This is a genomic window from Arenimonas composti TR7-09 = DSM 18010, assembly GCF_000426365.1.
GTDB lineage: Bacteria > Pseudomonadota > Gammaproteobacteria > Xanthomonadales > Xanthomonadaceae > Arenimonas > Arenimonas composti.
Genome location: NZ_AUFF01000001.1, coordinates 1 through 53,870 on the forward strand (window position 1 = coordinate 1; position 53,870 = coordinate 53,870).

The following is a 53,870-nucleotide window of genomic DNA, read 5'->3' on the forward strand; positions in this document are numbered from 1 at the left end:
AAGTTCGAGCGCACCAAGCCGCACGTGAACGTCGGCACCATCGGTCACGTCGACCACGGCAAGACCACGCTGACCGCGGCGCTGACGAAGATCGGCGCGGAGCGTTTCGGCGGCGAGTTCAAGGCCTACGACCAGATCGACGCGGCGCCGGAAGAGAAGGCGCGCGGCATCACGATCTCGACGGCGCACGTCGAGTACGAGAGCCCGACCCGCCACTACGCGCACGTGGACTGCCCGGGCCACGCCGACTACGTGAAGAACATGATCACGGGTGCGGCGCAGATGGACGGCGCGATCCTGGTGTGCTCGGCCGCCGACGGCCCGATGCCGCAGACGCGCGAGCACATCCTGCTGGCCCGCCAGGTCGGCGTGCCGTACATCGTGGTCTACCTGAACAAGGCGGACCTGGTGGACGACGCCGAGCTGCTGGAGCTGGTGGAGATGGAAGTCCGCGAGCTGCTGAGCAAGTACGACTTCCCGGGCGACGACACCCCGATCGTGACCGGCTCGGCGCGCGCCGCGCTGGAAGGCGACCAGTCGGACATCGGCGTGCCGTCGATCCTGAAGCTGGTGGACGCGCTGGACACCTGGATTCCGGAGCCGCAGCGTGACGTCGACAAGCCGTTCCTGATGCCGGTCGAGGACGTGTTCTCGATCTCGGGTCGCGGCACGGTGGTCACGGGCCGCATCGAGCGCGGCATCATCAAGGTCGGCGACGAAATCGAGATCGTCGGCATCCGCCCGACGGTCAAGACGACGGTCACCGGCGTGGAGATGTTCCGCAAGCTGCTCGACCAGGGCCAGGCGGGCGACAACGCCGGTCTGCTGCTGCGCGGCACCAAGCGTGACGAAGTCGAGCGTGGCCAGGTGCTGGCCAAGCCGGGCTCGATCACCCCGCACACCGAGTTCGAGGCCGAGGTGTACGTGCTGTCGAAGGACGAGGGCGGCCGCCACACCCCGTTCTTCAAGGGCTACCGCCCGCAGTTCTACTTCCGCACGACGGACGTGACCGGTGCGGTGCAGCTGCCGGAAGGCGTCGAAATGGTCATGCCGGGCGACAACATCAAGATGGTGGTGACGCTGATCGCCCCGATCGCGATGGACGAGGGCCTGCGCTTCGCGATCCGCGAGGGTGGCCGCACCGTCGGCGCCGGCGTGGTTGCCAAGGTCATCAAGTAAGCCTATAATGCGCGGCCCGGTCGCCCCATGTGGGCGACCGAACATACCGAAATGAGGGACAGGATGTTCCTCGTGTTCGCGACCAGGAGGGTCGAAGCCAGTTCGATGAGCGGCTCCGCATTGACGGGGCGATCACTTACAGGCTAGAATTTTCGGCTCGGTGGATCGGAAACGATCCGCCGAGTTTGTTTTCCACGGGAACCAGGGCCCCAGGCCCCTGATTCCGACGCTCTTTACCGCAACAAGGACATCGCCATGGCGGACCAGAAGATCCGGATTCGGCTCAAGGCCTACGATCATCGCCTCATCGATCGCTCGGCCTCCGAAATCGTGGAGACGGCCAAGCGGACCGGCGCGCAGGTGCGCGGCCCGATCCCGCTGCCGACCAAGATCGAACGCTACACCGTGCTGGTGTCGCCGCACGTCGACAAGGACGCGCGCGACCAGTACGAGACCCGCACGCACAAGCGCGTGCTCGACATCGTCGACCCCAACGACAAGACCGTGGACGCGCTGATGAAGCTCGAGCTCGCGGCCGGCGTCGATGTCCAGATCAAGCTGACCTGAGGCGACGACCATGACGATCAAGACCATCGGCATCGTGGGCCGCAAGGCCGGCATGAGCCGCCTGTTCACCGATGACGGGCGTTCGATCCCGGTCACGGTGATCGAGGCCACCCCGAACCGCATCACCCAGATCAAGACCGTCGAGAACGACGGTTACGCCGCCGTGCAGATCACCGCCGGCAACAAGCGCGCCTCGCTGGTGAACAAGCCGCAGGCGGGCCACTTCGCGAAGGCGAAGGTCGAGGCCGGTCGCGGTCTCTGGGAGTTCCGCATCGCCGACGAGGATGCCGGCAAGTTCGAAGTCGGCGCCGAGATCAAGGCGGACATCTTCAGCGTCGGCCAGCTCGTCGACGTGGCGGGTGTCACCAAGGGCAAGGGCTTCCAGGGCACCATCAAGCGTCACCACTTCAAGATGGGCGACGCCACCCACGGTAACTCGCTGTCGCACCGCTCGCCGGGCTCCATCGGCCAGCGCCAGACGCCGGGTCGCGTGTTCCCGGGCAAGAAGATGGCCGGCCACATGGGTGCCGTGCAGCAGAGCATGCAGAACCTGGAAGTGGTCAAGGTCGACGCCGAGCGCGGCCTGATCGCGGTGAAGGGTTCGATTCCGGGCGCCCCGGGCGGCGACGTCGTCGTCCGTCCGGCGAGCAAGGGTTAAGGAGCAGGAAACATGGAACTCGCCGTCATTGGAAGCGGCCAGACGCTGTCGGTCTCCGACGCCGTCTTCGGTCGTGAATTCAGCGAGGATCTGGTGCATCAGGTGGTCGTTGCCTACCGCAACGCCGGCCGTGCAGGCACCAAGGCCCAGCTGACGCGCTCGGAAGTCTCCGGCACGACCAAGAAGTTCAAGAAGCAGAAGGGCGGTGGTGCCCGTCACGGTGACTACCGTGCGCCGATCTTCGTCGGTGGTGGTGTCTCGTTCGCGGCGAAGCCGCGCAGCTTCGCGCAGAAGGTCAACCGCAAGATGTATCGCGCCGCCGTCGCCGCGATCATTTCCGAGCTGAACCGCCAGGGTCGCCTCAAGGTCGTCGACGCGTTCGACGTCGCCGAGCCGAAGACCAAGGCGCTGGTCGCCAAACTCGCCGAGATGCAGGCCGAGCGCCCGCTGATCGTCAGCGAGGAGCCGAGCGATGCGCTGTACCTCGCCGCGCGCAACATCCCGTACGTCCAGGTGCGCGACGCCCAGACCATCGATCCGGTGGCCCTGGTCGGCGCCGGCACCGTGATCATGACCGCCGAATCGGTCAAGAAGATCGAGGAGTGGCTGGCATGAGCAACATCAACGTCCTCGGCGTGATCCGCGCCCCGCGCGTCTCCGAGAAGACCGCGCGGCTGCAGGAACTGAGCAACCAGTACGTCTTCGAAGTGGCGAAGACGGCGACCAAGGCCGACGTCAAGTCCGCCGTCGAGTCGCTGTTCAACGTCAAGGTCGAAGCCGTCAACGTGGTCAATGTGAAGGGCAAGACCAAGTCCTTCCGCAACCGTGCCGGCCGCCGTGGCGACTGGCGCAAGGCATACGTTCGCCTGGCCGAAGGCCAGTCGATCGACGTGATGGCCAAGGCCTGAGGCTGATCCCATGGCACTGATGACTTTCAAGCCGACGTCGCCTGGCCGCCGCGCCATGGTGCGCGTCTCCACCGCCGGCCTGCACAAGGGCGGCCCGCTGGAATCGCTCGTCGAGAAGAAGAGCAAGACCGGTGGCCGCAACAACCACGGCCGCATCACCACCCGCCACATCGGCGGTGGTCACAAGCAGCACTACCGCATCATCGACTTCAAGCGCGACAAGGAGGGCATCCCGGCCCGCGTCGAGCGCCTCGAGTACGATCCGAACCGCACCGCGCACATCGCGCTGCTGTGCTACGCCGACGGTGAGCGCCGTTACATCATCGCTCCGAAGGGCCTGGCGCAGGGCGACCAGGTGATCGCGGGCAAGGATGCGCCGATCAAGACCGGCAACAGCCTGCCGCTGCGCAACATGCCGGTCGGTTCGACGGTGCACTGCATCGAGATGAAGCCCGGTCGCGGCGCCCAGCTGGCGCGTGCCGCCGGCGCCGGCGCCCAGCTGATCTCCCGCGACGGCGGCTACGCCACCCTGCGTCTCCGCTCCGGCGAGATGCGCAAGGTGCCGGCCGACTGCCGCGCGACGATCGGCGAGGTCGGCAACGTCGAGCACAACCTCGAGAAGCTGGGCAAGGCGGGTGCGAAGCGCTGGCGCGGCGTCAAGCCGACCGTGCGCGGCGCCGCCATGAACCCGGTCGACCACCCGCACGGTGGTGGTGAGGCGAAGGCTGGACAGGGCAATCCGCATCCGGTGTCCCCGTGGGGCACGCCGGCCAAGGGTTACAAGACTCGCAAGAACAAGCGCACCCAGAAGTTCATCGTGCGCGACCGTAGGGGTTGATAGGCCATGGCACGCTCTCTCAAGAAAGGTCCCTTCATCGACCACCACCTCGTCAAGAAGGTGGAGGCCGCGCAGGGCAGCAGCAAGAAGCCGATCAAGACCTGGTCGCGTCGTTCGATGATCCTGCCGGAGATGGTCGGTCTGACCATCGCCATCCATAACGGCAAGGTCCACATCCCGGTTCTCATCAACGAGAACATGGTCGGCCACAAGCTCGGCGAGTTCGCCCTCACCAGGACCTTCAAGGGTCATGGCGGCGACAAGAAGTCGGGCAAGTAAGGAGCAATGACTATGGAAGCCAAAGCCATTCTCCGCACGGCCCGGATCTCGCCGCAGAAGGCGCGCCTGGTCGCCGACCAGGTTCGCGGCATGCAGGCGTCCCGCGCCCACGAGCTGCTCAAGTTCTCCGACAAGAAGGCTGCCCACCTGATCGGCAAGGTCCTGTGGTCCGCCATCTCGAATGCCGAAAACAACCTCGGCGCCGACATCGACGAGCTCAAGGTCGCGACCATCATGGTCGACGAGGGCCCGGTGCTGAAGCGCTTCATGGCCCGCGCCAAGGGCCGCGGCACCCGCATCCTCAAGCGTACGAGCCACATCACCGTGGTCGTGGGCTCGGGCAAGTAAGGCAGGGACGAAGACTATGGGTCACAAAGTTCATCCGACCGGAATCCGCCTGGGCATCGCCAAGGACTGGAATTCCAAGTGGTTCGCCAACAAGCGCGACTACGCCCAGTACCTCACGTCCGACCTGAAGGTCCGCGAGATGCTGCGCAAGAAGCTGGCGCAGGCGGGCATCTCCAAGATCCTGATCGAGCGGCCGTCGAAGTCCGCCCGCGTCACGATCCACTCCGCCCGCCCGGGCGTGGTGATCGGCAAGCGCGGTGAGGACATCGAGAAGCTGCGCAAGGAAGTCTCCGACATCATGGGCGTTCCGGCGCACATCAATGTCGCCGAGGTCCGCAAGCCGGAGCTCGACGCGCAGCTGGTCGCCGAGTCGATCGCGCAGCAGCTCGAGCGCCGCATCATGTTCCGCCGCGCGATGAAGCGCGCCGTCGGCAACTCGATGCGCCTCGGCGCGCTGGGCATCAAGGTCAACGTCGCCGGCCGCCTGAACGGCGCCGAGATCGCCCGTTCGGAGTGGTACCGCGAAGGTCGCGTGCCGCTGCACACCCTGCGTGCGGACATCGACTACGGCTTCGCCGAGGCGTCGACGACCTACGGGATCATCGGCGTGAAGGTGTGGATCTACAAAGGCGAAGTCTTCGACTTCAGCCAGGTCGGCCAGGAGAAGCAGGAAGAGCGCAACGAGCGCCCGTCCCGCCAGGCCGCCAAGGACGCGAGGTAATCGGCCATGCTGCAACCCAAGCGAACCAAGTACCGCAAGGTCTTCAAGGGCCGCAACGACGGCCTGAGCTGGAACGGCTCGGCCGTCAGCTTCGGCGAGTACGGCCTGAAGGCCACCTCGCACGGCCAGCTGACCGCGCGCCAGATCGAGGCGGCCCGCCGCTCGATCAGCCGCTACGTCAAGCGCGGCGGCAAGATGTGGATCCGCGTGTTCCCGGACAAGCCGATCACCAAGAAGCCGATCGAAGTCCGAATGGGCGCCGGTAAGGGCAACGTCGAGTACTGGGTGGCGCAGATCGCCCCCGGCCGCGTGATCTACGAGATCGAGGGCGTCGACGAGGCGACCGCGCGCGAGGCCTTCCGCCTGGCTGCCGCCAAGCTCTCGGTGACCACCACTTTCGTGACCCGGACGGTGCGCTGATATGGAACTCAAGGAACTGCGTGAGAAGTCGGCCGCCGAGCTGAAGGCGCATCTGCTGGACCTGCACAAGGAGCAGTTCGCCCTGCGCATGCAGAAGGCGACCGGCCAGCTGGGTCAGCCCCACAACATCAAGCGGGTTCGTCGCGAGATCGCGCGCACGATGACCCTGCTGTCCGCGAAGAAGTAAGGGCGAGCCATGAGCGACAACAACGAACAGCTGCGCACGGTCGAAGGCCGCGTCGTCAGCAACAAGATGGACAAGACCGTCACCGTGCTCGTCGAGCGCCAGGTCAAGCACGCGCTGTACGGCAAGTACATCAAGCGTTCGACCAAGCTGCACGCGCACGACGAGGACAACAGCTGCAACGAAGGTGACGTCGTCCGCGTCGCCGAGTGCCGGCCGCTGTCCAAGACGAAGAACTGGCGCGTCGTCGAAGTCGTCACGCGCGCGGCGAAGTAAGGAGGCCACGAAATGATCCAGGTACAGAGCTACCTCGAGGCCGCCGACAATTCCGGCGCCAAGGAAATGATGTGCATCAAGGTGCTCGGCGGCTCCAAGCGCCGGTACGCGCACATCGGCGACATCATCAAGGTGACCGTCAAGGACGCGATCCCGCGCGGCAAGGTCAAGAAGGGCGAGGTCTACGACGCCGTCGTCGTCCGCACCCGCTCGGGCGTCCGCCGTCCGGACGGCTCGCTGATCCGTTTCGACGGCAACGCGGCCGTTCTGCTGAACAACAAGCAGGAGCCGATCGGCACCCGCATCTTCGGGCCCGTGACCCGTGAGCTTCGTTCCGAGAAGTTCATGAAGATCGTGTCGCTCGCTCCCGAAGTGATCTGAGGGAAGGACAGGACATGAACCGTATCCGCAAGGGCGACCAGGTGATCGTGATCGCCGGTTCCGACAAGGGCAAGAAGGGCCAGGTGACTCGCGTCGCCGGCGACCGCGTCTTCGTCGAGAACATCAAGATGGTCAAGCGCCACACCAAGCCGAATCCGCAGGCGGGCATCGCCGGCGGCATCGTCGAGAAGGAGGCGCCGATCCACATCTCCAACGTCATGCTGCTGAACCCGGCTTCGGGCAAGGGCGAGCGCGTTGGTTTCAAGGTGCTCGAGGATGGACGCAAAGTGCGTGTGTTCCGCTCGAGCGGTGAGGCGATCGACGCCTGAGGAATGATGCAATGAGCACCCGTCTCGAAAAGATCTACAAGGAAACCGTCGTACCGAAGATGATCGAACGCTTCGGTTACAAGAACGTCATGGAAGTGCCGCGCATTTCCAAGATCACGCTGAACATGGGCGTGGGCGAGGCGGTGGGCAACAAGAAGATCCTGGAAAATGCCGTCGCGGACATGACCAGGATCGCCGGCCAGAAGCCGATCACGACGAACGCCCGCGTCTCCGTCGCGAGCTTCAAGATCCGTGACGGCTGGCCGATCGGCTGCAAGGTCACCCTGCGCCGTGCGAAGATGTACGAGTTCCTGGACCGTCTGATCAACATCTCGCTGCCCCGCGTCCGCGACTTCCGCGGCGTCTCGGGCCGCTCGTTCGACGGCCGCGGCAACTTCAACATGGGCGTCAAGGAACAGATCATCTTCCCTGAGATCGACTTCGACGCCGTCGACGCCATCCGCGGCATGGACATCGCCATCACCACGACGGCGAAGACGAACGACGAGGCGAGGGCGCTGCTCGAGGCCTTCAACTTCCCGTTCCGCAACTGATTCCGAGGATCGACCAAGATGGCCAAGACTTCGATGGTGAATCGCGACGTCAAGCGCAAGAAGCTCGTCGCGAAGTTCGCCGCCAAGCGCGCTGAACTGAAGAAGATCATCAGCAGCGCCACCGCGTCCTACGAGGACAAGATGGACGCTGCGACCAAGCTGCAGAAGCTGCCGCGCGACTCGAGCCCGAGCCGCGTCCGCAACCGCTGCGCCATGACCGGCCGCTCGCGCGGCGTGTACGCCAAGTTCGGCCTGGGCCGCAACAAGCTGCGCGAAGCGACCATGCGCGGCGACGTCCCCGGCCTGCGCAAGGCCAGCTGGTAATCGCCCGTCCCCCGTTCGCGGGGGATGCGCGGATATCGGTGCTCTCGAACCCAAGAAGGTAATGATCAAATGAGCATGACTGATCCCATCGCCGACATGCTGGTGCGCATCAAGAATGCGCTCGCCGTCGGCAAGCCGCAGGTTTCCATGCCTGCCTCGAAGATGAAGCTGGCGATCGCCAGGGTCCTGAAGGACGAAGGCTACATCGGCGACTTCCGCGTCTCCGGCGAAGGCGCCAAGGCGACGCTGGAGGTTTCCCTGAAGTACTACGAAGGCAAGCCGGTGATCGAGCGCCTCGAGCGCGTCTCCCGTTCGGGCCTGCGCCAGTACAAGGGCAAGAACGACCTGCCGAAGGTGCTCGCCGGTCTCGGCGTGGCCATCATCTCCACCTCCCAGGGTCTGATGACCGATCGCCAGGCCCGCGCTGCGGGAATCGGCGGCGAAGTCGTCTGCCTCGTGGCCTAAGGAGCACGCCCCATGTCCCGCGTTGCAAAGAAGCCGATCGCGCTGCCGAAGGGCGTCGAGTTCAAGACCACCGACGACCAGATCACCGTCAAGGGCCCGAAGGGCAGCCTCAACTTCGCCCGTCCCGCCGGCGTCGACTTCAAGGTCGAGGATGGTGCGGTGCAGCTGAGCGCCGCCGATGCCGCCAATGTTCCGATGGCCGGCACCGCCCGCGCGATCCTGGCCAACATGGTCCACGGCGTTTCCGAGGGTTTCACCCGCAAGCTCGAGCTGGTCGGCGTCGGTTACCGCGCCGCCATGCAGGGCAAGGACCTGAACCTCAGCCTGGGCTTTTCGCACCCGACGGTCTACGTCGCGCCGGAAGGCATCACGCTGTCGACCCCGACGCAGACCGAGATCCTGGTCTCCGGCGCCGACAAGCAGCTGGTGGGTGAGGTCGCGGCCAAGATCCGCGCGTATCGCAAGCCGGAGCCGTACAAGGGCAAGGGCATCCGCTACGCCGGCGAGAAGATCATCATGAAGGAAGCCAAGAAGGCCTGATCGGGCACTTCAGCTTCCTCGAGGTAGAGACCATGAAAAAGAACATCGCCCGCCTGCGCCGCGCCAAGTCGACCCGTGCGCACATCCGCAATCTCGGCGTCGCCCGCCTGTCGGTGCTGCGCACCGGCCAGCACATCTACGCCCAGCTGTTCACCTCCGACGGTTCGAAGGTGATCGCTTCGGCGTCGACCGTCGAAGCCGACGTCAAGGATGGCCTGAAGGGCACCAAGAACGTCGAGGCTGCCGCCAAGGTCGGCCGCACCATCGCCGCCAAGGCGCTGGCCGCGGGCGTCGAGAAGGTCGCCTTCGACCGTTCGGGCTACCGCTTCCACGGCCGCATCAAGGCCCTGGCCGACGCCGCCCGCGAGGGTGGCCTGCAGTTCTAAGCTGCATCCCGCTTGAAACGGGCCGGTGACGGCCCGACCGAAAGACCACAACTACAAGCGGCACGAGCCGCAAGCAAACCCCTTCAAACAGGAATCGAAAGATGAGCAGCAACGAACGCGATCGCAATCGCGGCGAGAGCGACGACGGCTTCATCGAGAAGCTGGTCGCCGTCAACCGCGTCTCCAAGACCGTCAAGGGCGGTCGCCAGTTCACCTTCACCGCGCTGACGGTCGTCGGCGACGGCGCCGGCAAGGTCGGCTTCGGCTACGGCAAGGCGCGCGAAGTGCCGGTCGCCATCCAGAAGTCGATGGAATACGCGCGCAAGTCGATGGTGCAGGTCGACCTGAACGACGGCACCCTGTGGCACCCGATCAAGGCCAACCACGGCGCGGCGCGCGTGTTCATGCAGCCGGCCTCGCAGGGTACCGGCGTGATCGCTGGCGGTGCGATGCGCGCCGTGCTCGAGGCGGTCGGCGTCAAGAACGTGCTCGCGAAGGCCGTCGGCTCGCGCAACCCGATCAACCTGGTCCGCGCGACGGTCAAGGGCCTGACCGCGACCACCTCGCCGGCCCGCATCGCGGCCAAGCGCGGCAAGAAGCTGGAGGACATCGTCAATGGCTGAGAAGACCATCAAGGTCCGCCTGGTCAAGGGCCTGCGCGGTACCCAGGCGCGTCACCGTCTGTCGGTGAAGGCGCTCGGCCTGAACAAGGTCAACGACGTCCGTGAGCTGAAGGATTCCCCGTCCGTCCGCGGCCTGATCAACCAGCTGCACTACCTGGTGCGCGTCGAGTCCTGAGCGCCCGGAGGAAACCAGACATGAAGCTCAACACTCTCAAGCCCGCCGACGGCGCCCGCAAGGATCGCGTCCGCGTCGGTCGCGGCATCGGTTCCGGCCTCGGCAAGACCGCTGGCCGCGGCCACAAGGGTTCGTTCGCGCGCACCGGCAAGGGCAAGATCAAGCCGGGCTTCGAAGGCGGCCAGATGCCGATGCAGCGTCGCCTGCCGAAGATCGGCTTCCGCTCGAAGATCAAGCAGGACACCGCCGAGGTGCTGCTGTACAAGCTCGACACCCTCGAGGCCGGCGAGATCGACTTCGCCGCGCTGCGCGCCGCCAAGCTGGTCCCGTCGACCGCGAAGCAGGCCAAGGTCGTCAAGAAGGGCGAGCTGACCAAGAAGTTCACGCTGAAGGGCGTGCTGGTCACCGCTGGTGCCCGTGCCGCGATCGAAGCGGCCGGCGGCAGCATCACGGAGTAATACCTTGGCGCAGTCCACTCCTGCTGCGGGTGCCCTGGGCGGGCTCGGCAAGTTCACCGAGCTCCGCCAGCGGCTGATGTTCGTGCTGCTCGCGCTGATCGTCTACCGCCTGGGCAGCTTCATCCCGGTCCCGGGCATCGACCCGGACGCGATGCTGCGGCTCATGGAGGATCAGCGCGGCACGATCGTGGACATGTTCAACATGTTCTCGGGCGGCGCGCTGAACCGCTTCAGCCTGTTCGCGCTGAACGTCATCCCGTACATCTCGGCGTCCATCATCGTGCAGCTGATGGGCCAGGTGTACGAACCGTGGAAGGCGATGAAGAAGGAAGGCGAGGCCGGCCGCCGCAAGCTGACCCAGTACTCGCGCTACGGCGCCGTGGTGCTGGCGATCGTGCAGGCGGGCAGCATCGCTTCGGCGCTGCAGAACCAGGGTGGTGTCGTGTACGAGCCGGGCCCCGGCTTCGTGATGACCGCCATCGTCGCGCTGACCGCGGGCACCATCTTCCTGATGTGGCTCGGCGAGCAGATCACCGAGCGCGGCATCGGCAACGGCATCTCGCTGATCATCTTTGCGGGTATCGTCGCCAGCCTGCCGGGCGCGGTCATCAACACGCTGCAGCAGGTCGCCAGTGACCAGCTCAGCGAGCTGGTGATCCTGGTCATCGCGGCGCTGATCCTCGGCGTGACCTACTTCGTGGTGTTCATGGAACGCGGCCAGCGCCGCATCACCGTGAACTACGCGCGTCGCCAGGGCGGCCGCCAGGCCTACATGAACCAGAGCTCGCACCTGCCGCTGAAGCTCAACATGGCCGGCGTCATCCCGCCGATCTTCGCGTCGAGCCTGATCATGTTCCCGGCGACGATGTCGCAGTGGTTCGCGGGTCAGGAAGCGCCGACGGGCGACGGCTGGCGTGACCGCCTGATGGCCGGCCTGCAGGACCTGAGCCAGATGCTCGCGCCGAGCGAGCCGCTGCACATGATCCTGTACGGGGCCATGATCATCGGCTTCGCGTTCTTCTACACCGCGCTGGTCTTCAATTCGCAGGAGACCGCCGACAACCTGAAGAAGTCGGGCGCGCTGGTTCCGGGCATCCGCCCGGGCAAGGCGACCGGCGATTACATCGACGGCGTGCTGACCCGTCTTACGCTGATCGGCTCGCTGTACCTGGTGCTGGTCTGCCTGCTGCCGGAAATGATCCGGGCGTTCTGGAACGTCCCGTTCTACTTCGGCGGCACCTCGCTCCTTATCGTGGTCGTGGTGGTGATGGATTTCACCGCCCAGATCCAGGCTCATCTGACGTCGCATCAGTACGAGAGCCTGATGAAGAAGGCGAATCTGAAAGGCGGAAGCCGCGGTCTGACCCGCGGCTGAGGCCAACGATGGGCGGTCCGCGCGGCGGCTTGGCGCGCGGATGAACCGACCCCGTCCTGCGCTTGAGGAGCGCGGGCGCCCGGTCCCAGGAAGGGGCAGGGCAGGGTCGGTTCGGCGCCGGAGCATGGGCACACTCCCCATGCCGTAGCCGGTCGGGTCTTTCATGGACCCGGCGGGCTACCAATAAACCCCGAGCCCTAGTACAATTTCCGATTCACTGCGCTCAATTTAGTTTTGGAGATCGCCTGATGGCGCGCATCGCGGGTGTCAACCTGCCTGTCCAGAAGCATGTCTGGGTGGGCCTGCAGAGTATCTTTGGTATCGGCCGCACGCGGTCGAAGCTGGTTTGCGAGGCGGCGGGCATCGCCCCGTCGACCAAGATTCGCGACCTGTCCGAGCCGGAAATCGAGCGCATCCGCGCCGAGGTGGCCAAGTACACGGTCGAAGGCGACCTGCGTCGTGAGGTCGGCATGTCGATCAAGCGGCTGATGGACCTGGGCTGCTACCGCGGCCTGCGCCACCGCCGCGGCCTGCCGATGCGCGGCCAGCGCACCCGCACCAATGCCCGGACCCGCAAGGGCCCGCGCAAGGCCATCAAGAAGTAAGGACGCCCAATGAACAAGCCGGCCAACAAGCCCAAGAAGAAGATCAAGCGCGTCGTCACCGACGGCATCGCCCACGTCCAGGCTTCTTTCAACAACACCATCGTCACGATCACCGACCGCCAGGGCAACGCCCTGTCGTGGGCGACCTCGGGCGGCGCGGGTTTCCGCGGCTCCCGCAAGTCGACCCCGTTCGCGGCGCAGGTCGCCGCCGAGAAGGCCGGCAAGGCCGCGCTCGACTACGGCGTGAAGACGCTGGAAGTCCGGATCAAGGGTCCGGGTCCGGGTCGCGAGTCGGCCGTGCGTTCGCTGAACGCCGTCGGCTACAAGATCACCAACATCATCGACGTCACCCCGATCCCGCACAACGGGTGCCGGCCGCCGAAGAAGCGCCGCGTCTAACGGGAACAGGAGACTACTTAAATGGCTCGTTACATCGGTCCCACCTGCAAGCTCGCGCGCCGTGAAGGCGCCGACCTCAGCCTCAAGTCCCCGGCCCGCGCGATCGACTCGAAGTGCAAGCTCGAGCAGAAGCCCGGCCAGCACGGTCCCGTCGCCAAGCGCGGCAAGCTGTCCGACTACGCCAACCAGCTGCGCGAGAAGCAGAAGGTCAAGCGCATCTACGGCCTGCTGGAGCGTCAGTTCCGCAACTACTACAAGAAGGCCTCGACCCGCAGCGGCAACACGGGCGAGATGCTCCTGCAGATGCTGGAGCAGCGTCTCGACAACGTCGTCTACCGCATGGGCTTCGCGGTCACCCGTCCGCAGGCGCGCCAGCTGGTCTCGCACCGCGGCGTGCTGGTGAACGGCAAGGCTGTCAACCTGCCGTCGTACCAGGTCAAGGCCGGCGACAACATCCAGCTCACCGAGCGCGCCCAGAAGCACCTCAACGTGCAGGAAGCGCTGAACCTGTCGCAGCAGATGGACCTGGTTCCGAGCTGGTGCGAAGTCGACGCCAAGAAGTTCGCCGGCGTGTTCAAGGCAGTTCCGGATCGCGCCGACCTCCCGTCGGACATCAACGAAGCGCTGATCGTCGAGCTGTACTCGAAGTAATCCTCCAGGAGACGCCTTGACCATGACGGTTACCGCCACCCAGGTGCTGCGCCCCCGCGGCCCGCACATCGAACGACTCGGCTCCAACCGCGCCAAAGTGGTCATCGAACCGCTGGAGCGCGGCTACGGCCACACGCTGGGCAACGCCCTGCGCCGCGTGCTGCTGTCGTCGATCCCCGGCTTCGCCATCACGGAAGTCGAGATCGACGGCGTCCTGCACGAATACACGACCGTCGAGGGTCTGCAGGAGGACGTGCTCGAAGTCCTGCTCAACCTCAAGGACGTCGCCATCCGCATGCACAACGTGGACCACACCACGCTGACGCTGCAGAAGAAGGGCCCGGGCGTCGTCACCGCCGCCGACATCCGCACCGACCACAACGTCGAGATCGTCAATCCCGACCACGTGATCGCGCACCTGACCAAGGACACGGCGCTGAACATGCGCCTGAAGATCGAGCGCGGCTTCGGTTACCAGCCGGCCGCCGATCGCCGCCGCCCGGACGAAGAGTCCCGTGCGATCGGTCGCCTGGTCCTGGATGCCACGTTCTCGCCCGTTCGCCGCGTCGCCTACGCCGTGGAAGCGGCGCGTGTCGAGCAGCGCACCGACCTGGACAAGCTGGTGCTGGAGATCGAAACCAACGGCACGATCGACGCCGAGGACGCCGTCCGCACCGCGGCCGACATCCTGACCGACCAGCTGTCGGTGTTCGGTGACTTCACCCAGCGCGAGCGCGGCACCAAGCAGGTGCAGACGACGGGCGTGGATCCGGTGCTGCTGCGCCCGATCGACGACCTCGAGCTGACGGTGCGCTCGGCCAACTGCCTCAAGGCCGAGAACATCTACTACATCGGCGACCTGATCCAGCGCACCGAGGTCGAGCTGCTGAAGACCCCGAACCTGGGCAAGAAGTCGCTCACCGAGATCAAGGAAGTGCTCGCCCAGCGCGGCCTCTCCCTCGGCATGAAGCTGGAGAACTGGCCGCCGGCCGGTCTGCAGCAGGGCATGCTGGGTTGATCCCGGCCCGGAACATTTAAGGAACCACGACCATGCGCCACCAGAAATCCGGCCGTAAGCTCGGCCGCACCAGCGCCCACCGCGAAGCCATGTTCTCGAACATGGCCGCGTCGCTGATCAAGCACGAGCTGATCCGCACCACCCTGCCGAAGGCGAAGGAACTGCGCCGCGTCGCCGAGCCGCTGATCACCATCGGCAAGACCGACGGCGTCGCCAACCGCCGCCTCGCGATGTCCCGCCTGCGCGACAAGGAAGCCGTCGGCAAGCTGTTCGTCGAACTCGGCCCGCGTTACAAGGCCCGCCCGGGCGGTTACCTGCGCATCCTCAAGTGCGGCTTCCGCGACGGCGACAACGCGCCGATGGCGTACGTCGAACTCGTCGACCGCCCGCAGGTCGCCGAAGCGGCCGAGTGAGTCCGGCCGCGCGCCGGCACACCGAGACAAGCGCGACCCCGGCTCCGGCCGGGGTTTCGTTTTTCCGGCACCTGAAACTTCGCGCGCGCACCGCGGTCCGCTAACCTGAGCACAACGTCTTTTCGCAGCTGCCGATGAAAGCCAATCCCTTCGCCTGGTCCTTCCGTCTCCAGTTCCTGCTCGGCGCCGTGCTGAGCTGGGGAATGATCGGCATCGCGCTCTACATCGAGCACGGCATGCTGATGCTGCCGTGCCCGCTGTGCATGCTGCAGCGGCTGGCGTTCGCGGTGCTGGGTGGCGTGTTCCTGCTGGGGGCGCTGCATGGCCCGAAGGGGGCCGTCGGTCGTCGCGTCTACGGCCTGCTCGCGCTGGTTCCCGCCGGCTTCGGCGGATACACCGCCGGGCGCCACGTCTGGATCCAGTCGCTGCCGCCATCGGAAGTGCCGCAATGCACGAACATGAGCCTGGACTTCATGGTCGACGCGTTCGGTCCGCTGAAGGCGTTGCAGACGGCGCTGCAGGGCTCCGGCGAGTGCGCCAAGGTCGACGCGGTCTTCGGCCTGTCGATTCCGTGGTGGGCGCTGATCTGGTTCGTCCTCCTGGGCGTGTGGGCGCTGTTCGCCGCGTTCCGTGTGAGGCGCGTCCGATGAGCGCCGGCGACCGCGGCCTGCAGACCGTGGCCCTGCCCGTGGGCTGGGCGCCGGACAGCTGGCGCACGCGTCCGGCGACCCAGCAGCCGGTCTATCCGGACGCCGGGGCGCTGGCCGACGTCCAGCAGGAGTTGCGGCGGCTGCCGCCGCTGGTGACGTCGTGGGAGATCCTCGTGCTGAAGAAGCAGCTCGCGGAGGCGCAGGAAGGCCGCCGCTTCGTGCTGCAGGGCGGCGACTGCGCCGAGAGTTTCGACGACTGCGAGTCGGCGCAGATCTCCAACCGCCTGAAGGTGCTGCTGCAGATGAGCCTGGTGCTCGTGCACGGCCTGCGCCTTCCCGTCGTCCGCGTCGGCCGTTTCGCCGGGCAGTACGCCAAGCCGCGATCCGCCGACAGCGAGGAACGCGACGGCGTCAGCCTGCCGAGCTATCGCGGCGATTTCATCAACCAGCCGGCCTTCACCGCCGAGGCGCGCACCCCGGATCCGCGGCGGATGGTGAAAGGCCATGCGCGTTCGGCGATGACGATGAACTTCGTCCGCGCGCTGATCGATGGTGGCTTCGCCGACCTGCATCACCCGGAGTACTGGGACCTCGGCTGGGTCGGGCATTCGCCGCTGTCGGCGGACTACGCGCGCATGGTCGCCGCGGTCGGCGACGCGGTGCGCTTCATGGAGACGATCTCCGGCGAGTCCCTGCACAACCTCGAGCGCGCCGACTTCTACACCTCGCACGAAGCGCTGCTGCTGCCGTATGAGGAAGCGCTGACCCGGCAGGTGCCGCGGCAGTGGGGCTGGTTCAACCTGTCGACGCACTTCCCGTGGATCGGCATGCGCACGGCCGATCTCGACGGCGCCCACGTCGAATACTTCCGTGGGCTGCGCAACCCGGTCGCGGTGAAGGTCGGGCCGTCGCTCACGCCGGACCAGCTGCTGCGCCTCGCCGAACGGCTGAACCCGGACGACGAGCCGGGGCGCCTGGCCTTCATCCACCGGATGGGCGCCGCCAGGATCGCGGACAAGCTGCCGCCGCTGCTCGAGGCCATGCGCCGCGAGGGGCGCCGCGTCCTGTGGATCTGCGACCCGATGCACGGCAATACCGAGACCACCAGCAACGGCTACAAGACCCGCCGCTTCGCCAACATCCGCGACGAGGTCGAGACCGCCTTCGAGCTGCACGCGGCGGCCGGCACGCGCCTCGGCGGCGTGCACCTGGAACTGACCGGCGAGAACGTCACCGAATGCACCGGCGGCGCCCGCGACCTCACCGACACCGACCTCGGCCGCGCCTACCGCTCGACGGTGGACCCGCGGCTGAACTACGAACAGTCGCTGGAGATCGCGATGCTGATCGTGCGCAAGCACGCGCAGCTGAAGGCGCCGGTCGCGCCGGGTTGAGCATCGGCGGTCGAGGGCGGCTGCATTCGCGGTCGCAACTTCGCCGGCAGCAATGAAAACGCCCCGCGTTCGCGGGGCGTTTCGTTTCCGCCAGTACGGGTGACCCGTCAGCCGCGCGACGCCTTCTTGCGGTCGTTCTCGGTGCGGTGCTTCTTGCGCAGACGGATCGCCAGCGGGGTGATCTCGACGAGTTCGTCGTCGTCGATGAACTCCAGTGCCTGCTCCAGCGAGAACTTCACCGGCGGGATCAGGCCTTCGTCCTGGTCCTTGCCGGCGGCACGGAAGTTGGTGAGCTGCTTGCCGCGCAGCGCGTTCACCGTCAGGTCGTTGTCCTTGGCGTGGATGCCGACGATCTGGCCTTCGTAGATCTCCTCGCCCGGCTCGATCATCAGGCGGCCACGCTCCTGCATCGCGATCTGCGCATAGGCCGGCGACGGACCCGTGCCGTTGGAGATCAGCACGCCGTTCTGGCGCTGGCCGATCTCGCCGTCGGACTTCGCCGCGTAATGGTCGAAGACGTGGAAGAGCAGGCCGGTGCCGGCGGTGATGGTGCGGAACTCGGTCTGGAAGCCGATCAGGCCGCGCGCCGGGATGATGAAGTCCATGCGCACGCGGCCCTTGCCGTCGGGTTCCATGTTCTGCAGCAGCGCCTTGCGCTCGCCGAGGCGTTGCATCACGCCGCCCTGGTACTGCTCCTCGAGGTCGACGACCAGCGATTCGTAGGGCTCGGACAGCACGCCGTCGATCTCCTTGATGATCACTTCCGGACGCGACACCGCCAGCTCGTAACCCTCGCGGCGCATCGTCTCGATCAGGATCGACAGGTGCAGCTCGCCGCGGCCGCTGACCTTGAACTTGTCGGCGTCGTCGGTGTCCTCGACCTTCAGCGCGACGTTGTGCTGGGTCTCGCGCAGCAGGCGGTCACGCAGCTGGCGCGAGGTCATGAACTTGCCGCCGCTGCGCTCCTTGTTGCCGGCGAACGGCGAGTCGTTGACCTGGAACGTCATGCTGATCGTCGGCTCGTCGACCGTGAGCACCGGCAGCTGTTCCGGCGCCGAGGGGTCACAGACGGTCTCGGAGATGCCGAGGCCCTCGATGCCGGAGATCGCGATGATGTCGCCGGCCTGCGCTTCCTTCACCTCGTGGCGCTCCAGGCCCATGAAGCCGAGCACCTGCAGCACCTTGCCGTTGCGGGTCTTGCCCTCGCGGTCGATCACGGTGACCGGCATGTTCGTGCGCACGCGGCCACGCTGCACGCGGCCGGTACCGATGATGCCGACGTAGCTGCTGTAGTCGAGCGAGGTGATGCGCATCTGGAACGGGCCGTCGAGGTCGACCGGCGGCGGCGACACCTTGTCGACGATCGTCTGGAACAGCGGCGTCATGTCGCCGCCGCGCACCGACTCGTCCATGCCGGCGTAGCCGTTCAGGCCCGAGGCGTAGACGACGGTGAAGTCGAGCTGCTCGTCGGTGGCGCCGAGGCGGTCGAACAGGTCGAAGGTCTGGTCCAGCACCCAGCTCGGACGCGCGCCCGGGCGGTCGACCTTGTTGATCACCACGATCGGCTTGAAGCCCATCGCGAACGCCTTCTGGGTCACGAAGCGGGTCTGCGGCATCGGGCCGTCCATCGCGTCGACCAGGATCAGCACCGAGTCGACCATCGACAGCACGCGCTCGACCTCGCCGCCGAAGTCGGCGTGGCCCGGGGTGTCGACGATGTTGATGCGGTAGTCCTGGCCGTCCGGCGAGGTCCAGCGGATCGCGGTGTTCTTCGCCAGGATCGTGATGCCGCGTTCCTTCTCGATGTCGCCGCTGTCCATGGCGCGCTCGGCCAGCTGCTGGCGCTCGCCCAGGGTGTTCGACTGCTTCAGCAGCTGGTCCACCAGGGTCGTCTTGCCGTGGTCGACGTGGGCGACGATGGCGATGTTGCGGAGGTTTTCGATGGACATGCGGGCGGGCGCCGGGGGCGCGTTCTCGAGGCGAAAGGAAGCCGGCGAGTATAGCCCGGAACGGGGTGCCTCCGCCCGCGGAATCGCGCCTGTGGCATCCTGACGGCCCGCCGGCGACCCGCCGGCCGCCATGAACCGGAGATCCCCATGAGCCTGACCGCCGTCTTCACCACCGCCCGCGGCCCGATCCGCGTCCGCCTGAACCCGGAAAAGGCCCCGGTCACCGTCGCCAGCTTCGTCAACCTGGCCCAGCGCGGTTTCTACGACGGCCTGAACTTCCACCGGGTCATCGCCGATTTCATGATCCAGGGCGGCTGCCCGGAAGGCTCCGGCCGCGGCGGCCCCGGCTATCGTTTCGAGGACGAAACCCGCAACGGCCTGCGCCACGACAAGCCGGGCGTGCTGTCCATGGCCAATGCCGGCCCGAACACCAACGGCAGCCAGTTCTTCATCACCCACGTGCCGACCCCGCACCTCGACGGCCGCCACACCGTGTTCGGCGAGGTCGAGGGCGCGGACGACCAGAGAGTGGTCGACGCGATCCGCGGCGGCGACCGCATCGAGAGCGTGCGCATCGAAGGCGATGCCTCGGCCCTGCTGCAGGCGCAGTCCGCCCGGGTGGCCGACTGGAACCGGGCGCTCGACGCCGGCCGCTGAAGCCCGGCCAGGACGGCGCCGCAGCCGCGGCGCCGTTCAGCGCGTGAAACGCGCACCCTCCAGCAGCGCCGCGGTCGCCGTGGCCTCTGCGTGATACCAGGGCTCGGGCGCGATCCAGAGCAGCAGCACCAGCCGACCCGCCTGTTCGCCGGCGGCGACCAGGCCGCGATGGCGCAGGCCGTTGGTGCCGGCGAGGCGGATGCCGGCCCGCCACCCGCTTTCACCCGCCGCCGACCACGGGTCCGCCGCCGCGTAGCGGATCTCGCGCCAGCCGGCGTCGTGCAGGGCGGCGGCGAGGTCCAGCTGCAGCCCGGCACGGCCGCGCCCGGGTCGCCAGCGACGGGCCCCGGGCCGGGCATCGTGCAGCAGCGCCTCGCCGGCGTCGACGCCGGAGACGATCAGCAGCCGATCGAGCGGCAGCCCGTGCCGCGTCCATTGCTCGAAGCCGGCCCCCGGCTGGCGGGCCCAGTCCTGGCGGGTGAGCAGGCGCAGGCCGAAGACGCGGCGCTGGCGCGGAGCGCTCACCGCCGGAACCTCATGACGTTCCTGATCGGCCACTGCCTCCGCAGCATCCATGGCGGCGAGCACTGCCGCCAGCGCGTTTCCGTCACCGGCGAGCGCGCGCCGCGCCGCGGCCTCGCTCCCGGCGATTCCGGAGGCGGCTTCGGTGTCGGCGGTGTCGGCGGCATCGGCGGCGCCGGCCAGCATCGCCGCCGTGACCTCGGGCCGGCCGAATGCGACTTCCGTCGCCAGCCAGCGCGCGTGGAATGGAGCGAGCACGGCCAGCCAGCGCGCGGCGCCCGCATCGCCGGCGTCGACGTCGACGTCGGAAGTTCCCAGTCGCGCCCGCAGCTCGGCGACCCGCTCGCGTTGCGGCGGGTGCGTGCGCGCCGCCGGCACCGGCGCCGCATCCGCCTCCACGACCAGGCGGCTCCAGAGGCGCAGCCCGGCTGCCGGCGGATAGCCGGCGGCCGCCAGCATCGCCAGCGCATCGGCATCGGCGCGTCGTTCGATCGCCGGGTCGCCGGCCTGCGGGTCGCCGCCTGCCTCGCCGCGGCGCCAGCGCTCGCGGGCGTCGCCACGGCGGGCATGCGCGAGTTCGTGGGCGAGCACGAAGGCCACCTCGGCCTCGTCGCGGCAGCGCAGCAGGGTGCCGGTGCGCAGCACCAGCAGCGCGTCGGGGATCGACCACGCGTTGAAGCCGGGCTCGCGCAGCAGGTGCAGCCGCAGCGTGTCGCAGCGCTCCGGCGCCAACCGGCAGGCGATGCCGCGCAGATAGGCGTGCAGGTCGGCGTCGTCCTCGCGACCCGGGTGGGCGAGCAGCTGGCGTTCGAAGCGGGCGACGGCGCGGTCGAGGTCGGCGTCGACGTCGGCCTCGGGCAGCGCGGTCGCCGGCGCGCCCGGCAATCGTGCCGCGGTAACCCCGGCCAGCGGGAAGCCGCGCAGCAGCTGGCGGGCGAGCCGCTCCAGGTCGGCGGCGCGGGCAGGGTCGCCACCGGGCCGCGACAGTGCGCGCCGGGCGACCACCACACCGCTCTCCAGGTCGAGCAGCAGCGCGACCGCCTGCGGCGAAGCCCCACCGGCGCGCAGGCGCGCGAACAGGGCCAGCCGCCCGGGCATCGCCTGCCGCAGCGCCTGCGCCGCGTCGGCACCGATGTCCAGCCGTGGCTGCCGCGATCGCGGTTCGCCGGGCCCGGGCAGCAACGCATCCGCGATCGCATCCACCCGCAGCAGGGCCTGTTCCAGCGCCGGGTCGTCGCGGGGATCGGGAGGCGGCGCCCAGGGAACCGGCGGCTCCGGCAGTGCCAGTGCGGCGGCCACCGCCTGCGGCCAGTGCCTGACCGCGCGTTCCGAGTCGCGCGCCGAAGGCAGCGGGCCGGCACCGCGCACGATCTCGACATCGGCGCGCACGACGACCAGCCCGTCCACCGCGGCGGAACGCTCCGGCGTCGCCGCTGCGACGAGCAGCACGGGCAGCAGGAAACGGCGCAGGAACGCGGCGAACGGCATCGCCGCAGCATGCCCGAACCGGCTTCCCCGCACAGCGCCGGCGAGGCCGGGAAAGGGCGGCGTGGTATCCTTCGGCGGCTAACCGACCGTCATCCAGCCGCGAGGATTCCGATGCCCCAGCTCGCCACGCGCATGGGCAATGCCAAGCCCAGCGCCATCATGGCCGTCGCCGAAAAGGCGAAGAAGCTCAAGTCCGAAGGCCGCGACATCGTCAGCTTCTCGATCGGCGTCCCGAACTTCCTGCCCGGCGAGCACGTCTACGCCGCGGCCCGCGAGGCGCTGGCGAAGGACAGCGGCCAGTACGGCAGCAACCGCGGCGCCGACGCGCTGCTCGACGCCTTCCTGAAGCACATCGAGGCGCTCGGCTTCACCGGCTACACGCGCATGAACTGCGCCACCGGCATCGGTGCCAAGCACATCCTCTACAACCTGGCGGAAGCGCTGCTGGATCCGGGCGACACGATCGCGTACGCGGTGCCGTTCTGGACCACCTACGCCGACATCGCCGAGGTGCTGGGCGCGAAGATCCTCGAACTGCCGTGCCCGTCGAGCCAGGACTACAAGCTGACGCCGGCCCAGCTCGACGCCGCGCTGGCGACGAAGCCGAAGGTGTTCCTGTTCAACAACCCCAACAACCCGACCGGCATGGTCTACACGCGCGACGAGATCGCCGCGCTCGCCGACGTGATCGCGAAGCACCCGGACACCTGGGTGATCACCGACGACATCTACAACACGATGGTGTTCGACGGCATCGGCTACCACAACTTCGTGATGCTGCGGCCGGAACTGCGCGACCGCGTGATCTTCGTCGACTCGATCTCCAAGACCTACGGCATGCCGGGCTGGCGCGCCGGTTTCATCGCCGGTCCCGAGGTCGTCGCGAAGGCGCTGACGGTGCTGAACTCGACCCACATCACCAACCTGCCGGAAGTGGTCACCGCCGCCGCGGTCGCCGCGCTGGCCGGCCCGCAGGACGTGCCGACCGCGAAGCGCGCCGAGTTCCAGGCGCGCCGCGACCTCGTCGTCGCCACGATGAACGCGATCCCCGGCGTGGTCTGCCCGAAGCCGCAGGGCGCGTTCTACGTGTTCCCCGACATCAGCTGCGCCTTCGGCAAGTCGCACAAGGGCGTCAAGATCGCGAACGACGTCGACTTCTGCAACGTGCTGCTGGAGGCCAAGGGCGTCGCCTGCGTGCCGGGCTCGGCCTTCGGCGAGCCGCGTTCGCTGCGGATCAGCTACACCTGCCCGGAAGCGCAGCTGCCCGTGGGCCTCGAACGCATCCGCGAGTTCTTCGCCGAACTCGCCTGACCCTCCCCCTCATCTGCAGGAGCGCCTTCAGGCGCGATCCACCACCCATGTAGCAGCGCCTTCAGGCGCGAAATCCGGAGATCCCCATGAAGACCCCCGTCCGTGTCGCAGTCACCGGCGCCGCCGGCCAGATCGGCTACTCCCTGCTGTTCCGCATCGCCTCCGGCGAGATGCTCGGCAAGGACCAGCCGGTCATCCTGCAGATGCTCGAACTGCCGATGGAGAAGGCGCAGGCGGCGCTGCGCGGCGTCATGATGGAGCTCGAGGACTGCGCGTTCCCGCTGCTCGCCGGCATGGTCGGCACCGACGATCCGATGGTCGCGTTCAAGGACGCCGACGTCGCCCTGCTGGTCGGTGCGATGCCGCGCGGACCGGGCATGGAGCGCAAGGACCTGCTGCTGAAGAACGCCGAGATCTTCACCGTGCAGGGCAAGGCGCTGAACGCGGTCGCCGCGCGCGACGTGAAGGTGCTGGTGGTCGGCAACCCGGCCAACACCAATGCCTACATCGCGATGAAGTCGGCGCCGGAGCTGGACCCGAAGAACTTCACGGCGATGTTGCGCCTCGACCACAACCGCGCGCTGTCGCAGCTGGCGATCAAGGCCGGCGTCGCGGTCGCCGAGATCGAGAAGCTGGTCGTGTGGGGCAACCACAGCCCGACGATGTACCCGGACTACCGCTTCGCCACCGTCGCCGGCGCGTCGCTGAAGGACAAGGTCGCCGACGAGGCCTGGAACCGCGAGACCTTCATTCCGAAGGTCGGCAAGCGCGGCGCCGCGATCATCGACGCCCGCGGCCTGTCCTCGGCGGCGTCGGCGGCGAACGCGGCGATCGACCACGTCCGCGACTGGGTGCTGGGTACGAACGGCAAGTGGGCGACGATGGGCATCCCGTCGGACGGCAGCTACGGCATCCCGAAGGACGTGATCTACGGCTTCCCGGTCACCTGCAAGGACGGCAGGTACGAGATCGTGCAGGGCCTGGAGATCGACGACTACTCGCGCTCGATGATGGACAAGACCCTGGCCGAACTCGAGGAAGAGCGCGCCGGCGTCGCCCACCTGCTCTGAGCACGCGCGCGAAGCGTTCCGTCACGGGGGGCGGCCATCGGCCGCCCTTCGTGTTTCCGGATGCCGCGGGCGGCTGGGTAGAATGCGCGCCTCGCAAGGAGTTCCCATGGCCAAGACCTCTCCCGGCGCGCGCTTCCGCGCCGCCCTCGCCGCCGAATCGCCGCTGCAGGTCGTCGGCGCCATCAACGCCAACCACGCCCTGCTGGCGCAGCGCGCGGGCTTCCGCGCGATCTACCTCAGCGGTGGCGGTGTCGCCGCCGGTTCGCTCGGCATTCCCGACCTCGGCATCACCGGGCTCGAGGACGTGCTGATCGACACCCGTCGCATCACCGACGTCTGCGAGCTGCCGCTGCTCGTCGACATCGACACCGGCTTCGGCCCGAGTGCCTTCAACATCGAGCGCACGGTGAAGTCGCTGATCAAGGCCGGCGCCGCCGCCTGCCACATCGAGGACCAGGTCGGCGCCAAGCGCTGTGGCCATCGTCCGGGCAAGGAGATCGTTTCCGCCGACGAGATGGTCGACCGCATCAAGGCTGCCGCCGACGCGAAGTCGGCCGATCCGGACTTCTTCCTGATCGCGCGCACCGACGCGATCGCGGTCGAGGGCGTCGACGCCGCGATCGAGCGCGCGCAGCGCTGCGTCGAGGCCGGCGCCGACGGCATCTTCGCCGAGGCCGCCTACGATCTGCCGACCTATGCGCGGTTCGTGGAAGCGGTGAAGGTGCCGGTGCTCGCCAACATCACCGAATTCGGCAAGACGCCGCTGTTCAGCCGCGAGGAACTCGCCTCGGTCGGCGTCGCGATCCAGCTGTATCCGCTGAGCGCGTTCCGGGCGATGAACAAGGCCGCCGAGAACGTCTACACCGCGATCCGCCGCGACGGCCACCAGCAGGCCGTGCTCGACACGATGCAGACGCGCGAGGAGCTGTACGACCGCATCGGCTACCACGACTTCGAGCGGCGCCTCGACGCGCTGTTCCAGAAGGCGAAATAGGAGTGGAAGCCGCCGCGCCGCCGCGCGAGTCCCGCCCCGGTCGCGACTGGGACCGCATCACCGCGATCGCCGCCGTGCTGATCGGCCTGGCGGCGGTGCTGGTGTCGGTCTATACCGTGCTGCTGCAGCGCGAACAGGTGCGCGCCGAGGTCTGGCCGCGGCTCGACTTCTACTACGCCGGTGTCGACGGCGAATTCCGCGTCTCGAACAAGGGCATCGGCCCGGCGATCATCGAGACCGTGGAAGTGAGCATCGACGGCGTGCCGGTGCGCGACTGGGCGGAAGTCACCGCCCGCCTCGGGCTGAGCGACCCCGGCCAGCTCTACAGCAGCCTCTGGGGCGCGGTGCTGTCGCCCGGCGAGCATCTGGCCTACCTCATACCATCCGGGCAGGAAGCCTTCGCGCAGATCCGTGCCGAGACGCAGCGCATTTCGATGACGGTCTGCTACTGCTCGGCGCTGCGCGACTGCTGGCTCGCTGCGCCTGAAGACGACGGTCAGGTCGAGGTCGACGCCTGTCCGGTACTGCCGCCCGAGCGCCGCTTCCAGAACTAGGATCAACCGCAACACGACCCCGAACGGAGCAAGACGATGAGCGACGTTTCCCCGAATCCGCCGAAGGCCAAGAAGTCCGTCGCCCTCAGCGGCACGCCCGCCGGCAACACCGCGCTGTGCACCGTCGGCCGCAGCGGCAACGACCTGCATTACCGCGGCTACGACATCCACGACCTGGCGACGAAGGCCGGCTTCGAGGAAGTCGCCCACCTGCTCGTGCACGGCGAACTGCCGACCGCCGACCAGCTGCGCGCCTACAAGGCCAAGCTGCGCCGCCTGCGCGGCCTGCCGGCGATCGTCGCCGAGGCGCTGGAACTGGTGCCGGCGAACGCGCATCCGATGGACGTGCTGCGTACCGGCTGCTCGGTGCTCGGTACCGTGCTGCCGGAGCGCGACGAACACGCGCACCACGAGGCGCGCGACATCGCCGACCGCCTGATGGCGAGCTTCGGTTCGATGCTGCTGTACTGGTGGCATTTCACCCGCAACGGCCGCCGCATCGACGTCGAGACCGACGACGACACGATCGCGGCGCACTTCCTGCACCTGCTGCACGGCGAACCGCCGAGCGAATCGCATGCGCGCGCGCTCGACCAGTCGCTGGTGCTCTACGCCGAACACGAGTTCAACGCCTCGACCTTCACCGCGCGCGTCATCGCCGGCACCGGCAGCGACATCCATTCGTGCATCACCGGCGCGATCGGCGCGCTGCGTGGACCGAAGCACGGCGGCGCCAACGAGGTCGCGATGGAGATCATCGCCCGCTACCGCAGCGCCGACGAGGCGGAGGCCGACATCCGTGCCCGCGTCGAGCGCAAGGAGATCGTCATCGGCTTCGGCCACCCGGTCTACACGGTCGGCGACCCGCGCAACCCGATCATCAAGGAGATCTCGCGCAAGCTCTGCGCCGAGGGCGGCAACCAGACGCTGTTCGACGTCAGCGAGCGCATCGAGACGCTGATGTGGGACCTGAAGAAGATGTTCCCGAACCTCGACTGGTACAGCGCCTCGGCCTACCACATGATGGGCGTGCCGACGGCGATGTTCACGCCGCTGTTCGTGATCGCCCGCACCAGCGGCTGGTCCGCGCACGTGATCGAGCAGCGCATGGACGGCAAGATCATCCGCCCGAGCGCCAACTACACCGGTCCCGAGGACCGCGGGTTCGTGCCGATCGAGAAGCGCTGACGCGGATCATCGCGCCGGCACCAGGAAGGCCACGCTCCCGCGTGGCCTTCTTCATTCAGGGGGCCATGCGCTGCTGGGCGACGACCGGGCCGCCGGGAGGCGCCAGGCGGGTGACGCGGAAGAAGGTGTGGTCGCCGATGGTCGCGACCTGGGGCGCCGAGGCCCATTCCGGCGAGGCGATCGAGAGCGCGGCGAAGTGGCTGGCGCCGGGCACGACCTCGTTGCGTTCGCCGGGCGGCAGCTGCCAGTCGGCCTGGGTCGCGAACGCGACCTCGACCGCCCGCTGCCAGGCCTCGAGATTCCGCAGGCGCATGCCGGGATGGACGATGCCCGGTGCGAACTGCCGGCGGGCGGTCACGACCTCGCAGACCGAGTCGCCCCAGCGGCCGCTCTCGTAGCGGCGCATGGCGACCTCGGCGACGGCGCGCTGGCCGAGTTCGGACTGGTTGCGGGCTTCCAGGTAGACCGTCGTCGCCAGGCACAGCGGATCGGCGGCGGGCTGGGGCAGCATCGAGGCGAGCCACAGCAGGAAAGACAACTTCATGGCGGAACTCCTTGCTCCGTTGCGCCACGCGGGGGTCCGCATCGCTGCGGTGGCGGTTTCCCGCCGTAAGCGTGGCCTGGCGTTTTGGGGATGGACGAGCCGGGCTCGTTTTCCGGGGCGCGGGCGTTCTCGAAGGGCGCCGCCGGAAACCCCGCGCAGCCATGCAGCCGGGGCCTCGTCGTGACCCGGTCGTCACTTTCACGACCGGGGCGAAGGCGCGCATGGTACGGGGCCGGATCGAACCCCGCCTGAACGGGGTTCAGCAAGTATCTGATTCGACAAACGAATCAGCGTGGAACGTGGCCGGATCGGGCGTGGATCACGTTCCGGGCGGGGGCGGCCAACCCCGTAATGCGGCGGCGCAGGGTCCGCCCGCCGGCAAGCTCAGAGGGCCGCCGCCAGCCGGCTGCCCTGGTCGATCGCGCGCTTCGCATCGAGCTCGGCGGCGACGTCGGCGCCACCGATCAGGTGCGGCTGGAAGCCCGCGGCCCGCAGGGGTTCGACCAGTTCGCGCAGCGGCTCCTGGCCGGCACAGACCACCACGTGGTCGACCGCGAGCCGCTGCTCGGCGCCGTCGACCCGGATGCGCAGGCCGGCGTCGTCGACGCCCAGGTACTCGACTCCGCCGAGGGCGGTGACGCCCTTGGCCTTCAGCGCCGCGCGGTGGATCCAGCCGGTGGTCTTGCCGAGGCGGGCGCCAGGCTTGCCGGGGCTGCGCTGCAGCAGCCACAGCGTCCGCGCCGGCGGCTCCGGGGACGGCGGGGCGAGGCCGCCGCGGCCGCGGAATTCCGGGTCGACGCCCCATTCGTGCATCCAGCGGCCGACGTCGACGGTCGACGATGGCGGCGGCGCGACCAGGAACTCGGCGACATCGAAGCCGATGCCGCCGGCGCCGATGATCGCGACCTTGCCGCCGGGCACGACCCGGCCGGCCAGTACGTCGAGGTAGCCGACCACCTTCGGGTGGTCGCTGCCCGGAAAGTCCACCCGGCGCGGCAGGATGCCGGTCGCGAGCACGACCTCGTCGAAGCCGCCGCCGGCCAGCGCGGCCGCGTCGACCCGCTGCCCGAGCCGGCGCTCGACGCCGGTGAGCTGCAGCAGTCGGTCGAAATAGCGCAGCGTCTCCGCGAACTCCTCCTTGCCGGGAATGCGCTTGGCGAGGTTGAACTGGCCGCCGATGTCGGTGGCCGCGTCGAACAGGGTGACCGCGTGGCCCCGTCGCGCGGCGACCGTCGCGCAGGCGAGGCCGGCCGGGCCGGCGCCGATCACCGCGACCTTCTTCCGCACTGCCGCCGGCGCGTAGTTCAGCTCGGTCTCGGCGCAGGCGCGCGGGTTCACCAGGCAGCTGGCGCGCCGGTTCACGAACACGTGGTCGAGGCAGGCCTGGTTGCAGGCGATGCAGGTGTTGATCTCGTCGCGGCGGCCGGCGCGCGCCTTGTTCACCCATTCCGGATCGGCCAGCAGCGGCCGCGCCATCGACACCATGTCGGCCTGGCCGGCGGCGAGGATCGCCTCGGCGACTTCCGGCATGTTGATGCGGTTGGTGGCGACCAGCGGCAGCCTCACATGCGGCTTCAGCCTGGCGGTGACGCCGGCGAAGGCCGCGCGCGGCACCGAGGTCGCGATCGTCGGCACCCGCGCCTCGTGCCAGCCGATGCCGGTGTTGATGATCGTCGCGCCGGCCGCCTCGATCGCCTTGGCCTGCAGCACGATCTCGTCCCAGTCGGAGCCCTCGGGCACCAGTTCGAGCATCGACAGCCGGTAGATCAGGATGAAGTCCGGGCCGACGGCCTCGCGGATGCGGCGAACGATCTCGACCGCGAAGCGCATCCGCTTCTCCGGCGTGCCTCCCCAGGCGTCGTCGCGGCGGTTGGTGCGCGGCGCCAGGAATTGATTGATCAGATAGCCCTCGCTGCCCATCACCTCGACGCCGTCGTAGCCGGCGTCACGCGCCAGCTTCGCGGTGGTGACGAAGGCGCCGATCTGCCGTTCGACGCCCCAGGACGACAGCGCGCGTGGCGTCAGCGGGCTGATCGGCGCCTTCAGCTTCGAGGCCGACACCAGCAGCGGATGCGCGGCGTAGCGGCCCGCATGCAGGATCTGCAGGCAGATGCGGCCGCCGGCCTCGTGCACCGAGCGGGTGACGATGCGGTGCTTGTGCACTTCCCACGGCCAGCCGAGCTTGCCGGCGAAGGGCTTCAGCCAGCCGACCAGGTTCGGGGCGATGCCGCCGGTGACGATCAGGCCGGTGCCGCCTTCGACGCGCTCGCGGAAATACGCGGCGAGCTTCGGGAAATCGCGCGCGTGGTCCTCGAGGCCGGTGTGCATCGAGCCCATCAGCACACGGTTCGGCAGCGTGCAGAAGCCCAGGTCCAGCGGCTGGAAGAGGTGCGGGTAGGGCGTCTCGCTCATCGGGCAGGCGGGTCCTGGCGGTTGCCGAACCTTGCCCGCAAGCCTTCACGCGGACAAGTCGGCGTCGGGGTTCGGTCAGGCGGGTGGCTCGTCGCAGGCGCGCATCGCCAGGTCGCGCAGCGCCAGCGGTTCGCCGGCGGCGTCGAACAGGCCCACCGCCGCCAGCGGCACGCCGCTGTGCCGGTTGACGAAGCGCACCGGCGACTTGCCACCGTAGATCCAGCGGTCGCCCCACTGCGCGAGCGCGATCAGCACCGGCGCCAGGTCCTTGCCGCATTCGGTCAGGCGGTACTCGATCTGGCGCGGGTCGTCCTTCGCCGGCCGGCGTTCGAGGATGCCGACTTCAACCAGGCGCTTCAGGCGCGAACTGAGGATGTTCTTGGCGATCCCGAGCCGGCGTTCGAAGTCGGCGAAGCGGCGGGTGCCCTGGAAGCACTCGCGCAGGATCAGCAGGCTCCACCATTCACCGACGCGTTCCAGCGCCTGGGCGACGGGGCAGGGCATGTCGGCATAGGAGACCCGTTTCATCGCACAAGCATCGCCGAGTGGAGTTGCATAATGCAACCAGAGGTGCCAGAGTGCCGCCAGGTTGCATGAAGAAACCTCGGAGGTCGCCATGCGTATGCTGCCGCCGCTGATCCGCACCCTCGGCCTGGTCGCCCCGGCCGTAGCCGCCGACTTCGCGCGCCGGGTGGCGACCCGGCCGAGCCCGGCGCGCCGGCGTCCCGAGCCGGCGGGCGCCGAGCCGGTCACGTTCCGCTTCGGGCTCGCCGGCCTGCGCTGGGGCGCCGGTGGCCCGACCGTGCTCGCCCTGCATGGCTGGGAAGGCCGCGCCGCGCAGTTCCGCGGGCTCGGCGAGCGCCTCGCCGCGCGCGGTTACCGGCTCGTGGCACTCGATGCGCCGGCGCACGGGCGCTCGCCGGGGCGGGAGGCCGATCCGGTCGTGTTCGCCGATGCCCTGCGCGAGGCCGCCGCCGAACTCGGGCCGCTGCACGCGGTGGTCGGCCATTCGATGGGGGGTGCCTCGGTGCTGTATGCGGTGAGCCAGGGGCTGCGCAGCGAACGTTCGGTGGCGATCGCGGCGCCGGCGGGCGTCGGCGGCGTGCTGGCGCGGATCGCCGGCCGGCTCGGCCTCGGCGAGACCGCGCGCCGCCGCTTCTTCGCGGCGATGAGCCAGCGCAGCGGGATGCCGCCGGAAGCGCTGGACATCGACCGCCTCGCCGGCGGCATCGGCCAGCCGCTGCTGGTGGTGCACGACCACGAGGATGCGGTGATCCCGTTCGCCGACGCCGAGCGCATCGCCGGCGCGACCCGCGCCCGCCTGCTGGCGACCCGCGGCCTCGGCCACCGCAACGTACTGCGCGATCCGGCGGTGCTCGACCAGATCGTCGACTTCCTGGACGCACGCGCCGCCTGATCCCGGAGAAGGCGACCTGCACGTGACGGGGTGATCTGGCAAGATTCGCCGGTCGACACCGCAGCAGGGGAGCTGCATGCCCATGAGCACGCACGACAGCCGTTCCGCGAAACGAACCGATCCGGACCAGGCGATGGTGGACATCGCCAACTACGTCGCCGACTACTACATCGGCTCGTCCGAGGCCTACACGACCGCGCGCTACATGCTGCTGGATTCGCTGGCCTGCGCGATGCTGGCGATGCGCCATCCCGAATGCGTCAAGCACCTCGGCCCGATCGTGCCCGGTGCGGTGCTGCCCGGCGGTTCCCGCGTTCCCGGCACGTCCTGGGAACTCGACCCGGCGCAGGCGGCCTACAACATCGGCGTGCAGATCCGCTGGCTCGACTTCAACGACACCTGGCTGGCGGCGGAGTGGGGCCATCCGTCCGACAACCTCGGCGCGATCCTCGCGGTCGGCGACTGGCTCAGCCGCAAGGCCGAGCGCGAGCACGGCAAGCCGATCACCGTCCGCGACATCCTCACCGCGGCGATCAAGGCGCACGAGATCCAGGGCTGCTACGCGCTGAAGAACAGCTTCAACCGGGTCGGCCTCGACCACGTGATCCTGGTGCGGCTGGCGTCGACGGCGCTGACCACGCACATGCTCGGCGGCAGCAAGGACGAGATCGTCAACGCGGTCAGCCACAGCTGGATCGACGGCGGCACGTTGCGCGCCTACCGGCACGCCCCGCAGGCCGGCCCGCGCAAGTCCTGGGCCGCCGGCGACGCCTGCCGCCGCGCCGTCACCCACGCGCTGAACGCGGTGAAGGGCTGCGTCGGCTACCCGAGCGCGCTGAGCGCGAAGACCTGGGGCTTCGCCGACGTGATGTTCAAGGGCCGCGAGTTCGAGTTCGAGCGGCCCTTCGGCAGCTACGTGATGGAGAACATCCTCTTCAAGATCAGCTTCCCGGCGGAATTCCACGCGCAGACCGCGGTGGAATGCGCGATGAAGCTGCACGGTGAGGTGGCCGGCCGGCTCGACGAGATCGAGCGCATCACGATCGAGACGCAGGAAGCCGGGGTCCGCATCATCGACAAGACCGGGCCGCTGGCGAACTACGCCGATCGCGACCATTGCCTGCAGTACATGGTCGCGGTGCCGCTGATCTTCGGCCGCCTGACCGCCGACGACTATTCCGACACCGTCGCGGCCGACCCGCGCATCGACGCCCTGCGGGCGAAGATGGAGGTCAGCGAGAACCCGCAGTTCACCGCCGACTACTTCGATCCCGACAAGCGCTTCATCGGCAACGCGGTGCAGGTCCACTTCAAGGACGGCACCCGCAGCGAGCGGGTCGCGGTCGACGTGCCGATCGGCCATCGCGAGCGCCGGGGCGAGGGCATCACGGCCCTCCTGCAGAAATTCGAGTCGGCGATCGGTGGCCAGCTCCCGTCCCGCCGGGTCGAGCAGATCCTGGCCCTCACCAGTGACACTTCACGTTTCGAGGCGACGCCGATCCACCGTTTTATCGATTTGTTCACATCCTGAGGGCGTAAGCTTGCCAAGCCCTGGCTGGCTTGTTAGATTCCCGTTAACCCGTTAGCAGCGGTAAAGTTTCGTGAGCGCGCATGCCCGGCATGCCAGGTCCCCCGATCGTGAGTCGTTCCCCCTAGTTCATTTGGAGCAAACCATGAAGAAGAAACTCCTGTGCTGCGCCCTGCTCGGCGCCATCGCGATGGCGCAGTCCGCGTCGGCGCAAGACTACGACGATCGCTGGTTCGTCACTGGCGGCGTCGGCCAGAACTGGCAGGACAGTGACCGGGGAACCGAGGACGTGCTGTTCGGCCACCTCGGCTTCGGCCGCTTCATCTCGCCGAACTGGAGCCTGGAAGGCGAGTTCAACTACCAGAATCCGGGCATCGAAGGCACCGACCTGAACTGGACGCAGTGGGGCGCCTCGCTCGACGCGCGCTACCACTTCATCAAGGAAGGCAAGAACTGGTGGCCGTTCGTGCGCGTCGGCCTCGGCGTGCAGCGTGCGGAAGAGGAGTACAGCTTCTTCCCGTTCCCGGGCACCGGCCAGCGTGAGGACAGCTTCCTGACCGTGAACCTGGGCGTCGGCCTGCAGGCCGACTACGACCGCTACGCGGTTCGCGCCGAGCTGCTGTCGCGCTCGGTGATGGACGACAGCAGCGTCCGTTCGCCGAATTCCGACCGCTTCAACGACCTGATCGGCCAGCTGACCTTCGTGCTGAAGCTCGGCGACCGCGCCGTGGCCCCGCCGCCGGTCGAGCCGCAGCCGCCGCAGACCACCTGCGCCGACCTGGACGACGACGGTGACGGCGTCAACAACTGCAACGACCGCTGCCCGAACTCGACCGCTGGCCAGACCATCGGCGCCGACGGCTGCCCGGTCGTGGTCCGCATCGACCTGCGTGGCGTGAACTTCGACTTCGACAAGGCCACCCTGCGTCCGGACGCGATCGCGATCCTCGACGAGGCCGTGTCGATCCTGCAGAAGTACCCGCAGATGCGCTTCGAGCTCGCCGGCCACACCGACGAGTGCGGTACCGACGCCTACAACCAGCGTCTGTCCGAGCGTCGCGCCCGCGTCGTGTACGACTACCTGATCGGCAAGGGCATCGACTCGGCCCGCATCTCCGGCCCGAACGCGTACGGCGAGAGCCGCCCGATCGAGCAGCTGGGCGATGCGTTCCCGGGCTGCAAGTCCGAGACCAACCGCCGCACCGAGCTGAACGTCCTGAACTGATCGGACGCAGCGAAGCAACAGGGAAGCCCGGCCTCGCGCCGGGCTTCTTTTTTCCGGCGTGCGCGCCTAAGCTGCGCGCGTCGTTCGACTTCCGGGGAAGCCTGATGTTCCGTCGTCCGTTCCTGTTCGCCCTGATGCTGCCGCTGTTCGCGCACGCGCCGGTCGGGGTGGCGTCGTCGCCCGCCGTCGCACCCTGCGGCGCCGCGACCCTCGCACCGATGCCGGCCACGGTGCCGACGCCGGAAATGGCGCGCCCGCAGCCCGAAGTCGTCGCCTGCATCAACCTGCTGTCCTACGTCGAACGCGTGCGGCGGCCGGCGGCGCCGACGCCGGCGCCGGACGACCAGATGGCCTACCGCTTCTACATGACCCAGGAAGGCCGCCAGATGACCGCGGCCGAGTTCGACGCGTGGATGGCCGCGAAGGGCATCCGCGTCGCCACCGGTCGCCCGGCTTCGACCACCGGCACCGCGGTCGAGAGCGGCGCCACCAGCCAGCCGGTCCCGGGCGGCGCGGCGCCGGCGCCGCAAACCGTCGGCTGCGCGCCGCCGACCGTCGTGACGACGGCCGCCTGCTGAACCCGCGTACGCCGTACCGCCGCCCACCCCGTCGAACGGGTCCCCGCCGCGACGGGACCGGAGCGGTCGCTGCCGGCAAGTCCGCCGGCCGCCATGGCATCGCCCGGATGCTGTCGAAGTTCGGACTCTGTTCGCGCACGCAGGCGGCGGAATGGGTGCGCGGCGGCCGTGTCGCGGTCGCCGGCCGCATCGTTCGCGATCCCGATTTCCCGGTCTCGCCCGGCCAGGCTGCGATCACGGTCGACGGCCTGCCGGTGACGGCCGCCGAACGCATCGTCATCGCCCTGAACAAACCGCGCGGCCTGGTGACCACCGCCCGTGACGAGCAGGGCCGCGACACCGTCTACCGCTGCCTGGACGGTGCCGGCCTGCCCTGGCTGGCGCCGGTGGGCCGCCTCGACAAGGCCAGCGAGGGCCTGCTGCTGCTCGCCAACGATCCGCAATGGGCCGCAGCGGTGACCGACCCGGACAGCGGCCCCGACAAGACCTATCACGTGCAGGTCGATGCGGTGCCGGATGCCGCCCTGCTGGCGGCGCTGCAGGCCGGCATCGAGGACGCCGGCGAGTTCCTGGCGGCGAAATCCGTGCGCCCGCTGCGCAGCGGCGGCCGCACCGCGTGGCTGGAGATCGTGCTCGACGAAGGCCGCAACCGGCAGATCCGCCGCCTGCTCGCGGCCTTCGACATCGGCGTGCTGCGACTGGTGCGTGTCGCCATCGGCGACGTGCTGCTCGGCGAGCTCGCGAAGGGCGGCTGGCGGCGGCTGTCGGCAGCGGAAGCCGAGGCCCTGGTGGCGGGCCTCAGGCCGCCCGATCCCGCCAGAGCAGCACCGGCAGCAGGCCACAGCCGAAGCCCAGGCCGAGGCCGTACAGCAGGGCCAGGCCCCAGAGCGCGTAGGCCAGGGTGAGCAGGAACTGGAAGCCGCAGCAGGCCGCCGCGGCCGCACCGACCACTGCGATCAGCACGGCGACGACGCCCTGGGTCCTCATCCGGCGATGACGCCCAGTTGGCGGCCGACCTTCACGAACGCGGCGATCGCGCGATCCAGGTGCTCGCGGGTGTGCGCGGCGCTCATCTGCGTGCGGATGCGCGCCTGGCCCTTGGGCACCACCGGGAAGAAGAAGCCGATCGCGTAGATGCCCTCTTCGAGCAGGCGCGCCGCGAACTTCTGCGCCAGCGGTGCGTCGTGCAGCATCACCGGGCAGATCGGGTGCACGCCGGGCTTGAGTTCGAAGCCGGCGGCAGCCATCCGCGCGCGGAAGTAGGCGGTGTTCTCCGCCAGCTTCGCGCGCAGGTCGCCGGCCGCGGCGAGCATGTCGAACACCTTGATGCCGGCGGCGACCACGTGCGGCGGCAGCGAGTTCGAGAACAGGTAGGGCCGCGAACGCTGGCGCAGCATCTCGATCACCGCCTTCGGGCCGGTGGTGAAACCGCCCAGCGCGCCGCCGAGCGCCTTGCCGAGGGTGCCGGTGAACACGTCGATGCGGTCCATCACCCCGTGCACCTCGGCGCTGCCGCGGCCGGTGGCGCCGAGGAAGCCGGTGGCATGGCATTCGTCGATGTGCACGAGCGCGTCGTACTTCGCCGCCAGCGCGGTGATCTCGACGAGCGGGGCGATGAAGCCGTCCATCGAGAACACGCCGTCGGTGGTGATCATGATCGTGCGGGCGCCATCGGCGCGGGCCTGCTGCAGCTGCCTCTCGAGATCGGCCATGTCGCTGTTGGCGTAGCGGTAGCGCCTGGCCTTGCAAAGGCGCACGCCGTCGATGATCGAGGCGTGGTTCAGGGCGTCGGACACGATGGCGTCCTCCTCGCCGAGCAAAGGCTCGAAGAGTCCGCCGTTGGCATCGAAGCAGGCGGCATAGAGGATCGTGTCCTCGGTGCCGAAGAAGCCGGCGATCTTCGCCTCGAGCTGCTTGTGCAGGTCCTGGGTGCCGCAGATGAAGCGCACCGAGGCCATGCCGAAGCCGTGGCTGTCGAGCGCCTCCTTGGCGGCGGCGATCACGTCCGGATGGTCGGCCAGCCCCAGGTAGTTGTTCGCGCAGAAGTTCAGGACCCGGCGGCCGTCGGCCAGCACGATCTCGGCCGATTGCGGCCCGGTGATGATCCGTTCGGACTTGAACAGCCCCTGGTCGCGGATCGCGTCCAGTTCGGCAGCGTAGCGGGCGAGGGCGTTGGCGGACATGCGACGGACTCTGCTTTCGGGGAGGGGCACATTATCGACGTTGGGCCCGGCTCGTGCTGCAATGCCATCCCGGCTTCACCTTTTCCTAACCCAGCCCAGGAGTTCGCCATGACCCGCCGCTACCGCAAGACGCCGTTCGCCCTCGCCGCCGCGCTGCTGCTGGCGCTGCCGGTGGCCGCCCAGGCCCAGGAAGAGGAGGAGGAAGGCCCGTTCAGCTGGAACGCCGCCATCACCAGCGACTACGTGTTCCGCGGCGCCTCGCAGAGCGACGAGAACCCGGCGATCCAGCTCGGCTTCGACTACGAGCTCGGCAGCGGCTTCTACGTCGGCGTCTGGGGCTCGACGGTCGACTTCGGCCCGGGCAGCCCGTCGGTCGAGATCGACACCTACATCGGCTGGAACCACGACATCAGCGACGCCTGGAACTTCGACCTGATGCTCAACCGCTACAACTATTTCGGCGAGGACCGCGCCTACGGTGACTCCGACTACCTCGAGCTGATCGGCGCGCTGACGTACGCCGAGATGCTGACCTTCACCCTGGGTTACTCGAACGACGTCTGGGCGACCGGCGAGAACGGCTGGTACTACGGCATCAACACCAGCGTCGGGATCGGCAACGGCTTCAACCTCGATCTGGGTGGCGGCTGGAGCGCGTTCGATGACGCCACCGGGGTCGAGGACTACGCCGACTGGATGATCGGCATCAACCGCGACTTCGGTTCCGTCAACATCGCCCTCGGCTACTACGACACCGGCAAGGCCGGCGACTACAACTTCGGCGATACCGGCGACGGCCGGGTCGTGCTGACCTTCTCGATCGGCGGCTGATTCAGCGTCCGGCGCCGTCCGCCGGGCTCTCCGGCGGCGGCGCTTCCGCCCGCGTCGCCACCGGTTGCGGCGAGAACGGGCGCAGATAGGGCGGGGCGCCTTCGTAGGGCATCGCCGTCACCAGGCTCCAGCCGCGGCCCGTCAGCTCGCGCGCGGCGGTATCGCTGATCCCGCCCGACAGCAGCAGCAGGCGATGCGGTCGCCGGTCGATGGCCGGCAGCTCGAACCAGCGGCGGATTTCCGGGGTCCAGGCCAGCCAGTCCACCGCCAGCGGCAGCACCAGTTCCCCCTGCGCGGACTCCCAGGCCAGCAGCGCGCCCTGTGGCAGCAGGCGGCCGCCGGTGGCATCGGCGCCGACGTGGGCGGCGAGCAGGCGCAGGCTGTCGATCACGAAGCGCGCCTGCGGCTCGTCGCCGGCGAGCAGGGCGGTCTCGAGCAGGGCCTCGCAGCCTTCGCCGGGCTGCAGGCGCAGGTAGATCGCGACGAATTCCTGCTGCAGTGCCGGCGTCCAGGCGCCGGCGTGCACGAAGGTCCGCAGCAGGCGATCGTCGGCGCAATGCGGCGTCAGCGCGGCCAGTGTCTCCCGGCGCACTTCGCGCGGCGGTGGCTGCAGCACGAAGCGGTTGACGTCGGCGGCGTGGCCGGCGACCGCGATCGCGTCGCCACCGAGCAGGCGCAGGGCCTCGCCGGTCGCGAGGCGGCCGCTGGCCTCGGCCCAGGCGAGCTGGTCGAGGCGGTCGCCGAGCAGGCGGTTGCCGGTATCCGGATCGACGCCGAGGCGGGCGGCGAGCTGACGGCGCGCGTCCGGGAACGCAGCCTGGCGCTTGCCTTCGCGCACCACGTCGCGACCGCGGCGCTGCCACCAGCCGCGTGACGGATCGTCCTCCTCGTCGCCGGCGGCGCCGAGCGGCCCGGCGGGATCCTCCCAGGCGTCGTCGTTGTCCATCACCAGCTCATGGCCGCGATCGCCGAGGCGGCGGGTGCGTTCGCGCAGCGTCTGCCATTTCTCGCTGAACCAGCGGCCGACGCCCTGCGGCAGGCCGGTGACGCTGGCGACCGGCGAGGTGGCGATCGCCTGCAGGTCCCGCACCGGCTCGCCGGCGCGGTCCACCGCGGCATCGGCGATCACGCGGGCGATGCCGGACTCGTCCAGCCGCGCGAGTGCCGGCATTTCGCGCACGCGCACCGCCAGCAGGGCGACGCTGTCGGCCTCGACGTCGCCCCAGCGGCTGCGGATCGTGAAGCGCGCCTGGTGGCCGCGGATCGGCACTTCGGGATCGACGCGCCAGCCGGGACCGGACAGCAGTTCGGGAGGCAGCAGCGTCTCGGCGGCGAACACCGGCTCGAGCTCGGTCGTGGCGTCGGCGGGATCACTGACCGGCACCCGCTCGATCACCGTCGCGACGCCACGCGCCTGCGCGGGAACCGGCGCCAGCGCCGCCAGCGCGACCACCACCGTCGCCGCCGACACGGCGGCCGGCAGCAGGCGGAGCAGCAGGGACGGACGGCGCGCGGCGGCGGCGGGCGTCAGGTCCAGGAACAGACGACCTTGCCGCACTGCCCGGACTCCATCAGCTCGAAACCGCGCTGGAAGTCGTCGATGTGGACCTGGTGGGTCAGCACCTTCTGCAGCGGGAAACCCGACTGCACGAGCTGCGTCATCTTGTACCAGGTCTCGTACATCTTCCGGCCGTAGATGCCGTGCAGCACCAGGCCCTTGAAGATCACCTTGTCCCAGTCGATGCCGGCGCCGTTCGGCAGGATGCCGAGCAGGGCGACCTTGCCGCCGTTGTACATGCAGTCGAGCATGTCGTTGAAGGCGCGCGGATTGCCGCTCATCTCGAGGGCGACGTCGAAGCCCTCCATGTGCAGGTCCTTCATCACTTCCTTCAGCGACTGCTTCGAGACGTTCACCACCCGCGTGGCGCCCATCTCGGCGGCGAGCTTCAGCCGGTAGTCGTTGACGTCGGTGACGACGACGTTGCGGGCGCCGATGTGCTTGCAGATGCCGGCGGCGATGATGCCGATCGGGCCGGCGCCGGTGATCAGCACGTCTTCGCCGACCACGTCGAACTCGAGCGCGCAGTGCGCGGCATTGCCGTAGGGGTCGAAGAAGGCGGCGAGTTCCGACGGGATCGAGTCCGGGATCGGCCACAGGTTGGTCGCCGGCATCACGATGTATTCGGCGAAGGCGCCGTCGCGGTTGACGCCGATGCCGACGGTGTTCGGGCACAGGTGCTGGCGGCCGGCGCGGCAGTTGCGGCAGTGGCCGCAGACGATGTGGCCTTCGGCGGAGACGCGGTCGCCGATCCGGTAACCGGTGACGCCGGGGCCGATCTCGACGATGCGGCCGACGAATTCATGGCCGATCACCAGTCCCGGCCGGATCGTGCGCTGGCTCCACTCGTCCCACTTGTAGATGTGCAGGTCGGTGCCGCAGATCGCGGTCTTCTCGAGCTTGATCAGCACCTCGTTCGCGCCCGGCGCCGGCACCGGCACCTGCTCCATCCAGATGCCCTTTTCCGCATGGCGCTTCACCAGCGCTTTCATCGTCTGCTGCGTCATTTCGAACCGTTCCGGGAGCGGCGGGGAGGGCGGCGATTATACGCCCGGGGGCTGAACTCCCCTCGTCAACCTGCACCGATCGCGGCTGAAGCCGCTCCTACAGTTCGACGCGCCAGCCGATGGCGAGCACGCGCTCCTGCAGGAAGGCATGACCGATGCGCTGGCGGTATTCGATGAAGCCGGAATGGCCGCCGGTGAAGACGAACACCGCGCCGAGGCCGGCTTCGCCCCAGTCGCTGTCGGCGTCGTCGGTCGCGAAGATCACCGGGGTCGCGTTCGCATCCTGCAGGAAGGTCACCCGTACCGGCCGCGACGGATTGGCGTACTCGTGCCGCCAGCCGAGCCGCGCCATCGGCTGCCAGACGCCCCAGGTCGTGGAGATCGTGTGGCTCAGCGTCGCATCGAGGCGGCCGCGGCGGCTGACCACCGCGCGGCCGGGGATGCGGATCGCGAAACCGGCACCGCCGCTCTCCAGGTAGGGGTCGATCGTCGTGCGCTGCCAGTCGACGCCGGCGCCGAACTGCCACTCCCAGCCCCCGGCGGGCAGGGTCCAGGTGACGCCGCCGCCGGCGAGCTCGCGCTCGGCGTCCATCGCCGCGCTCGCGACGGCATCGACGGCGATGCCCGAAGGCAGGCGGTAGAGGATGTGCCGGCGCAGGTCGTAGTCGCCGGCGAGGCGGCCGGCGTAGGCGTCGACCGACCAGGCCGGATGCGGCGTCCAGCCGGCGGCGAGCACCGGGCCGGTGAAGCCGGTGCGCATGCGCCCGCTGCTGCCGAGGAAGGCGAGGTCGTCGCGGGTATGGCTGAGCAGCAGCGCCAGCTGCCAGCCCTCGGCCGGCATCCAGTCGACGCCGGCGGTGAGGCTGCCGGTGTCGCCGTCGAAGGGCGCCTCGTTGACGCCGTCGCGGCGCTTCAGGCGGCCGCGGTCGGCGGAGAAGAACAGCGACCAGCCCGGCGCGAGTTCGATGCCGGCGACGGCGTCGTCGGGGGCGCCGTCGCGCGTCGCCGCGCGGCCCTGGCCGGGGATCTCGTCGAGCGCGTTGCCTGCGGCCGCCGCTTCGCGGCTGCCCGGGCCCCCGGCGAGGATGTCGGCGCAGCGCGTCACCAGGTCGCCGGTCGCGCCGGCGCAGATCGCGTTCCACTGCGCGGCGAGGGCATCGTCGGGGGACTGCGCGCGCGCTGTCGGCGCCACTGCCAGGGACAGCACGAGCAGCGTCGGAAAAGCCAGGCCTTCGCGCATGTCCCATTCCCCTGTCGAATGCCGGAAGTCTAGCCGCAAGTCACGGACCAAGGGTGTCGGCCGCTGCTAGGCTTGGGGTCTTTCCACCCGCACGAGGTCCCGCCATGCGCTTCACCGTTCTCGCCGCCGCACTATCGCTGTCGTTCGCCGCGCAGGCGAAGGAGGGCATGTGGGTTCCGCAGCAGTTGCCCGAGATCGCCGGGCCGCTGGCCCAGGCCGGCCTGGAACTGGACCCGCAGCAGCTGGCCGACCTCACCGGCGATCCGATGGGCGCCGTCGTCGCGCTCGGTGGCTGCACCGCCTCGTTCGTGTCGCCGCAGGGCCTGGTCGTCACCAACCACCACTGCGCCTACGGCGCGATCCAGCTGAACTCGACGCCCGAGCGCAATCTGATGGACATCGGCTTCAACGCCGCGACGATGGCGGATGAGGTCTCGGCCGGCCCGAATGCCCGCGTCTACGTGATGGACCGCATCAGCGACGTCACCGAGCGCATGCGCGGCGCCGCCGGCGACCTGCAGGGCCTCGAGCGCCAGAAGAAGCTGGAGGAAACGCAGAAGGCGATCATCGCCGAGTGCGAGGCCGACGCCGGCTACCGCTGCACCGTCTACAACTTCTTCGGCGGCCAGACCTACCGCCTGTTCCGGCAGATCGAGATCCGTGACGTGCGCCTGGTCTACGCGCCCCCGGGCGGCGTCGGCAGCTTCGGCGGCGACGTCGACAACTGGATGTGGCCGCGCCACACCGGCGACTTCTCGTTCTACCGCGCCTACGTCGGTCCGGACGGCAAGCCGGCGCCGTATTCCGAAGACAACGTGCCCTTCCAGCCGAACCAGTACTTGAAGCTCGCCGACCAGCCGCTCGAGGCGGGCGATTTCGTGATGGTCGCCGGCTACCCGGGCTCGACCGCGCGCTACGCGCTGTACGACGAGTTCCGCGCCGTGCAGGACTGGCAGTATCCGGTGGTCGGCGCCCACCTGAAGGCGCTGATCGCGATGATCGACGCCGCCAGCGCGACCAACCCGGACATCGCGGTGAAGTACGCGACGACCGTGCGCGGCTGGAACAATTCGACGAAGAACTGGGACGGCCAGCTCAACGGCTTCCGCCGCACCGACGCCGCCGGCCACAAGCAGCGCGAGGAACAGGCGGTGCTCGCCTGGCTGCGCAGCCGGGGCCGCGAAGGCCGCGCCGCGCTCGACGCGCACGCGCAGCTGGTGCGCATCGCCGCCGATTCCGCGAAGACGCGCGAGCGCGACCTGGTGATCGGCCAGCTCGGCAACACCGGCCTGCTCGGCAACGTGCGCTCGCTGTACCGCCTTTCGATCGAGCGCGCGAAGCCCAATGCCGAGCGCGCGCAGGGCTACCAGGAACGCGACCTGCCGGCCTTCGAGGGCGGCGTGCGCCAGCTCGAGCGCCGGTTCCACCCGGAGATGGAGAAGCAGCTGCTCGCCTACTGGTTCGCCGAGTACCTGAAGCTGCCGGCCGGGCAGCGCATCCCGGCGGTCGACGCCTGGATCGGCGGCAACGACGCCGCGGCGGTCGCGCGTGCGCTGGATGCGGCCTATGCCTCGACCACGCTCGCCACCACCGACGCTCGCCTGGCGCTGCTGCAGTCCGACCGCGCCGCTTTCGAGAGCAGCGAGGATCCGCTGGCGAAGCTGGCGGTGGCGCTGATGCCGGAACTGCTGGCGCTCGAGGACGTCGGCCGCGCGCGGGCCGGCGACAACAACCGCTTCCGCCCGGTCTACCTGGCGGCGGTGCAGGATTACAAGCGCAGCCGCGGTGAGTCCGTGTATCCGGACGCCAACCTCAGCCTGCGCCTCACCTTCGGCAACGTCGTCGGCTACGTGCCGCGCGACGGCGTCGAGCACACCCCGTTCACCTCGATCGACGGTCTCGTCGCCAAGCACACCGGCGAGGAGCCGTTCGACGCTCCGCAGGCCCTGATCGACACCGCGGCGGCGATGAGCGCCGAGGAGAAGGCGCGCATCCCGGTGAACTTCCTGTCCGACCTCGACATCACCGGTGGCAACTCCGGTTCGCCGGTGCTCGATGCCCGCGGTCGCCTGGTCGGCCTGGCCTTCGACGGCAACTGGGAGAGCGTCAGCTCGAACTGGGTGTTCGACCCGGTGATGACGCGCATGATCTCGGTCGACCACCGCTTCATGCTGTGGGTGATGCGCGACGTCTTCCCGGCGCCGCGCCTGCTCGAGGAAATGGGCCAGTAGGGGCCGCGACCAGGAGCCGGTGATTATGCGTGTTCGTTTCCACGGAGCGGCAGGCGAGGTCACCGGTTCCTGCCACGAGGTCGAGGCCGGCGGCCACCGGCTGCTGCTCGACTGCGGCATGATCCAGGGCAGCCGGGAACAGGAACGGCGCAATCTCGAGCCGTTCCCGTTCGCCGTCGACGGGCTCGATGCGGTCGTGCTCAGCCACGCCCACATCGACCACTGCGGCCGGCTGCCGCTGCTGGTCGCACGCGGCTACCGCGGCCCGATCTGGGCCCAGAAGGCCACCGCCGACCTGCTGCCGATCATGCTGCTCGATGCCGCCTCGCTGGCCGAGGCCGACGCCGCCCGCTTCAACCGCGAGGCCCGCGACGGCCGCAGCGACCACCGGCCGCTGTTCGACCGCGACGACGTCGAGGCGACGATCCGGCAGCTGCGGGCGATCGCCTACGACGAAGCCACGGAAATCCTGCCCGGCGTCGTGCTGACGCTGCGCGATGCCGGCCACATCCTCGGTTCGGCCAGCGTCGAACTGCGCGCGCAGGAAGACGGGCACGAACGCGTGCTGGTGTTCTCCGGCGACATCGGCCCGCGCGGCACGCCGATCCTGCGCGATCCGGCGCCGGTGCCGCGCGCCGACCTCGTGCTGCTGGAATCGACCTACGGCGACCGTCGCCACCGCGACCGCGCCGCCACCGTCGCCGAGATCGGCGGGATCCTCGAAGACGCCTGGCGCGACCAGGGCAATGTGCTGATCCCGGCCTTCGCCGTCGGCCGCAGCCAGGAACTCCTGTACTGGTTCGCGCGCCACTGGGACGAATGGAAACTGGCGCGCTGGAAGATCTTCGTCGACAGCCCGATGGCCGCGAAGGTCACCGGCGTCTACGCGAAGCACGCGGACCTGTTCGACGAGGCCGCGAAGCGCACCTGGCGCGACCGTCCGGAGCCGTTCCGGCTGCCGAACCTGCGCCTCACCGTCGACCAGGCGCAGTCGCGCGGCATCAACGGCGTGCGCGGCGGCGCGATCATCATCGCCGGCTCCGGCATGTGCAACGGCGGCCGCATCCGCCACCACCTGCGGCACAACCTCGGGCACGCGCAGACGCGGCTGATCTTTCCCGGCTACCAGGCCGAGGGCACGCTCGGCCGCCGGCTGGTCGACGGTGCGGACGCGGTGATGCTGATGGGCGAACGCGTTCCGGTGCGTGCGCATGTGCACACCGTCGGCGGCCTGTCCGCGCATGCCGACCGCGATGGCCTCGCGGAATGGTACGGGCGTATCGACGGCGCGCCGCCGGTCGTGCTGGTGCACGGCGAGGACCGCGCACGCACGGCGTTCGCACGCACGCTGCAGGAACGCTTCGGCAGCGACGTGACCCTCGCGCGCCCGGGACTCACGACCGACGTCCTGTAGGAGCGGCTTCAGCCGCGATACGCCTTTTCTTCTCTTTCTTTTCTTTCTTTTCTTTTCTTTATCTTCTCTTCTCTTCCGCCACATGCCTTGAACGTGGAAGGCATCGCGGCTGAAGCCACTCCTACGAACTGGGCTTCCTCGCGTTGCCGTAGATCAGCGCGCGCCCGGCGAACTCACCGCCGGCGAGTTCCAGCTGGAAGCGCTCGCCGTCGCGGCGGCGAACCTCGGCGAGCACGCGCTCGACCTCCTCGTCGGGCACCTCGAGCTCGCGCAGCGCGGCCGCGCCGAAGGCCAGCGCCGACTCGAACACCTCGCGGATCTGGAAATCGACGCCGGCCCGCACCAGCGAATACGCGTGCTCGCGGTCGAAGGCGCGCACCAGCAGGCTGGCCTGCGCGAAGTGCTGCTTCGCCAGCGCGACGACGCGGTCGGCGGCCGCGCGGTCGTCGATGCAGACCAGGATCGCGCAGGCGTGGCCGGCGCCGGCCGCGTGCAGCACGTCGAGGCGGGTGCCGTCGCCGTAATGCACCTTGAAGCCGTAGTCGGCGGCGTTGCGGATGTCCTCGGGATTGGTCTCGATGATCGTGACCTCGAAGCCGCGCGCCAGCAGCGGCTGGCTCACCACCTGGCCGAAGCGGCCGAAACCGATCAGCAGCACGTTCGCGCGCAGGTCGCGTGCCGCCTCGACACCCTCCAGCGACGGCGCCGGCTTGCGCACGAGGCGCTTGCCGACGAGCACGAACAGCGGCGTCAGCAGCATCGACAGCACGACGATCGCGGTCATCCTGGCGGCGGTGCCGGTGTCGATCACCCGTTCTGCCGCGGCGGCGGCGAACAGCACGAAGGCGAACTCGCCGCCCTGCGCCATCAGCACCGCGCGGTCGAAGGCTTCCGCATGCGGCGTCTTCAGCAGCCGCGCGACCGCGTAGATCGCGACGCCCTTCACCGCCATCATCGCCAGCACGCCGGCGACGATCAGCGGCCAGTTCGCGGCCACCAGCGCGAGGTCGAGGGCCATGCCGACGGCCAGGAAGAACAGGCCGAGCAGCAGGCCACGGAATGGTTCGATGTCGGCTTCGAGCTGATGCCGGAAGCTCGACTCCGACAGCAGCACGCCGGCGATGAAGGCGCCCATCGCCATGCTCAGGCCGCCGAGCTGCATCAGCAGCGCGGCGCCGAGCACGACCAGCAGCGCCGCCGCCGTCATCACCTCGCGCGCGCGTGCCGCCGCCAGCACCCGGAACAGCGGGTTGAGCAGGAACATGCCGGCGACGATGAGCGCCGCCAGCGAGGCGATGCCGGTGCCGACCGCGAGCCAGCGCTCGCCGGCGGCCGCCGGCGCGGCATCGGCCGGCGACATGAAGGCGACGATCGCCAGCAGCGGCACGATCAGCATGTCCTCGAACAGCAGGATCGCGACGATGCGACGGCCCGAGGGCAGATTGATGTCGCCGCGCTCGGCGAGCAGCTGCATCACGATCGCGGTCGAGGTCAGCACGAAGCCGAACGCGGCGACGAAGGCGACGCCGGGGCGCAGGCCATAGCCGATGCCCAGGCCGGTCAGCAGCAGGCCGCAGGTGGCGATCTGCAGGGTGCCGAGCCCGAAAATCTCCCGGCGCAGCCCCCACAGGTGGCTCGGCCGCATCTCCAGGCCGATCACGAACAGGTACATCACCACCCCGAGTTCGGCGGTATGCAGGATGGTCTGCGGATCGGCGAAGAGGCCGAGCCCGAACGGACCGATCGCCAGCCCGGCCGCCAGATAGCCCAGCACCGAGCCGAGCCCGAGCCGGCGGAACAGCGGCACCGCGACCACCGCGGCGCCGAGCAGCACCACCACGTCGACCAGATGGTCGCTGCCGGCGGCGGCCATCAGGCGCTCACTCCGCCGCGGCCGGCGCGGCTTCCGCCGGCGCGGCGCGGCGGCAGGCACAGGCGCCGTCGTCGAACACGACGCGCCAGGTGCCATCGGCGTCGCGGCGCCAGGTCGAGCGGAACTCGGCGACCACGTTGCCGTCGGGCGCGAACACCGGACCCTTGGTCTGCGCGAGCTGGCCGCTGGACAGCACGACGACGGTCTCGGGCCGCCAGGAGAACGGCGCCTCGGCGTCGGCGAAGTAGTTGCGCCACTCGGCGAGGATCGTCGCCTTGCCGTTCAGCGGCCGGGCGCCGTTGACGAAGATCGCGTCGTCGGCGATGTGCGCGGCGAACGCGTCGAAATCGCGGTCCGCCATCGTCTGCGCGAAGGCGGTCTCGGCGGCCCGCACTGCGGCGACGAGGGCGGGATCGCCGAAGGCATCGGCCGCCGGCGCTTCCGGGGGCGGCGGCACCTGCGAGGTCGCGATCACGGCACTGGCGGCCAACAGCAGGGCGGGCAGCAAAGCGAAGCGGCGGAATCGGATCATCGTCGGCCTCCTTGGGAATTGCAGCGATGCTGCGCCCGGCGCGGCTCGCCTGGCTAGGGATTGTCGTCACGTGCACGTGGCCGCCGCCACCCTGCGCGCCATGTCCACGCCGGCCTCCGCCACCGAAGACGCGCTCGCCGATGCGGCCGGCGCCGGCCTGCGCTGGGTCTGCGACGGCGAGTCCGGCTACCGGCGAAAACGCGCCGGCCGCGGTTTCGACTATCGCGACGCCGAGGGCCGGCCGGTGCGCGACCCCGACACGCTCGCACGGATCCGGGCACTGGCGATCCCGCCGGCCTGGACCGACGTGTGGATCTGCCGCAGCCCGCGCGGCCACCTGCAGGCCACCGGCCGCGACGCCCGCGGCCGCAAGCAGTACCGCTACCACGCGCGCTGGCGGCAGGTGCGCGACGACAACAAGTACGCCCGCCTCGTCGCGTTCGCCGACGCCCTGCCGAAGCTGCGCCGCCGGCTGCGCGCCGACCTGCGCCGTCCCGGCTGGCCACGCGAGAAGGTGCTGGCCCTCGTGGTCGCGCTGATGGCGCAGACGCTGTGCCGGGTCGGCAACGACGAATACGCGCGCAGCAACCGTTCCTACGGCCTGACCACGCTGCGCAACCGCCACGCCGAATACCTGCGTGGCGGCCGGCTGCGCCTGCGCTTCCGCGGCAAGGCCGGCAAGGAGCACGACCTGCAGGTCGAAGACGCGCGCCTGGCGAAGCTGGTGCGCGGCTGCCAGGAACTGCCGGGCCAGGCCCTGTTCCAGTACGTCGACGACGACGGTGCGGTGGTGCCGGTCGATTCCGCCGACGTCAATGCCTGGCTGCAGGCCGTCTGCGGCGAGGACTTCACCGCCAAGGATTTCCGCACCTGGGGCGGCACCCTGCTGGCCTTCCGCCTGCTCGCGGCGACGCCGCTGCCGGAACCGGGCCGCGACGGCCGCATCGCCGCCAGCGCGATCGCCGCGGCGCAGAAGCAGGTCGTCGCCGATGTCGCCGCCGCGCTCGGCAACACCGTCGCCGTCTGCCGCAAGGCCTATATCGATCCGCGGGTATTCGCCGGCTGGGAGGACGGACGGCTCGCGGCCTTCGCCGCACGTTGCCGGGGTGGGCGACAATGGGAAGCGGCGCTGCGACGGTTCCTGGCGCGGGGGAACGGGCGGGCAGCGACCAGGAACTAGCGAACCGTCGTGCTACCTGCGGGTCGAGACGCCGTGTTCGCCCTCGACGACGTCCTTCAACCCGGCCAGCACCTGCCGCCAGTTCGCCTCGGCGTGTTCGCGCGCGGCGACGTCGGCCGCGCCGTCCTGGCGAAGCGTCACGCGGGTGCCGCCGTCCTCCCCGGCGAGGTCGATGCGGACGATGTGGCCAAGGTCGTCGCCGCCGTCCTTCGCCGTGCCGCTGACGTGCCGATACTCGAGCAGGACGCCGGGCGCGGCCTCGATGACCTCACCGTGGTCCTCGAAGCGCCGGCCCGCGTACTCGCCGGACCAGCGGATCGGGCTGCCGGTGCGCCAGTCGCTGCGCACGTCGGCGCCGAACAGGTAGCGGCGGATGCGGGCCGGATCCGTCAGTGCGATCCAGACGTCGTCCGGCTGCGCGTCGATCCAGATCGTCGCATCGGCAACGGGGCCTTCGAGCATCGCGGTTCTCCGGAATCGTGATGCGTCGCAGGGTCGCGCCCGCGGGGTGAAGATGTCGTGGTGCGGTGGCGCCTCAGTCCCGCGCGGCGTGCTCGCGCAGCGCCTTCGCCGTGTCCGCGCCCAGCCAGCCGGTGATCGCCCGCCGCACCAGATAGAGCAGCGGGATCAGCGCGATCGCGGCCGCCATCTTGTAGACGTAGTTGAGGCTGCCGACGGCGAGGAACAGCGAGGTCGGCCACTGCTGCGGGCCGAGCACGAAGGCGATGTAGAGCACGACGAAGGAATCGACCAGCTGCGACACCGCGGTCGAGCCGGTCGCGCGCAGCCAGACCATGCGCTCGCCGGTCGCCGCGCGGATGCGGTGGAATACGCCGACGTCGATCAACTGGCCGATCATGAATGCGACCAGCGAGCCGGCGATCGTCCACAGGCCCTGGCCGAACACCGCCGCGAATGCCGCCTGGTAGTCGGGCACGCCCTGGCCGGTGGCGACGCCGACCCACCATGCCGCCGGCGCCAGCGCGATCGCGACGTAGGCGAAAACGAAGCCGTAGACGATCAGCGCCGCCGCCAGCCAGCTGATGAAGCGCACGCCGCGCTTGCCGAAGAATTCGTTCACGACGTCGGTCATCACGAACACGATCGGCCACAGCAGCGTGCCGGCGGTGAAGTTCAGCGAGCCGCTCTCGCCGAACAGGTTCCACCTCAGCGGGTCGATGCCGAGCGTGTCCTCGAGCGCGAAGATCTTGACGCCGATGAACTCGGCCAGCAGCGCGTTGGCGACGAAGAAGGTCGCCAGCACCAGGAACAGCCGCTGCGTGCGCGGATGGTGGCTGACGTCGGGCAGCGCGCCCGCGGTGGAGGCCGCGACGGGTGCCGGCGTGTTCACGGCGCTTCGCCGCCGCGCCGGAACGGCATCGTGTCCGGGCTCACCGCGCCCCCGGAAATGATGAAGGTCATCGCCTCGTCGACGGTCCAGTCGGTCGGCGTCAGCAGGTCGACCGGCACGACTTCGAGATAACCCGAGGTCGGGTTCGGCGTCGTCGGCACGTAGACCGCGGCGAGTTCGCGGCCACTGCCTTCCTCGCGCATCACCCGGGTGACGAAACCGACGCACTTCATCTCGCGGTGCGGGAAATCGATCAGCACCACGCGGCGGGTGCCGTCGGGCTTGGCCTGCAGCAGGTCGAGCAGCTTGCGGGCGCTGCCGTAAATCGTCTTCGCCAGCGGGATGCGCGCGATCAGCGCCTCCAGCCAGGCCAGCAGGCGCTGGCCGACGACGCGGCGGGCTAGGCCGCCGACCGCGACGATGAACAGCACGGTCGCGAGCACTGCCAGCGTCGACTGCGCCCAGGGATCGTCGAGCCAGCCGAGCACGCGCGGCCAGGCGTCGGCGAGCTGCCCGGACAGCGGCCCGACCACCGGCTCGCTGAGCCGCGACAGCCCGACCAGCACGAACTTGAACACCACCCACACCAGCCAGATCGGCAGCAGGGTCAGCAGGCCGGTCAGGAACCAGGCGCGCAGCCGGCGCATCACGGAATGCCGAGCTCCGCCGCGCCGACCTCGCGGACCAGGCGGAAGCCGGTGTCGTCGTAACCGGTGTCGGCGTCGAAATCGTCGGCCTGCGTCGGCGTCGCGCGGGCCGGATTGTCGCGCCAGCCCATGCCGGCGACGATGCGGCGGTTGCAGCTGCGGGCGCAGTCGCCGAGCCATTCGCGGGCATTGCCGAACAGGCCGGTCAGGCCGAGCGGTGTCGCCGGGCCCTGGCTGGCGGCGACCGTGCCCTCGCTGCCGCAGGCCAGGCGACCGGTGTTGCAGGAGGCGGCGGCGCCGCGGAAATCGGCGAGCTGCTGCCACTCGGCGCGGGTCGGCAGGCGCCAGCTCTGGCCGGTGCGGCGGCTGAACCACTGCGCATAGGCCTGGGCGTCGTCGTGGCTGACGCAGAGCACCGGGTGGCTGTTGTTCTGCGCGAAGCCGGGCTCGTCCCAGCTGCGCTTCTTCAGGTTGATCGGCGCGAGCCGGTTGCGGCAGCGCGCGGCGGCCCGCCCGTTGGCGGCGGCGAAGGCCGCGTACTCGCCGCGCGTGACTTCGCTGCGGGTCGCCGCGAGCCCGGGACGGCCGTCGTGGGGCAGTTTGACCAGCACGACCGCGGTGCCGCCGGCGTCGAGGCGATCGCCCGGCGCCGGCAGCCGGATCGCCTGCGACCACAGCGGTTCGAGCTGGTCCGACGGCACCTCGAGCGCGGTCGCCAGCGCCTTGGCGCGCGCCACCGCGGCGGCATCGACCGCGTCGAATGCGGACTGCAGCCGGGCCGTCAGCAGTGGCAGCAGCGCGGCGCGATAGTCGGCCCAGGGCTTGCCGTCCTGGCGGCCGAATTCGGCGACCAGCGGCGCCGCCTTCGCGTGGTCGGCGCGGGCGTCATCGTCGCGCCGCTCCTGCAGCGCCGCGTGCGCACGCGCCGCGTAGAAACCGATCACCTCGTCGGCGAGGCGGGCGAGGGCGGGATCGGCCGGCGCCAGTTTCTGCGCCGCGCGCAGCGATTCGACCGCGTTGTCGCCCGGCGGCAGGCTCAGCCGCTGGCGGTCGATCTGCCGGCGGGCGGCGGCGAACTCGCGGGCGCCCGGGCGGGTCGGGTCGTAGTCGAGGGTGTACACCGCGACCTCGGCGGCGACCGAACCGAAGGCCGAAATGGTCGCCGGCGGCACGACCGGGGCGGCGTCCGCGGCGGCGGCGTCCGCGGCAGGCGTGCCGGCGTCGGTGGCCGCGACGTCGGCGAGGTCGGTGACGGCGTCAGGCAGGGCCGGTGCCGGCGCGTCCGCCGCCAGCGGCAGCGGCACCGGCTCGCCGGTGGCGGCATCGACCGCGACCGGCGGCGGTTCTTCCGCGGCGGGCGCAGGCGGCAGCGGCGCCGGTTCGGGAGGCGGCGCCGCTTCGGGGGGCGGGGCCGGCCGCGGCGGCGGCGTCGACGGTCGCGCCGCGGATCCGTCGCGCCCGGGATCGAGGAAGTCCGGCCCGTGCTCGCGGCCGGCCCACCACACGAGCACCATCGCCGCGATCGCCAGGCCGCTGAGGATCGACACCGCCGGCTTCCAGCGCGCGCGCAGCCAGCCCTGGGCCTTGCCGAGATCGACCACCGGCTCCGCCGGCGGCCCGGCTTCGGCGATCTGGTTCAGCGCGCCGAGCATCTGCTGCGCATTGCGGTAACGATTGTCCGGCGATTTCGCCATCGCGCGGTCGATGAACGGTTGCCAGTGCCGCTTCTCGGGCGGCAGCCGCGGCACCGGGTCCTGCGCGTGCATCAGCGCCAGCGCCAGCGGATCGGCGGCCTGGTAGGGCAGCTTGCCCATCAGCAGTTCATAGGCGAGCACGCCGACGCTGTAGAGGTCGGCGCGGCCGTCGACGACTTCGCCGCGCGCCTGTTCCGGCGCCATGTAGCCGCCGCTGCCGACCGCGAGGCCGGCGGTGGTGATGCGGGTGGTGTCGCGCTTGCTCAGGGCGATGCCGAAATCGGTGAGCAGCGGCCGGTCGGCGTTGTCGAACAGCACGTTCTCGGCCTTGACGTCGCGGTGGACGATGCCGCGCGCATGCGCGTACTCCAGCGCCGACAGCAGCGAGCGCAGCACCTCGACGACGCGGCTCTCGTCGTGGGTGAAGTCGCGCTGGCCGAGGTGGCCCTTCGCGAGGTAGGGCAGCACGTAGTACAGCAGGCCCTGGCGTGTGCGCCCGACCTCGTGGATGCCGACGATGCACGGGTGCTCGAGTTTGGCGATCGTGCGCGCCTCGTGTTCGAAGCGCTGCTTGCTGATCTCGTCGGTCAGCGCCTCCGGCGACATCACCTTGACCGCTACCTGGCGATCGAGCGATTCCTGCACGCCCAGATAGACCTGCGACATGCCGCCCTTGCCGATCCGCCGCAGCACCCGATAGCCCGGGATCTCCGGCATGAAGCTGGAGAGCAGCGCGCTCAGTTCCTCGGGAGAAAGCTCTTCTTCCTGCTGCATGGCGCGGGACGGGATCGCGGAGGCGAGTTGCCCAGCATACGGCAGCCGCCGGAGCGGGCAAGCCTCCCGACGCTCAGCGGCCGCGCTTGCGGCGCACGTAGATCTGCTTGCGGACGCGGGCCACCACGTCGCCGGCCTGGTCGCGCACCTCGGTCTCGAACCAGCGCAGCACCTTGTCGCCGCCGGCGGCGGCGTCGCGGATCGCGTCCACCACCGCGGGGTCGACGTGGAATTCGGCGTGCACGGTGCCGCGGCCGGGCTTCTCGAAGCTGATCTCGCCGGCGCGGTCCCAGACCATGTAGTCCGGGCCCAGCCGCTGCATCAGCAGCAGCATCCAGAACGGGTCGGTCATCGAGAACAGGTTGCCGCCGAAATGGGCGCCGACGTAGTTGCGGTTGTACCAGTGCAGGCGCAGCTCGACGCGCGCGTGGCTGAAGTCCTCGGCGATCGTCGGGACGCGGATGCCGGCGAAACGGAACGGCGGCCAGATCGCCATCAGCAGGCGAAGGCGGGTAGCGGGCTTCATCGGTGGGCTAAGCTCGGGCGCAGAGGAGGGGGAATGGACCAGCGTTGCGGCAATTGTGACGAAGTCCTGCGCGGTCCGTACTGCCACGTATGTGGGCAGAAGCGATTCGCCGACGGGGATCGCCGCTTCGGCCATCTCGTGGCACAGTCCTTCGAGGCGCTGACCGACCTCGACGGCCGCTTCTGGGGCAGCCTGCGCGCCCTGCTGTTCGAACCCGGCCGCCTGAGCCGCGACTACCTCGCGGGCCGCCGCGCACGCTGGATGACGCCGACCG

General features: G+C 69.5%; 61 protein-coding genes and 1 pseudogene (1 of these 62 running past the window's edge). 46 read left to right on the top strand and 16 right to left on the bottom strand.

What is annotated here, in order from left to right; all coding sequences use genetic code 11:
• From tuf to K311_RS0100155, 30 genes are all read left to right on the top strand, one after another.
• The coding region (tuf, locus tag K311_RS0100005; RefSeq protein WP_026815596.1) for an elongation factor Tu at positions 1-1,179 on the top strand (1,179 nt) is incomplete at its 5' end.
• A 255-nt stretch (positions 1,180-1,434) separates the two neighbouring features.
• Entirely contained in the window at positions 1,435-1,746 is a 312-nt protein-coding gene (gene rpsJ, locus K311_RS0100015; protein ID WP_022968186.1) for a 30S ribosomal protein S10, read from the top strand.
• Between the two features lie 10 nt (positions 1,747-1,756).
• On the top strand, positions 1,757-2,404 hold the full coding sequence (rplC, locus tag K311_RS0100020) for a 50S ribosomal protein L3 (RefSeq protein ID WP_026815597.1): 648 nt from the start codon (positions 1,757-1,759) through the stop codon (positions 2,402-2,404).
• 12 nt (positions 2,405-2,416) lie between these two features.
• Positions 2,417-3,019, top strand: a complete 603-nt coding sequence (gene rplD / locus K311_RS0100025; protein WP_026815598.1) for a 50S ribosomal protein L4 — start codon at positions 2,417-2,419, stop codon at positions 3,017-3,019.
• Positions 3,016-3,312, top strand: coding sequence for a 50S ribosomal protein L23 (rplW, locus tag K311_RS0100030; RefSeq protein WP_026815599.1), 297 nt, complete (start codon positions 3,016-3,018; stop codon positions 3,310-3,312). The genes rplD and rplW overlap by 4 nt, the downstream gene beginning before the upstream one ends.
• 10 nt (positions 3,313-3,322) lie before the next feature.
• Complete coding sequence (gene rplB / locus K311_RS0100035; protein ID WP_026815600.1) at positions 3,323-4,150, top strand: 50S ribosomal protein L2; 828 nt, start codon at positions 3,323-3,325, stop codon at positions 4,148-4,150.
• A 6-nt stretch (positions 4,151-4,156) separates the two neighbouring features.
• A complete protein-coding gene (gene rpsS / locus K311_RS0100040; RefSeq protein WP_026815601.1) occupies positions 4,157-4,429 on the top strand; it encodes a 30S ribosomal protein S19 in 273 nt (90 codons plus the stop codon).
• A gap of 12 nt (positions 4,430-4,441) precedes the next feature.
• Positions 4,442-4,777: a 50S ribosomal protein L22 gene (rplV, locus tag K311_RS0100045; RefSeq protein WP_026815602.1), complete on the top strand. Its 336-nt coding sequence runs from the start codon at positions 4,442-4,444 to the stop codon at positions 4,775-4,777.
• 16 nt (positions 4,778-4,793) lie between these two features.
• A complete protein-coding gene (gene rpsC / locus K311_RS0100050) occupies positions 4,794-5,498 on the top strand; it encodes a 30S ribosomal protein S3 (protein ID WP_026815603.1) in 705 nt (234 codons plus the stop codon).
• A 6-nt stretch (positions 5,499-5,504) separates the two neighbouring features.
• Positions 5,505-5,918: a 50S ribosomal protein L16 gene (rplP, locus tag K311_RS0100055; RefSeq protein ID WP_026815604.1), complete on the top strand. Its 414-nt coding sequence runs from the start codon at positions 5,505-5,507 to the stop codon at positions 5,916-5,918.
• 1 nt (position 5,919) lies between these two features.
• Positions 5,920-6,105, top strand: a complete 186-nt coding sequence (rpmC, locus tag K311_RS0100060) for a 50S ribosomal protein L29 (protein ID WP_026815605.1) — start codon at positions 5,920-5,922, stop codon at positions 6,103-6,105.
• A gap of 9 nt (positions 6,106-6,114) precedes the next feature.
• Complete coding sequence (gene rpsQ / locus K311_RS0100065; protein WP_026815606.1) at positions 6,115-6,378, top strand: 30S ribosomal protein S17; 264 nt, start codon at positions 6,115-6,117, stop codon at positions 6,376-6,378.
• Between the two features lie 12 nt (positions 6,379-6,390).
• Positions 6,391-6,759, top strand: coding sequence for a 50S ribosomal protein L14 (gene rplN, locus K311_RS0100070; protein WP_026815607.1), 369 nt, complete (start codon positions 6,391-6,393; stop codon positions 6,757-6,759).
• A gap of 14 nt (positions 6,760-6,773) precedes the next feature.
• Positions 6,774-7,088 carry a 50S ribosomal protein L24 gene (gene rplX, locus K311_RS0100075; RefSeq protein ID WP_026815608.1) on the top strand — a complete coding sequence of 105 codons (315 nt, stop codon included), beginning with the start codon at positions 6,774-6,776 and terminating at the stop codon, positions 7,086-7,088.
• A gap of 11 nt (positions 7,089-7,099) precedes the next feature.
• Positions 7,100-7,642, top strand: coding sequence for a 50S ribosomal protein L5 (gene rplE, locus K311_RS0100080; protein ID WP_026815609.1), 543 nt, complete (start codon positions 7,100-7,102; stop codon positions 7,640-7,642).
• 18 nt (positions 7,643-7,660) lie between these two features.
• On the top strand, positions 7,661-7,966 hold the full coding sequence (gene rpsN, locus K311_RS0100085; RefSeq protein ID WP_026815610.1) for a 30S ribosomal protein S14: 306 nt from the start codon (positions 7,661-7,663) through the stop codon (positions 7,964-7,966).
• 69 nt (positions 7,967-8,035) lie between these two features.
• The gene (gene rpsH / locus K311_RS0100090) at positions 8,036-8,431 is read left to right on the top strand and encodes a 30S ribosomal protein S8 (protein WP_026815611.1); all 396 of its coding nucleotides are present in this window, start codon (positions 8,036-8,038) and stop codon (positions 8,429-8,431) included.
• Positions 8,432-8,443: 12 nt separating this feature from the next.
• The gene (rplF, locus tag K311_RS0100095) at positions 8,444-8,971 is read left to right on the top strand and encodes a 50S ribosomal protein L6 (RefSeq protein WP_026815612.1); all 528 of its coding nucleotides are present in this window, start codon (positions 8,444-8,446) and stop codon (positions 8,969-8,971) included.
• A gap of 32 nt (positions 8,972-9,003) precedes the next feature.
• Positions 9,004-9,357 (top strand): 50S ribosomal protein L18, encoded by a 354-nt coding sequence (gene rplR / locus K311_RS0100100; RefSeq protein ID WP_026815613.1) that lies wholly within the window; start codon positions 9,004-9,006, stop codon positions 9,355-9,357.
• A 101-nt stretch (positions 9,358-9,458) separates the two neighbouring features.
• Positions 9,459-9,980 carry a 30S ribosomal protein S5 gene (gene rpsE / locus K311_RS0100105; RefSeq protein ID WP_026815614.1) on the top strand — a complete coding sequence of 174 codons (522 nt, stop codon included), beginning with the start codon at positions 9,459-9,461 and terminating at the stop codon, positions 9,978-9,980.
• On the top strand, positions 9,973-10,155 hold the full coding sequence (gene rpmD / locus K311_RS0100110) for a 50S ribosomal protein L30 (RefSeq protein WP_026815615.1): 183 nt from the start codon (positions 9,973-9,975) through the stop codon (positions 10,153-10,155). Before rpsE ends, rpmD begins: the two co-directional genes overlap by 8 nt.
• A 20-nt stretch (positions 10,156-10,175) precedes the next feature.
• Complete coding sequence (rplO, locus tag K311_RS0100115) at positions 10,176-10,613, top strand: 50S ribosomal protein L15 (RefSeq protein WP_026815616.1); 438 nt, start codon at positions 10,176-10,178, stop codon at positions 10,611-10,613.
• A gap of 76 nt (positions 10,614-10,689) precedes the next feature.
• Positions 10,690-11,988: a preprotein translocase subunit SecY gene (secY, locus tag K311_RS0100120; protein WP_425476562.1), complete on the top strand. Its 1,299-nt coding sequence runs from the start codon at positions 10,690-10,692 to the stop codon at positions 11,986-11,988.
• 248 nt (positions 11,989-12,236) lie between these two features.
• Complete coding sequence (rpsM, locus tag K311_RS0100125; RefSeq protein WP_026815618.1) at positions 12,237-12,593, top strand: 30S ribosomal protein S13; 357 nt, start codon at positions 12,237-12,239, stop codon at positions 12,591-12,593.
• Positions 12,594-12,602: 9 nt separating this feature from the next.
• A complete protein-coding gene (gene rpsK / locus K311_RS0100130; protein ID WP_026815619.1) occupies positions 12,603-12,992 on the top strand; it encodes a 30S ribosomal protein S11 in 390 nt (129 codons plus the stop codon).
• Between the two features lie 21 nt (positions 12,993-13,013).
• Positions 13,014-13,643: a 30S ribosomal protein S4 gene (rpsD, locus tag K311_RS0100135; protein WP_026815620.1), complete on the top strand. Its 630-nt coding sequence runs from the start codon at positions 13,014-13,016 to the stop codon at positions 13,641-13,643.
• A 22-nt stretch (positions 13,644-13,665) separates the two neighbouring features.
• Positions 13,666-14,661: a DNA-directed RNA polymerase subunit alpha gene (locus tag K311_RS0100140; protein ID WP_026815621.1), complete on the top strand. Its 996-nt coding sequence runs from the start codon at positions 13,666-13,668 to the stop codon at positions 14,659-14,661.
• Positions 14,662-14,693: 32 nt separating this feature from the next.
• Positions 14,694-15,074 (top strand): 50S ribosomal protein L17, encoded by a 381-nt coding sequence (rplQ, locus tag K311_RS0100145; RefSeq protein ID WP_026815622.1) that lies wholly within the window; start codon positions 14,694-14,696, stop codon positions 15,072-15,074.
• Between the two features lie 134 nt (positions 15,075-15,208).
• Positions 15,209-15,724 carry a disulfide bond formation protein B gene (locus tag K311_RS0100150; protein WP_026815623.1) on the top strand — a complete coding sequence of 172 codons (516 nt, stop codon included), beginning with the start codon at positions 15,209-15,211 and terminating at the stop codon, positions 15,722-15,724.
• Positions 15,721-17,118, top strand: coding sequence for a class II 3-deoxy-7-phosphoheptulonate synthase (locus K311_RS0100155; RefSeq protein WP_051239333.1), 1,398 nt, complete (start codon positions 15,721-15,723; stop codon positions 17,116-17,118). The genes K311_RS0100150 and K311_RS0100155 overlap by 4 nt, the downstream gene beginning before the upstream one ends.
• Positions 17,119-17,225: 107 nt before the next feature.
• Here K311_RS0100155 and typA read toward each other — a convergent pair whose 3' ends face one another.
• Entirely contained in the window at positions 17,226-19,067 is a 1,842-nt protein-coding gene (typA, locus tag K311_RS0100160) for a translational GTPase TypA (RefSeq protein WP_026815625.1), read from the bottom strand.
• A 147-nt stretch (positions 19,068-19,214) separates the two neighbouring features.
• Between typA and K311_RS0100165 the strand changes: the two genes are divergently transcribed.
• Positions 19,215-19,724, top strand: coding sequence for a peptidylprolyl isomerase (locus tag K311_RS0100165; RefSeq protein ID WP_026815626.1), 510 nt, complete (start codon positions 19,215-19,217; stop codon positions 19,722-19,724).
• A 36-nt stretch (positions 19,725-19,760) separates the two neighbouring features.
• Here the strand turns inward: K311_RS0100165 and K311_RS0100170 are convergent, their stop codons facing one another.
• Positions 19,761-21,734 carry a M48 family metalloprotease gene (locus K311_RS0100170; RefSeq protein WP_026815627.1) on the bottom strand — a complete coding sequence of 658 codons (1,974 nt, stop codon included), beginning with the start codon at positions 21,732-21,734 and terminating at the stop codon, positions 19,761-19,763.
• Between the two features lie 111 nt (positions 21,735-21,845).
• On the opposite strand from K311_RS0100170, the gene K311_RS0100175 reads away from it, so the two are divergent.
• From K311_RS0100175 to prpC, 5 genes are all read left to right on the top strand, one after another.
• The gene (locus K311_RS0100175; protein WP_026815628.1) at positions 21,846-23,045 is read left to right on the top strand and encodes an aminotransferase class I/II-fold pyridoxal phosphate-dependent enzyme; all 1,200 of its coding nucleotides are present in this window, start codon (positions 21,846-21,848) and stop codon (positions 23,043-23,045) included.
• An 86-nt stretch (positions 23,046-23,131) separates the two neighbouring features.
• Positions 23,132-24,115 carry a malate dehydrogenase gene (locus K311_RS0100180; RefSeq protein WP_026815629.1) on the top strand — a complete coding sequence of 328 codons (984 nt, stop codon included), beginning with the start codon at positions 23,132-23,134 and terminating at the stop codon, positions 24,113-24,115.
• Positions 24,116-24,221: 106 nt separating this feature from the next.
• Positions 24,222-25,109 (top strand): methylisocitrate lyase, encoded by an 888-nt coding sequence (prpB, locus tag K311_RS0100185; RefSeq protein WP_026815630.1) that lies wholly within the window; start codon positions 24,222-24,224, stop codon positions 25,107-25,109.
• Between the two features lie 2 nt (positions 25,110-25,111).
• Positions 25,112-25,663 (top strand): hypothetical protein, encoded by a 552-nt coding sequence (locus tag K311_RS0100190; protein WP_026815631.1) that lies wholly within the window; start codon positions 25,112-25,114, stop codon positions 25,661-25,663.
• A 36-nt stretch (positions 25,664-25,699) separates the two neighbouring features.
• Positions 25,700-26,851 (top strand): bifunctional 2-methylcitrate synthase/citrate synthase, encoded by a 1,152-nt coding sequence (gene prpC, locus K311_RS0100195; RefSeq protein WP_026815632.1) that lies wholly within the window; start codon positions 25,700-25,702, stop codon positions 26,849-26,851.
• A gap of 55 nt (positions 26,852-26,906) precedes the next feature.
• Here prpC and K311_RS14540 read toward each other — a convergent pair whose 3' ends face one another.
• From K311_RS14540 to K311_RS14545, 3 genes are all read right to left on the bottom strand, one after another.
• On the bottom strand, positions 26,907-27,395 hold the full coding sequence (locus K311_RS14540; protein ID WP_051239334.1) for a cell wall hydrolase: 489 nt from the start codon (positions 27,393-27,395) through the stop codon (positions 26,907-26,909).
• A 384-nt stretch (positions 27,396-27,779) separates the two neighbouring features.
• A complete protein-coding gene (locus K311_RS0100205) occupies positions 27,780-29,807 on the bottom strand; it encodes an NADPH-dependent 2,4-dienoyl-CoA reductase (protein WP_026815633.1) in 2,028 nt (675 codons plus the stop codon).
• Between the two features lie 75 nt (positions 29,808-29,882).
• Complete coding sequence (locus K311_RS14545) at positions 29,883-30,335, bottom strand: winged helix-turn-helix transcriptional regulator (protein ID WP_043797678.1); 453 nt, start codon at positions 30,333-30,335, stop codon at positions 29,883-29,885.
• An 88-nt stretch (positions 30,336-30,423) separates the two neighbouring features.
• Between K311_RS14545 and K311_RS0100215 the strand changes: the two genes are divergently transcribed.
• From K311_RS0100215 to K311_RS14555, 5 genes are all read left to right on the top strand, one after another.
• Entirely contained in the window at positions 30,424-31,224 is an 801-nt protein-coding gene (locus K311_RS0100215) for an alpha/beta hydrolase (RefSeq protein ID WP_026815634.1), read from the top strand.
• An 82-nt stretch (positions 31,225-31,306) separates the two neighbouring features.
• Complete coding sequence (locus K311_RS0100220) at positions 31,307-32,755, top strand: bifunctional 2-methylcitrate dehydratase/aconitate hydratase (RefSeq protein WP_026815635.1); 1,449 nt, start codon at positions 31,307-31,309, stop codon at positions 32,753-32,755.
• 142 nt (positions 32,756-32,897) lie between these two features.
• The gene (locus K311_RS0100225; RefSeq protein ID WP_026815636.1) at positions 32,898-33,977 is read left to right on the top strand and encodes an OmpA family protein; all 1,080 of its coding nucleotides are present in this window, start codon (positions 32,898-32,900) and stop codon (positions 33,975-33,977) included.
• Between the two features lie 104 nt (positions 33,978-34,081).
• Complete coding sequence (locus K311_RS14550; protein ID WP_043797677.1) at positions 34,082-34,555, top strand: hypothetical protein; 474 nt, start codon at positions 34,082-34,084, stop codon at positions 34,553-34,555.
• Positions 34,552-35,460, top strand: coding sequence for a pseudouridine synthase (locus K311_RS14555; RefSeq protein ID WP_425476563.1), 909 nt, complete (start codon positions 34,552-34,554; stop codon positions 35,458-35,460). Before K311_RS14550 ends, K311_RS14555 begins: the two co-directional genes overlap by 4 nt.
• 78 nt (positions 35,461-35,538) lie before the next feature.
• On the opposite strand, the gene kbl is transcribed toward K311_RS14555, so the two are convergent.
• A complete protein-coding gene (gene kbl, locus K311_RS0100240) occupies positions 35,539-36,738 on the bottom strand; it encodes a glycine C-acetyltransferase (RefSeq protein WP_026815637.1) in 1,200 nt (399 codons plus the stop codon).
• 108 nt (positions 36,739-36,846) lie between these two features.
• Here kbl and K311_RS0100245 point away from each other — a divergent pair, with 108 nt between their 5' ends.
• Entirely contained in the window at positions 36,847-37,569 is a 723-nt protein-coding gene (locus K311_RS0100245) for a TorF family putative porin (protein WP_026815638.1), read from the top strand.
• 1 nt (position 37,570) lies between these two features.
• On the opposite strand, the gene K311_RS0100250 is transcribed toward K311_RS0100245, so the two are convergent.
• The 3 genes from K311_RS0100250 to K311_RS14560 all read right to left on the bottom strand — a co-directional run bounded on the left by K311_RS0100250 (position 37,571) and on the right by K311_RS14560 (position 41,374).
• Positions 37,571-39,127, bottom strand: a complete 1,557-nt coding sequence (locus K311_RS0100250; RefSeq protein ID WP_026815639.1) for a hypothetical protein — start codon at positions 39,125-39,127, stop codon at positions 37,571-37,573.
• Positions 39,097-40,119 carry an L-threonine 3-dehydrogenase gene (gene tdh, locus K311_RS0100255; protein WP_026815640.1) on the bottom strand — a complete coding sequence of 341 codons (1,023 nt, stop codon included), beginning with the start codon at positions 40,117-40,119 and terminating at the stop codon, positions 39,097-39,099. The genes K311_RS0100250 and tdh overlap by 31 nt, the downstream gene beginning before the upstream one ends.
• 112 nt (positions 40,120-40,231) lie before the next feature.
• On the bottom strand, positions 40,232-41,374 hold the full coding sequence (locus K311_RS14560) for an autotransporter outer membrane beta-barrel domain-containing protein (protein WP_043797676.1): 1,143 nt from the start codon (positions 41,372-41,374) through the stop codon (positions 40,232-40,234).
• 104 nt (positions 41,375-41,478) lie between these two features.
• Between K311_RS14560 and K311_RS0100265 the strand changes: the two genes are divergently transcribed.
• Together K311_RS0100265 and K311_RS0100270 are read left to right on the top strand one after the other, a co-directional pair.
• A complete protein-coding gene (locus K311_RS0100265) occupies positions 41,479-43,605 on the top strand; it encodes a S46 family peptidase (protein WP_026815641.1) in 2,127 nt (708 codons plus the stop codon).
• A gap of 25 nt (positions 43,606-43,630) precedes the next feature.
• Positions 43,631-45,019, top strand: coding sequence for an MBL fold metallo-hydrolase RNA specificity domain-containing protein (locus K311_RS0100270; protein ID WP_026815642.1), 1,389 nt, complete (start codon positions 43,631-43,633; stop codon positions 45,017-45,019).
• A gap of 142 nt (positions 45,020-45,161) precedes the next feature.
• Here K311_RS0100270 and K311_RS14565 read toward each other — a convergent pair.
• Together K311_RS14565 and K311_RS14570 are read right to left on the bottom strand one after the other, a co-directional pair.
• Positions 45,162-46,895: pseudogene (locus tag K311_RS14565) on the bottom strand (monovalent cation:proton antiporter-2 (CPA2) family protein); the annotation flags it as partial.
• A gap of 4 nt (positions 46,896-46,899) precedes the next feature.
• Positions 46,900-47,424 carry a YybH family protein gene (locus K311_RS14570; protein ID WP_154659396.1) on the bottom strand — a complete coding sequence of 175 codons (525 nt, stop codon included), beginning with the start codon at positions 47,422-47,424 and terminating at the stop codon, positions 46,900-46,902.
• Here K311_RS14570 and K311_RS0100285 point away from each other — a divergent pair.
• Entirely contained in the window at positions 47,372-48,604 is a 1,233-nt protein-coding gene (locus tag K311_RS0100285) for a DNA topoisomerase IB (RefSeq protein WP_425476564.1), read from the top strand. The two genes, K311_RS14570 and K311_RS0100285, sit on opposite strands and share 53 nt — an antisense overlap.
• Positions 48,605-48,616: 12 nt before the next feature.
• Here the strand turns inward: K311_RS0100285 and K311_RS0100290 are convergent, their stop codons facing one another.
• The 5 genes from K311_RS0100290 to K311_RS0100310 all read right to left on the bottom strand — a co-directional run bounded on the left by K311_RS0100290 (position 48,617) and on the right by K311_RS0100310 (position 53,596).
• The gene (locus K311_RS0100290; protein ID WP_026815644.1) at positions 48,617-49,066 is read right to left on the bottom strand and encodes an SRPBCC family protein; all 450 of its coding nucleotides are present in this window, start codon (positions 49,064-49,066) and stop codon (positions 48,617-48,619) included.
• Positions 49,067-49,139: 73 nt separating this feature from the next.
• On the bottom strand, positions 49,140-49,913 hold the full coding sequence (locus K311_RS0100295) for a queuosine precursor transporter (protein ID WP_026815645.1): 774 nt from the start codon (positions 49,911-49,913) through the stop codon (positions 49,140-49,142).
• Positions 49,914-49,951: 38 nt separating this feature from the next.
• Complete coding sequence (locus tag K311_RS0100300) at positions 49,952-50,602, bottom strand: DUF502 domain-containing protein (RefSeq protein WP_043797675.1); 651 nt, start codon at positions 50,600-50,602, stop codon at positions 49,952-49,954.
• A complete protein-coding gene (locus K311_RS17300; RefSeq protein WP_026815647.1) occupies positions 50,602-53,070 on the bottom strand; it encodes a bifunctional serine/threonine-protein kinase/formylglycine-generating enzyme family protein in 2,469 nt (822 codons plus the stop codon). Before K311_RS17300 ends, K311_RS0100300 begins: the two co-directional genes overlap by 1 nt.
• 73 nt (positions 53,071-53,143) lie before the next feature.
• Positions 53,144-53,596: a DUF4442 domain-containing protein gene (locus K311_RS0100310; protein WP_026815648.1), complete on the bottom strand. Its 453-nt coding sequence runs from the start codon at positions 53,594-53,596 to the stop codon at positions 53,144-53,146.
• Positions 53,597-53,629: 33 nt separating this feature from the next.
• Between K311_RS0100310 and K311_RS0100315 the strand changes: the two genes are divergently transcribed.
• Positions 53,630-53,870 carry the 5' portion of a DUF3667 domain-containing protein gene (locus K311_RS0100315; protein ID WP_081683207.1) on the top strand. It continues 581 nt past the right edge of the window, so the window shows 241 of its 822 coding nt (coding positions 1-241); the start codon lies at positions 53,630-53,632; its stop codon lies off the right edge, out of view.

What these genes read in the sequence shown, in the direction of transcription:
- K311_RS0100310 (WP_026815648.1), bottom strand. Translation starts at nt 53,596, where the DNA reads ATGAAGCCCGCTACCCGCCTTCGCCTGCTGATGGCGATCTGGCCGCCG.
- rplB (WP_026815600.1), top strand. Translation starts at nt 3,323, where the DNA reads ATGGCACTGATGACTTTCAAGCCGACGTCGCCTGGCCGCCGCGCCATG.
- K311_RS17300 (WP_026815647.1), bottom strand. Translation starts at nt 53,070, where the DNA reads ATGCAGCAGGAAGAAGAGCTTTCTCCCGAGGAACTGAGCGCGCTGCTC.
- K311_RS14550 (WP_043797677.1), top strand. Translation starts at nt 34,082, where the DNA reads ATGTTCCGTCGTCCGTTCCTGTTCGCCCTGATGCTGCCGCTGTTCGCG.
- K311_RS0100265 (WP_026815641.1), top strand. Translation starts at nt 41,479, where the DNA reads ATGCGCTTCACCGTTCTCGCCGCCGCACTATCGCTGTCGTTCGCCGCG.
- rplF (WP_026815612.1), top strand. Translation starts at nt 8,444, where the DNA reads ATGTCCCGCGTTGCAAAGAAGCCGATCGCGCTGCCGAAGGGCGTCGAG.
- K311_RS0100220 (WP_026815635.1), top strand. Translation starts at nt 31,307, where the DNA reads ATGAGCACGCACGACAGCCGTTCCGCGAAACGAACCGATCCGGACCAG.
- K311_RS0100300 (WP_043797675.1), bottom strand. Translation starts at nt 50,602, where the DNA reads ATGCGCCGGCTGCGCGCCTGGTTCCTGACCGGCCTGCTGACCCTGCTG.
- kbl (WP_026815637.1), bottom strand. Translation starts at nt 36,738, where the DNA reads ATGTCCGCCAACGCCCTCGCCCGCTACGCTGCCGAACTGGACGCGATC.
- rpsD (WP_026815620.1), top strand. Translation starts at nt 13,014, where the DNA reads ATGGCTCGTTACATCGGTCCCACCTGCAAGCTCGCGCGCCGTGAAGGC.
- rplW (WP_026815599.1), top strand. Translation starts at nt 3,016, where the DNA reads ATGAGCAACATCAACGTCCTCGGCGTGATCCGCGCCCCGCGCGTCTCC.
- rplC (WP_026815597.1), top strand. Translation starts at nt 1,757, where the DNA reads ATGACGATCAAGACCATCGGCATCGTGGGCCGCAAGGCCGGCATGAGC.
- rpsK (WP_026815619.1), top strand. Translation starts at nt 12,603, where the DNA reads ATGAACAAGCCGGCCAACAAGCCCAAGAAGAAGATCAAGCGCGTCGTC.
- secY (WP_425476562.1), top strand. Translation starts at nt 10,690, where the DNA reads ATGTTCGTGCTGCTCGCGCTGATCGTCTACCGCCTGGGCAGCTTCATC.
- rplD (WP_026815598.1), top strand. Translation starts at nt 2,417, where the DNA reads ATGGAACTCGCCGTCATTGGAAGCGGCCAGACGCTGTCGGTCTCCGAC.
- rplN (WP_026815607.1), top strand. Translation starts at nt 6,391, where the DNA reads ATGATCCAGGTACAGAGCTACCTCGAGGCCGCCGACAATTCCGGCGCC.
- tdh (WP_026815640.1), bottom strand. Translation starts at nt 40,119, where the DNA reads ATGAAAGCGCTGGTGAAGCGCCATGCGGAAAAGGGCATCTGGATGGAG.
- K311_RS0100165 (WP_026815626.1), top strand. Translation starts at nt 19,215, where the DNA reads ATGAGCCTGACCGCCGTCTTCACCACCGCCCGCGGCCCGATCCGCGTC.
- rpsM (WP_026815618.1), top strand. Translation starts at nt 12,237, where the DNA reads ATGGCGCGCATCGCGGGTGTCAACCTGCCTGTCCAGAAGCATGTCTGG.
- K311_RS0100175 (WP_026815628.1), top strand. Translation starts at nt 21,846, where the DNA reads ATGCCCCAGCTCGCCACGCGCATGGGCAATGCCAAGCCCAGCGCCATC.
- K311_RS0100245 (WP_026815638.1), top strand. Translation starts at nt 36,847, where the DNA reads ATGACCCGCCGCTACCGCAAGACGCCGTTCGCCCTCGCCGCCGCGCTG.
- K311_RS0100140 (WP_026815621.1), top strand. Translation starts at nt 13,666, where the DNA reads ATGACGGTTACCGCCACCCAGGTGCTGCGCCCCCGCGGCCCGCACATC.
- rpmD (WP_026815615.1), top strand. Translation starts at nt 9,973, where the DNA reads ATGGCTGAGAAGACCATCAAGGTCCGCCTGGTCAAGGGCCTGCGCGGT.
- rplP (WP_026815604.1), top strand. Translation starts at nt 5,505, where the DNA reads ATGCTGCAACCCAAGCGAACCAAGTACCGCAAGGTCTTCAAGGGCCGC.
- rplV (WP_026815602.1), top strand. Translation starts at nt 4,442, where the DNA reads ATGGAAGCCAAAGCCATTCTCCGCACGGCCCGGATCTCGCCGCAGAAG.
- K311_RS0100270 (WP_026815642.1), top strand. Translation starts at nt 43,631, where the DNA reads ATGCGTGTTCGTTTCCACGGAGCGGCAGGCGAGGTCACCGGTTCCTGC.
- rpmC (WP_026815605.1), top strand. Translation starts at nt 5,920, where the DNA reads ATGGAACTCAAGGAACTGCGTGAGAAGTCGGCCGCCGAGCTGAAGGCG.
- rplO (WP_026815616.1), top strand. Translation starts at nt 10,176, where the DNA reads ATGAAGCTCAACACTCTCAAGCCCGCCGACGGCGCCCGCAAGGATCGC.
- K311_RS0100170 (WP_026815627.1), bottom strand. Translation starts at nt 21,734, where the DNA reads ATGCCGTTCGCCGCGTTCCTGCGCCGTTTCCTGCTGCCCGTGCTGCTC.
- K311_RS14570 (WP_154659396.1), bottom strand. Translation starts at nt 47,424, where the DNA reads ATGATCCGATTCCGCCGCTTCGCTTTGCTGCCCGCCCTGCTGTTGGCC.
- prpC (WP_026815632.1), top strand. Translation starts at nt 25,700, where the DNA reads ATGAGCGACGTTTCCCCGAATCCGCCGAAGGCCAAGAAGTCCGTCGCC.
- typA (WP_026815625.1), bottom strand. Translation starts at nt 19,067, where the DNA reads ATGTCCATCGAAAACCTCCGCAACATCGCCATCGTCGCCCACGTCGAC.
- rplX (WP_026815608.1), top strand. Translation starts at nt 6,774, where the DNA reads ATGAACCGTATCCGCAAGGGCGACCAGGTGATCGTGATCGCCGGTTCC.
- rpsE (WP_026815614.1), top strand. Translation starts at nt 9,459, where the DNA reads ATGAGCAGCAACGAACGCGATCGCAATCGCGGCGAGAGCGACGACGGC.
- K311_RS0100225 (WP_026815636.1), top strand. Translation starts at nt 32,898, where the DNA reads ATGAAGAAGAAACTCCTGTGCTGCGCCCTGCTCGGCGCCATCGCGATG.
- rplQ (WP_026815622.1), top strand. Translation starts at nt 14,694, where the DNA reads ATGCGCCACCAGAAATCCGGCCGTAAGCTCGGCCGCACCAGCGCCCAC.
- K311_RS0100290 (WP_026815644.1), bottom strand. Translation starts at nt 49,066, where the DNA reads ATGCTCGAAGGCCCCGTTGCCGATGCGACGATCTGGATCGACGCGCAG.
- prpB (WP_026815630.1), top strand. Translation starts at nt 24,222, where the DNA reads ATGGCCAAGACCTCTCCCGGCGCGCGCTTCCGCGCCGCCCTCGCCGCC.
- K311_RS0100180 (WP_026815629.1), top strand. Translation starts at nt 23,132, where the DNA reads ATGAAGACCCCCGTCCGTGTCGCAGTCACCGGCGCCGCCGGCCAGATC.
- rpsN (WP_026815610.1), top strand. Translation starts at nt 7,661, where the DNA reads ATGGCCAAGACTTCGATGGTGAATCGCGACGTCAAGCGCAAGAAGCTC.
- rpsS (WP_026815601.1), top strand. Translation starts at nt 4,157, where the DNA reads ATGGCACGCTCTCTCAAGAAAGGTCCCTTCATCGACCACCACCTCGTC.
- rpsH (WP_026815611.1), top strand. Translation starts at nt 8,036, where the DNA reads ATGAGCATGACTGATCCCATCGCCGACATGCTGGTGCGCATCAAGAAT.
- rplE (WP_026815609.1), top strand. Translation starts at nt 7,100, where the DNA reads ATGAGCACCCGTCTCGAAAAGATCTACAAGGAAACCGTCGTACCGAAG.
- K311_RS14560 (WP_043797676.1), bottom strand. Translation starts at nt 41,374, where the DNA reads ATGCGCGAAGGCCTGGCTTTTCCGACGCTGCTCGTGCTGTCCCTGGCA.
- K311_RS14545 (WP_043797678.1), bottom strand. Translation starts at nt 30,335, where the DNA reads ATGAAACGGGTCTCCTATGCCGACATGCCCTGCCCCGTCGCCCAGGCG.
- K311_RS0100150 (WP_026815623.1), top strand. Translation starts at nt 15,209, where the DNA reads ATGAAAGCCAATCCCTTCGCCTGGTCCTTCCGTCTCCAGTTCCTGCTC.
- rpsC (WP_026815603.1), top strand. Translation starts at nt 4,794, where the DNA reads ATGGGTCACAAAGTTCATCCGACCGGAATCCGCCTGGGCATCGCCAAG.
- rpsQ (WP_026815606.1), top strand. Translation starts at nt 6,115, where the DNA reads ATGAGCGACAACAACGAACAGCTGCGCACGGTCGAAGGCCGCGTCGTC.
- K311_RS0100205 (WP_026815633.1), bottom strand. Translation starts at nt 29,807, where the DNA reads ATGAGCGAGACGCCCTACCCGCACCTCTTCCAGCCGCTGGACCTGGGC.
- K311_RS14540 (WP_051239334.1), bottom strand. Translation starts at nt 27,395, where the DNA reads ATGAAGTTGTCTTTCCTGCTGTGGCTCGCCTCGATGCTGCCCCAGCCC.
- rpsJ (WP_022968186.1), top strand. Translation starts at nt 1,435, where the DNA reads ATGGCGGACCAGAAGATCCGGATTCGGCTCAAGGCCTACGATCATCGC.
- rplR (WP_026815613.1), top strand. Translation starts at nt 9,004, where the DNA reads ATGAAAAAGAACATCGCCCGCCTGCGCCGCGCCAAGTCGACCCGTGCG.
- K311_RS0100155 (WP_051239333.1), top strand. Translation starts at nt 15,721, where the DNA reads ATGAGCGCCGGCGACCGCGGCCTGCAGACCGTGGCCCTGCCCGTGGGC.
- K311_RS0100215 (WP_026815634.1), top strand. Translation starts at nt 30,424, where the DNA reads ATGCGTATGCTGCCGCCGCTGATCCGCACCCTCGGCCTGGTCGCCCCG.